48 protein-coding genes are annotated in these 57,671 nt (G+C 35.4%); 40 read left to right on the top strand and 8 right to left on the bottom strand.

The annotated features are described in order from the left end of the window. Window positions 1-26: 26 nt before the first annotated feature. Window positions 27-1,277, top strand: a complete 1,251-nt coding sequence (locus tag BM212_RS02685; RefSeq protein ID WP_177206280.1) for an NCS2 family permease — start codon at window positions 27-29, stop codon at window positions 1,275-1,277. 55 nt (window positions 1,278-1,332) lie between these two features. Here BM212_RS02685 and BM212_RS02680 read toward each other — a convergent pair whose 3' ends face one another. After that, on the bottom strand, window positions 1,333-1,674 hold the full coding sequence (locus BM212_RS02680) for a DUF4828 domain-containing protein (RefSeq protein ID WP_072694285.1): 342 nt from the start codon (window positions 1,672-1,674) through the stop codon (window positions 1,333-1,335). A 459-nt stretch (window positions 1,675-2,133) separates the two neighbouring features. Beyond that, a complete protein-coding gene (locus tag BM212_RS02675) occupies window positions 2,134-2,958 on the bottom strand; it encodes an undecaprenyl-diphosphate phosphatase (RefSeq protein WP_091896059.1) in 825 nt (274 codons plus the stop codon). A 375-nt stretch (window positions 2,959-3,333) separates the two neighbouring features. On the opposite strand from BM212_RS02675, the gene BM212_RS02670 reads away from it, so the two are divergent. Continuing rightward, window positions 3,334-3,831: a PTS sugar transporter subunit IIA gene (locus tag BM212_RS02670; RefSeq protein WP_072696025.1), complete on the top strand. Its 498-nt coding sequence runs from the start codon at window positions 3,334-3,336 to the stop codon at window positions 3,829-3,831. Between the two features lie 74 nt (window positions 3,832-3,905). Here the strand turns inward: BM212_RS02670 and BM212_RS02665 are convergent, their stop codons facing one another. From BM212_RS02665 to BM212_RS02650, 4 genes are all read right to left on the bottom strand, one after another. Then, the gene (locus BM212_RS02665) at window positions 3,906-4,529 is read right to left on the bottom strand and encodes a flavin reductase family protein (RefSeq protein ID WP_091896053.1); all 624 of its coding nucleotides are present in this window, start codon (window positions 4,527-4,529) and stop codon (window positions 3,906-3,908) included. Next, window positions 4,529-5,539 (bottom strand): ring-cleaving dioxygenase, encoded by a 1,011-nt coding sequence (locus BM212_RS02660; RefSeq protein ID WP_091896049.1) that lies wholly within the window; start codon window positions 5,537-5,539, stop codon window positions 4,529-4,531. Before BM212_RS02660 ends, BM212_RS02665 begins: the two co-directional genes overlap by 1 nt. Before the next feature lie 25 nt (window positions 5,540-5,564). Continuing rightward, the gene (locus tag BM212_RS02655) at window positions 5,565-6,416 is read right to left on the bottom strand and encodes a VOC family protein (RefSeq protein ID WP_091896045.1); all 852 of its coding nucleotides are present in this window, start codon (window positions 6,414-6,416) and stop codon (window positions 5,565-5,567) included. A gap of 169 nt (window positions 6,417-6,585) precedes the next feature. Further along, entirely contained in the window at window positions 6,586-7,617 is a 1,032-nt protein-coding gene (locus tag BM212_RS02650; protein ID WP_091896042.1) for a lactonase family protein, read from the bottom strand. A 212-nt stretch (window positions 7,618-7,829) separates the two neighbouring features. Here BM212_RS02650 and BM212_RS02645 point away from each other — a divergent pair, with 212 nt between their 5' ends. The 5 genes from BM212_RS02645 to BM212_RS02625 all read left to right on the top strand — a co-directional run bounded on the left by BM212_RS02645 (window position 7,830) and on the right by BM212_RS02625 (window position 14,976). Further along, complete coding sequence (locus BM212_RS02645; protein WP_091896039.1) at window positions 7,830-9,026, top strand: AI-2E family transporter; 1,197 nt, start codon at window positions 7,830-7,832, stop codon at window positions 9,024-9,026. A gap of 191 nt (window positions 9,027-9,217) precedes the next feature. Next, entirely contained in the window at window positions 9,218-9,847 is a 630-nt protein-coding gene (locus BM212_RS02640; RefSeq protein ID WP_091896036.1) for a TetR/AcrR family transcriptional regulator, read from the top strand. 28 nt (window positions 9,848-9,875) lie between these two features. Next, a complete protein-coding gene (locus BM212_RS02635) occupies window positions 9,876-11,597 on the top strand; it encodes an ABC transporter ATP-binding protein (protein WP_091896033.1) in 1,722 nt (573 codons plus the stop codon). Continuing rightward, a complete protein-coding gene (locus BM212_RS02630; RefSeq protein WP_091896030.1) occupies window positions 11,597-13,471 on the top strand; it encodes an ABC transporter ATP-binding protein in 1,875 nt (624 codons plus the stop codon). The genes BM212_RS02635 and BM212_RS02630 overlap by 1 nt, the downstream gene beginning before the upstream one ends. Before the next feature lie 260 nt (window positions 13,472-13,731). Then, window positions 13,732-14,976 (top strand): ammonium transporter, encoded by a 1,245-nt coding sequence (locus BM212_RS02625; RefSeq protein WP_091896027.1) that lies wholly within the window; start codon window positions 13,732-13,734, stop codon window positions 14,974-14,976. A gap of 103 nt (window positions 14,977-15,079) precedes the next feature. Here the strand turns inward: BM212_RS02625 and manA are convergent, their stop codons facing one another. Then, window positions 15,080-16,036, bottom strand: a complete 957-nt coding sequence (manA, locus tag BM212_RS02620; protein ID WP_072694295.1) for a mannose-6-phosphate isomerase, class I — start codon at window positions 16,034-16,036, stop codon at window positions 15,080-15,082. 280 nt (window positions 16,037-16,316) lie between these two features. On the opposite strand from manA, the gene BM212_RS02615 reads away from it, so the two are divergent. The 16 genes from BM212_RS02615 to BM212_RS02540 all read left to right on the top strand — a co-directional run bounded on the left by BM212_RS02615 (window position 16,317) and on the right by BM212_RS02540 (window position 34,926). Then, a complete protein-coding gene (locus tag BM212_RS02615) occupies window positions 16,317-16,916 on the top strand; it encodes a thymidine kinase (protein WP_091896023.1) in 600 nt (199 codons plus the stop codon). A gap of 2 nt (window positions 16,917-16,918) precedes the next feature. Next, the gene (gene prfA / locus BM212_RS02610) at window positions 16,919-17,995 is read left to right on the top strand and encodes a peptide chain release factor 1 (RefSeq protein ID WP_072696027.1); all 1,077 of its coding nucleotides are present in this window, start codon (window positions 16,919-16,921) and stop codon (window positions 17,993-17,995) included. Beyond that, window positions 17,985-18,854, top strand: a complete 870-nt coding sequence (gene prmC, locus BM212_RS02605; protein WP_245750919.1) for a peptide chain release factor N(5)-glutamine methyltransferase — start codon at window positions 17,985-17,987, stop codon at window positions 18,852-18,854. The genes prfA and prmC overlap by 11 nt, the downstream gene beginning before the upstream one ends. Before the next feature lie 33 nt (window positions 18,855-18,887). Then, the gene (locus BM212_RS02600) at window positions 18,888-19,901 is read left to right on the top strand and encodes an L-threonylcarbamoyladenylate synthase (protein ID WP_091896020.1); all 1,014 of its coding nucleotides are present in this window, start codon (window positions 18,888-18,890) and stop codon (window positions 19,899-19,901) included. A gap of 126 nt (window positions 19,902-20,027) precedes the next feature. Beyond that, on the top strand, window positions 20,028-20,657 hold the full coding sequence (gene upp, locus BM212_RS02595) for a uracil phosphoribosyltransferase (RefSeq protein ID WP_072694299.1): 630 nt from the start codon (window positions 20,028-20,030) through the stop codon (window positions 20,655-20,657). 138 nt (window positions 20,658-20,795) lie between these two features. Continuing rightward, a complete protein-coding gene (locus BM212_RS02590) occupies window positions 20,796-21,029 on the top strand; it encodes a DUF1146 family protein (protein ID WP_072694300.1) in 234 nt (77 codons plus the stop codon). Window positions 21,030-21,334: 305 nt separating this feature from the next. Further along, complete coding sequence (murA, locus tag BM212_RS02585; RefSeq protein ID WP_072694301.1) at window positions 21,335-22,636, top strand: UDP-N-acetylglucosamine 1-carboxyvinyltransferase; 1,302 nt, start codon at window positions 21,335-21,337, stop codon at window positions 22,634-22,636. A gap of 253 nt (window positions 22,637-22,889) precedes the next feature. Continuing rightward, a complete protein-coding gene (gene mreB, locus BM212_RS02580) occupies window positions 22,890-23,873 on the top strand; it encodes a rod shape-determining protein MreB (RefSeq protein ID WP_083540495.1) in 984 nt (327 codons plus the stop codon). 78 nt (window positions 23,874-23,951) lie between these two features. Then, entirely contained in the window at window positions 23,952-24,140 is a 189-nt protein-coding gene (locus tag BM212_RS02575; RefSeq protein WP_232226936.1) for a DNA-directed RNA polymerase subunit beta, read from the top strand. Between the two features lie 147 nt (window positions 24,141-24,287). Beyond that, complete coding sequence (locus BM212_RS02570) at window positions 24,288-24,605, top strand: single-stranded DNA-binding protein (protein WP_072694304.1); 318 nt, start codon at window positions 24,288-24,290, stop codon at window positions 24,603-24,605. A 214-nt stretch (window positions 24,606-24,819) separates the two neighbouring features. Then, window positions 24,820-25,533: a response regulator transcription factor gene (locus tag BM212_RS02565; protein ID WP_072694305.1), complete on the top strand. Its 714-nt coding sequence runs from the start codon at window positions 24,820-24,822 to the stop codon at window positions 25,531-25,533. Between the two features lie 2 nt (window positions 25,534-25,535). Beyond that, window positions 25,536-26,948 carry a sensor histidine kinase gene (locus BM212_RS02560; RefSeq protein WP_072694306.1) on the top strand — a complete coding sequence of 471 codons (1,413 nt, stop codon included), beginning with the start codon at window positions 25,536-25,538 and terminating at the stop codon, window positions 26,946-26,948. Window positions 26,949-27,189: 241 nt separating this feature from the next. Beyond that, window positions 27,190-29,370, top strand: coding sequence for an LTA synthase family protein (locus BM212_RS02555; RefSeq protein ID WP_177206279.1), 2,181 nt, complete (start codon window positions 27,190-27,192; stop codon window positions 29,368-29,370). Between the two features lie 130 nt (window positions 29,371-29,500). Continuing rightward, complete coding sequence (locus BM212_RS02550) at window positions 29,501-30,679, top strand: class I SAM-dependent rRNA methyltransferase (RefSeq protein WP_091896017.1); 1,179 nt, start codon at window positions 29,501-29,503, stop codon at window positions 30,677-30,679. A 168-nt stretch (window positions 30,680-30,847) separates the two neighbouring features. Beyond that, entirely contained in the window at window positions 30,848-31,552 is a 705-nt protein-coding gene (locus BM212_RS02545) for an ABC transporter ATP-binding protein (RefSeq protein ID WP_072694309.1), read from the top strand. A 65-nt stretch (window positions 31,553-31,617) separates the two neighbouring features. Beyond that, window positions 31,618-34,926: an FtsX-like permease family protein gene (locus BM212_RS02540; RefSeq protein WP_218149680.1), complete on the top strand. Its 3,309-nt coding sequence runs from the start codon at window positions 31,618-31,620 to the stop codon at window positions 34,924-34,926. Window positions 34,927-34,978: 52 nt separating this feature from the next. Here BM212_RS02540 and BM212_RS02535 read toward each other — a convergent pair whose 3' ends face one another. Further along, window positions 34,979-35,944, bottom strand: a complete 966-nt coding sequence (locus BM212_RS02535) for a Gfo/Idh/MocA family protein (RefSeq protein WP_091896010.1) — start codon at window positions 35,942-35,944, stop codon at window positions 34,979-34,981. Between the two features lie 183 nt (window positions 35,945-36,127). On the opposite strand from BM212_RS02535, the gene BM212_RS02530 reads away from it, so the two are divergent. From BM212_RS02530 to BM212_RS02450, 17 genes are all read left to right on the top strand, one after another. Beyond that, on the top strand, window positions 36,128-36,961 hold the full coding sequence (locus BM212_RS02530) for a M15 family metallopeptidase (protein ID WP_245750918.1): 834 nt from the start codon (window positions 36,128-36,130) through the stop codon (window positions 36,959-36,961). A 45-nt stretch (window positions 36,962-37,006) separates the two neighbouring features. Further along, a complete protein-coding gene (locus BM212_RS02525) occupies window positions 37,007-37,651 on the top strand; it encodes a glycoside hydrolase family 73 protein (protein WP_091896007.1) in 645 nt (214 codons plus the stop codon). Beyond that, entirely contained in the window at window positions 37,648-38,337 is a 690-nt protein-coding gene (locus BM212_RS02520; protein ID WP_072694312.1) for a hydrolase, read from the top strand. Before BM212_RS02525 ends, BM212_RS02520 begins: the two co-directional genes overlap by 4 nt. A gap of 77 nt (window positions 38,338-38,414) precedes the next feature. Then, the gene (gene pbp4 / locus BM212_RS02515; protein ID WP_091896003.1) at window positions 38,415-40,478 is read left to right on the top strand and encodes a penicillin-binding protein PBP4(5); all 2,064 of its coding nucleotides are present in this window, start codon (window positions 38,415-38,417) and stop codon (window positions 40,476-40,478) included. A 118-nt stretch (window positions 40,479-40,596) separates the two neighbouring features. Next, window positions 40,597-41,946 carry a hemolysin family protein gene (locus BM212_RS02510; RefSeq protein ID WP_091896000.1) on the top strand — a complete coding sequence of 450 codons (1,350 nt, stop codon included), beginning with the start codon at window positions 40,597-40,599 and terminating at the stop codon, window positions 41,944-41,946. Window positions 41,947-42,051: 105 nt separating this feature from the next. Then, entirely contained in the window at window positions 42,052-42,585 is a 534-nt protein-coding gene (locus tag BM212_RS02505; protein ID WP_091896093.1) for a DUF2179 domain-containing protein, read from the top strand. Between the two features lie 60 nt (window positions 42,586-42,645). Next, window positions 42,646-43,764 carry a 5-(carboxyamino)imidazole ribonucleotide synthase gene (locus BM212_RS02500; protein ID WP_091895997.1) on the top strand — a complete coding sequence of 373 codons (1,119 nt, stop codon included), beginning with the start codon at window positions 42,646-42,648 and terminating at the stop codon, window positions 43,762-43,764. 82 nt (window positions 43,765-43,846) lie between these two features. Further along, window positions 43,847-44,494, top strand: a complete 648-nt coding sequence (locus BM212_RS02495) for a GntR family transcriptional regulator (protein ID WP_091895994.1) — start codon at window positions 43,847-43,849, stop codon at window positions 44,492-44,494. Window positions 44,495-44,751: 257 nt separating this feature from the next. Beyond that, window positions 44,752-46,986 (top strand): DNA helicase PcrA, encoded by a 2,235-nt coding sequence (gene pcrA, locus BM212_RS02490; RefSeq protein ID WP_091895992.1) that lies wholly within the window; start codon window positions 44,752-44,754, stop codon window positions 46,984-46,986. Between the two features lie 32 nt (window positions 46,987-47,018). Further along, window positions 47,019-49,040: an NAD-dependent DNA ligase LigA gene (gene ligA, locus BM212_RS02485; protein WP_091895989.1), complete on the top strand. Its 2,022-nt coding sequence runs from the start codon at window positions 47,019-47,021 to the stop codon at window positions 49,038-49,040. Window positions 49,041-49,062: 22 nt separating this feature from the next. Then, window positions 49,063-50,238 (top strand): CamS family sex pheromone protein, encoded by a 1,176-nt coding sequence (locus tag BM212_RS02480; protein ID WP_072694319.1) that lies wholly within the window; start codon window positions 49,063-49,065, stop codon window positions 50,236-50,238. 46 nt (window positions 50,239-50,284) lie between these two features. Continuing rightward, window positions 50,285-50,590 (top strand): Asp-tRNA(Asn)/Glu-tRNA(Gln) amidotransferase subunit GatC, encoded by a 306-nt coding sequence (gene gatC / locus BM212_RS02475; protein WP_072694320.1) that lies wholly within the window; start codon window positions 50,285-50,287, stop codon window positions 50,588-50,590. Continuing rightward, the gene (gene gatA, locus BM212_RS02470) at window positions 50,590-52,056 is read left to right on the top strand and encodes an Asp-tRNA(Asn)/Glu-tRNA(Gln) amidotransferase subunit GatA (RefSeq protein WP_072694321.1); all 1,467 of its coding nucleotides are present in this window, start codon (window positions 50,590-50,592) and stop codon (window positions 52,054-52,056) included. Before gatC ends, gatA begins: the two co-directional genes overlap by 1 nt. Before the next feature lie 2 nt (window positions 52,057-52,058). Beyond that, a complete protein-coding gene (gene gatB, locus BM212_RS02465; RefSeq protein WP_072694322.1) occupies window positions 52,059-53,492 on the top strand; it encodes an Asp-tRNA(Asn)/Glu-tRNA(Gln) amidotransferase subunit GatB in 1,434 nt (477 codons plus the stop codon). A 43-nt stretch (window positions 53,493-53,535) separates the two neighbouring features. Then, on the top strand, window positions 53,536-54,552 hold the full coding sequence (locus tag BM212_RS02460) for a diacylglycerol kinase family lipid kinase (RefSeq protein WP_072694323.1): 1,017 nt from the start codon (window positions 53,536-53,538) through the stop codon (window positions 54,550-54,552). A 97-nt stretch (window positions 54,553-54,649) separates the two neighbouring features. Continuing rightward, window positions 54,650-56,038 (top strand): 23S rRNA (uracil(1939)-C(5))-methyltransferase RlmD, encoded by a 1,389-nt coding sequence (rlmD, locus tag BM212_RS02455; protein ID WP_091895986.1) that lies wholly within the window; start codon window positions 54,650-54,652, stop codon window positions 56,036-56,038. Window positions 56,039-56,228: 190 nt separating this feature from the next. Next, window positions 56,229-57,533: an ISL3 family transposase gene (locus BM212_RS02450; protein ID WP_091895982.1), complete on the top strand. Its 1,305-nt coding sequence runs from the start codon at window positions 56,229-56,231 to the stop codon at window positions 57,531-57,533. The last annotated feature ends 138 nt before the right edge of the window (window positions 57,534-57,671 follow it).

The raw sequence follows: 57,671 nt of genomic DNA, 5'->3' as shown, positions 1-57,671 counted from the left end.
TAATAAAAGCAAAAGGACGAGATAATGTGTTAAATAGATTTGAATTAGACAATTTTAATACCTCTGTTAAACAAGAGGTACTTGCCGGTATCGTAGCTTTCTTTTCGATATCTTATATATTATTTGTTAATCCGAGCATTCTTTCTCAAGCAGGTGTTCCGGAAGAATACAGTGTTTTCTCAACAATTTTTATAGCAGTGATTGGTACCTTTTTAATGGGCACTATTGCAAACGCTCCTGTCGTAATGGCTCCGGGAATGGGAGAAAATGCTTTTTTCACTTTCACCTTAGTAGCTGGTTTAGGCTTAACATGGCAGCAAGGACTAGCTTCAGTAATTATAACAGGCATACTGTTTGTAATCGTTGCTTTTTTAGGTATTATGAAGCTCTTCAGCGAATCTATCCCTAAAGAATTAAAGCAAGCCATTACGATTGGTATAGGCTTATTTCTTATACTGATTGGACTAGAGAATACTGGACTATTGATTGATGGGACGTTTAATTTAAACGGGATTGGATTAGCGGGTCTTTTCTTAGTTATCATTTTAAAACGTATAAATGTAAAAGGTGGCTTTTTAATTGCTATTTTATTGACGACTGTATTATATTGGCTTGTCAATTTTGAATCAATAGAAGCAGTTAGTTTTAATCTAAAGCCAATAACGGAATATAGTAAAATGCTGACAGCAGCAGATTATAGTAATATGTTTAGTTTTGAGTTCTGGTTGGGTGTGTTTTCACTACTAATGCTTTTGATCTTTGAAACAATTGGTATGCTAGAAGCGCTTATCCCAGATCAGAAAAGAATAAACAAAGGATATAAAGTAGGTGCTGTATCAGGATTATTATCGGGGCTGTTAGGAACTAGTCCGGCAATACCAGTTGCTGAAAGTGGTGCTGGAATTGCTGAAGGCGGAAAAACAGGATTGACTGCCGTCACTGCTAGTATGCTGTTTTTATTTTCAATTATTCTTACGCCTTTTTTATCATATATTCCCTCAGAAGCTGTTGGACCTGTCATTATTGTGACGGGTGCAACGATGGCTCTTGCTAACTTGAAAATAAGGCTCGAACATTTATTGGATTGGATACCTTTGATATTAATTATCCTGATGATTCCTCTTACAGGCAGCATTGTAGAAGGAATGGCTTATGGATTCATTGCTTTCCCCATTGTTAAATCAGTAACAGGTAGAAGAAAAGAGACGAATTCCGTATTATGGGTGATTAGTATTTTGTTCTTATTCACACTAGTTTCAACATTTTTAATTGCATAATCAAAAATCGTTCAGACACAGGAAAATATCCTATTCTCTGAACGATTTTTTTATTTTATTTTTTTTCGATTGGATAAGTGGTACCATCTAGTTCATCGAATAAAAAATATTTTTCATTATCTTTTCTTTCAAGGATCAAACTATAACCAAAATGATCTTTCATAATTAATTGATGGGGTGATTTTTGAGGCAATATACTCTTCAGGGGTTTAGTGTTATATTTTCCTGTACCCTCAGAAAATATTTCTAATGAAATTTCTTGCAGAGATTGCGGGACATAGACAGACCATTTCCCAACTAATTCATTTTCAGAAATTGAATGTTTAATCGTACTTGATAAACTATTTTTAGATCGAAATGATCTTGTGAATTTTCTAAATAGAGATGAAAATTGCATTCTTAAGATACTCCTTTTAGTTTCCAAACTGGCAACTTATTGTTAAGAGTACTATACCGTATATTTGCTTTAAATGAGTATCAATTATATTACATTTTACCGTGATTTTGCTAAAAATAGGTTAGTTATATTACAGTTCAGGCAATTTAAACTTATAAAATAAAAATTATTACATTTCAAGAAGATGATACTGAAAAAACGAACCTTAATGATTTACTAAAAATTAAAAACATTAGCAAGAATGTTATCTAATATAAATGATGCCGGGACAAAACTAGATAGAATGTAAAATCCCGTCAAATCTAGGAAATTCAATCCTTGATTTGACGGGATTTCTGGTTGTTATACACTTCAAATTATTGCTCAATGGAGACTTCTGTCCCAGCCTTATTAGGTTATAGGCTTATTTTTTTAATTAGGGATCTATTTGGAACAGCTATGTGTAAATCAAACATTTAATCAGCCGATAATCCAGAAATAACCAATGACGATAATTCCTATAATGATTCTATACCATCCAAATGAACTGAAATCATGACGGCGGATATAAGTCATCAGGAATTTAATTGCCAATATTGATACGACAAATGATACAAGGCAGCCAGCAAATAAGATAATCAATTCAGCAGATGTAAAGTCAAATCCAAATCCTATTATTTTCAACAAACTAGCACCCATCATAATCGGAATAGACATAAAGAAAGAATATTCAGCGGCGATAGGTCTTGCAGTACCAATCAGAATCGCACCGATAATAGTTGCCCCTGATCTAGATGTCCCAGGAATCAACGCCAGCACTTGGAAGAAACCAATAATCAGTGCTATCTTATAAGTCAAGTCTTTCCAAGTCACAATCTGAGGTTCTAATTTTTTATTTCTTTTTTCAATTACGATAAACGCAATTCCGTAAATAATCAAAGTGATGGAAACAGTGATCCAATTAAAAAAGTATTGATTGATCATATCGTCAAAGAGTAGACCGATTATTCCAGCGGGAACAACACCGACCATGACTTTTAACCAAATATTCCAAGTTTCTTTTTTTTGGTCTTTGTCTTTAGATGGAGAAAAAGGATTCAATTTATGAAAGTAAATCAAAATAACTGCCAATATAGAAGCCAGCTGAATAACTACAAAAAACATTTCTTTAAATTCTGGAGTAGCATCGAGAACCATAAATTCATCAAATAAAATCATATGGCCTGTGCTGCTTACGGGCAGCCATTCTGTAATACCTTGTACAATACCTAAGACAATTGCTTTTAAAATTTCGATTAATAACATAATAAACTCCTATTCCTTTATGTATGATTATTCTTGAACTTGTCTATCATACCGAATTTTTTTAAAGATTCCAACTATTCTAGTTAATATTATAAATCCTTAATTAAAATATAAATATTGAATCCTCTCATTATGATTATATCTAATACAAAGTTTCTTATTGAATCAGCAATTTATTCTTTCATATTTAAAATAAAATTTATGAAATCGAAAAATTTTTCTTCAAATTTAAAGATTAATAATTGATGGCTCATATTGATTCAAATATTCTTAATAATTATGGTAATATAAAGTATAATCAAAATGAATGTAAGATTAAACCTTATCATTCAGAAGTTTACTACCAAAAAAATGAAAGCAGGGATAATAATGGGAATGTTCGATTTTCTAAAAGGTAAAAGCGGAGACAGCGATAAGACGCAAACGCTAACAAGTCCAGCCAATGGTAAAGTTATTGCGATTGAAGAGGTAGATGATCCTGTATTTTCTCAGAAAATGATGGGAGACGGATTTGGAGTTGTTCCTAATGACGGTGATGTTTATGCTCCTGGATCTGGGAAAGTTGTCAGTGTTTTTCCAACTCAACATGCTGTCGGTTTAGAGCTGGATAACGGTGTGGAAGTATTAGTTCATATTGGTATCGACACAGTCGAATTAGAAGGAGCTCCTTTTAATACATTAGTTAAAGAAGGAGATACAGTAACACCAGACACTAAAATTTCTACTGTAGATTTGGAAGCGTTAGCTGCTTCTGGTAAAGAAAATACAGTTATTATTATATTCAGTAATATGGAACAAGTAGAAAAATTTGACTTAACAACTACAGGAGAAACAACAAAAGGTTCTGAGATTGGAACAATTTCTGCAAAATAGAATTTTATAAAAAGGCACAGATCAAATTAAATTTGATCTGTGCCTTTTTCTTTTCGTGGGTTTGCAATAAGAATTTATTTTGTTGGTCTTTTATAGGAAAACAGTTGTCCCATTTCTGCATATTGGCTTCCGGATAGTCGAGCAGTAGGGTTCAGAGCTTCTGGTATAATATACTCTTTTTCAGCATCAAAAACCGTTTCATCAAAATAGTAATCTGTCACTTTTAACAACAATAAGTCTGATACGATATTTCCTTCTTCATCTTTTACAGGGACATGTTGATGTAGGATTGTTTCAAACCGTATCTTTGCTTCTTTGATCCCTGGGACAGTAATTGTAGAACTTTCTATCAGGTTTAAATCTGTTCTGTCCAATTCGCTTTTATCTGAAGGAAGTGGGGCCGAGGTTGCATTCATTGCTTCGGTTAGACCTATATCAACAATATGCACGACAGCTTGCTTTTGCTCAAGAATATTTCGGGCAGTATCTTTCATTTTAAAATCATTACGGAGTACAGCTACAGTTAGTATAGGAATTTGGTTGGAGGCCGCACTGAAAAAGCTAAATGGTGCAGCATTCACTATATCTTCTTGTATATTCAAAGATGTAACCCAAGCAATTGGACGAGGGATTACACTGCCAGAAATGAATTTGTACTCTTGCTTTTTATTAAGATCCTTTGCTTTAAAATGATACATTATTGAACCTCATCAAAGCCGAAGTACTCTTTTTCGAAATTCTTTGTACTTCTAACTGTATCTATCGGGCGAACCATTTGTTCAATTTGTTCACGATGTTCTTCATAAGCCGGTGGCAATGCCAACTTTTCTCCTAGATTATCGTAACTTTCTTGATAATCAATAAATCCGGGACCATCTGTGGCAAATTCAAATAATACTCCTGGATACATGCGAGAATAAAGAGATTCAAAATAGAAACGATCCACATATCCAGAATTTGGAATACCTAAATTGCTGATGCGTTCTGTCCAGTAGTCAAGAACTTCTCTGTCTTCTACACGGAATGCTACATGGTGAACACTGCCGTAGCCTTGTCGAGCAGGTGGGAGTACTGTGCTTTCTTCAATAATCACTCTACCACCGTTTCCACCTTTGCCCATTTCAAATAGTGTATATTGATTTTCTTTTGCAATTTTTTTAAAGTTCAACGTGTTTTCTAGAACTGATGACATTCGTTCAAGATTAGACACTCTGATTATGACAGGTCCCAAACCGTAGATTCCAAACGCTTCAGGTACTGGACCATTTTTCCAAGGTTTTCCAGGTGCTACGCCTTCAAGATTTTCATCAGAGACTAATTGATACTGCTGCTCATCGAAGTCTTCAAATTGGATCACTTTTACACCAAATTGTTCTTTGATTTCAGAATGTTTAACGTCATAATGGTCAAAGCGTTTTAGCCAATAATCTAATGCACGGTCATTTGGAATTCTAAAAGAAGATCTGGAAATATCGTTGGTACCTTTTGAACCTTTTGGAGTATTCGGAAAATCGAAGAACGTCATATCTGTTCCTGCATTTCCTTCATCGTCAGCAAAAAACAGGTGATAAGTTTGAATGTCATCTTGATTAACCGTCTTTTTCACTAACCTTAATCCTAATATATTTGTAAACCATTCATAATTTTTTTCTGCGCTGCTTGTTATTGCAGTAATATGATGAATACCTTTTAATTCTTGGTTTGTCATTTTATTGCCTCCTATAGAATAATATTTAATGCTTAAAAGTGATTTTACAATTACCTAATTCTTTTAAAGATTCATCTATTGTAAATCCTGGTCTTTCAGTAGCCAGCTCAATACGCAAGCCTGAAGGGCTTTTGACATATAAACTAGTAAAATAGTGTCTATCAATTAACTTTTCGACTTGATATCCGTATTTTTCAGCTCTTTCTTTGAAGTATTCGAGATCTTCAAATGTTTCAACTGTTAAAGCAATATGGTCAATTGAACCTCTTCCCAATCGTGAACGATCATCTGTATGACTTTCAATCAATTGTATTTGTTCTTTTGAAGTAGGATTGAGCATAAATGAATCGGTCAAAGACAACCACTCTTTTAAAAAGTGTCTTTCTTTATCAACAAGACGTGTGTGTAAGTTGATTTTAGAAATCCGAATCAACTGGTATTCTTCTTGTATATGAGAATAGGCTATAGGTGTTGTTGAAAGATCCGGTGTAACAGATTCATGCAATTCAAGATTGAGACCATCAGGATCGACTAAATTTATAGATGACTTTTCAATGTTTATATTAAACCTAATAGTATATTTTTCTAGTCTGTTTTTCCAATATATCAAGCTTCCTTTAGGAATAGACAGGCTGACTGTTCCATAGTAATGATCATTTTTGTAACTTTTTCCTATTTTAGGGTAAACAAAGAAAGTCAGTAAAGTACCTGGGGTCCCCCAGTAATCTCCATAAAATAAATGAGGAGTCTGCAAATTCTCTTGATGGACGGTTTGTTTCACTAAACGTAATCCCAGAATATGAGTATAAAAATAAAGATTGTCTTCCATCGATTTAGTAAATGCTGAAATATGATGAAATCCTTTCACCTCTGGCATGTAATTTCACTCTTTTCTAAAGATTAAATAGTTTACATTTAACGAAAACTAGAAAGAGTATATAATAAATTCATTTATCTCGAATTCGTTATATTTATTTTACACTATTTACTTACAAAAGAAAAGAGATGCTTTTAAAAAAGCATCTCTTTAGACGTGGTTAATGATTTTATACAAAAGCTACACAAACTACTTCAGGTGCATAAATATCTTTTTGCAGCAAAGATAATTTTCCAGTTTCAGTATTTCTTTCGAATAGTGTTAGATTATCCGAATCCTGATGCCCGACCACAATGAATTGTCCACTAGGGTCAATATTGAAATCTCTTGGGATTTCTCCTTCAGTTGGTACATAATCCACTAATTTCAGCGTGCCGTCATCTTGTACAGCAAAGATAACAATTGAATTATGTCCACGATTTGAGGCATATACAAATTTACCATCTTTAGAAATACGGATTGCTGCCCCGCCATTGAAACCAGTATGCTCTTCTGGGATAGATGAAATAGTTTGCAGGTGAGAAAGTGTTCCACTTTCACTATTATAGGATAATGCGATTACATCACTGCTTAATTCTCCAAATAGATAAGCTAATTTACCATTTGGGTGGAAAACGATATGTCGAGGGCCGGTTCCTGGTGCAGTAGAGATTACATCTACTTCAGAAAGCTTTCCGTCATCGTTTACTGTATAAGTGATTACTTCATCAGTTCCCAAGTCGCAGGCAACTAAATATTTTTCATCAGGAGTTAGATCGAAATAATGAGCATGTGCAGATTTCTGGTTTTCATGAACAGATTTTCCAGAATGCTGCATGGTATCGGTTAATTCAAGGGAACCGTTCTCGTCTGTTTTGAATACTGAAATTTCGCCACTATGATAATTTGCAGTGTATAAAAAGTTTCGGTTAGAATCATACGAAATGTAACAAGGAGAAGAACCTTCAGCAGTATAAACATCAGTTGTTGCATAAGTTCCGTCATTCGTTTTCTTGAATGCAATAACGCCACCCTTATTCCCGTCTTTTAATACAGTATATAAGAGCGTACCATCTTTGGACACATCAAGATATGTTGGGCTTCCAACTTCAGCTTCTAAATGGATTTCACCTAATTTTTTCTTTTCAAGATCTAATTCAATACTATATACACCTTTGCTTTCTCTTTTAGTGTATGTTCCTAATAAAACTTTTTGAGTCATGAAAAATCCTCCTTAATTTGTTTGAACTGATTGAAATCAGTATACCAAAACTTAAGAAATTTATGAAACGGAATTCATTACACTTTCTCAATACGGACTCATTTTAAATATTATTAATAAAATTCTAAGAAGTTATAGATTTCTTAAGATTGTATATGGTTATGGTATGATAAACTATAATCGTTAAGCAACATCTTAAGGGAGGATCAATAATGAAAGAGAATTATAATGATAATCGCTCAACTAATTTTAAAAAATCCTGGTTTTGGAAACAAATTATTGATAATAAAGTGGTTTCTGTTTTGTTAGTTAGCTTACTGATATTCTTTAATATTTTTATGTTAGGACAGATTTCAATTATTTTTCGACCTGTAGAGATCATCCTGAGTATAGTTGGTCCTCCAATAGTCTTCTCGGCAATCTTTTATTATTTGTTGAGTCCTGTCGTAGATTGGTTAGAAAAAAAGAGATTTACTCGTAATACTGCAATTGCTTTTGTTTTTGCCCTTATTATTTTATTTTTTATCGTAGGTATAAATTTTATTGTGCCGATTATTCAAAAGCAATTAGAGTCACTAATTGAAAAATGGCCGACCTATTGGAATAGTTTAATGGTCCAGTTAGATGAATTACTCGGGACTGAAGCCTTTACAGGATTTATGGATCAATTAAGTGAAACTTCTCTAATTGGCAGCTTAAGTGGACAAGCTTCAGGTTTTTTGGATGTTACAGTAGGGGGGATAGGCAGTTTTATTGGAACATTGACACAAGTAGGAATTACTTTGTTTACAACTCCTTTTATCCTTTATTATCTATTAAAAGACGGAGGAAAAGTTCCTGATAATTTCTTGAAAATTGTACCGACAAAAATTCGTGGAAATGTGAGGGAAATTCTTGAAGATATCAATAAACAAATTAGTTTTTATGTTAGAGGACAACTGATTGTAGCTGCTGCAGTGGGCGTTATGTTCTGGATTGGATTCTCGATAGTAGGGCTGGATTTTGCACTTACATTAGGAATTTTTGCAGGCTTCATGAATCTGATACCGTATCTAGGTTCATTTCTGGCTATGATCCCAGCAGTTATTGTGGCAATTGTTGACTCTCCATTTATGCTTGTGACAGTATTAGTCGTATTTGGAATAGAGCAAGTACTAGAAGGAAGAGTAATTTCACCGCAAATTTTAGGAAATACATTGAAGATTCACCCGATTAACATTATTTTTTTACTTTTAGTTGCGGGTAGATTGTTTGGTGTAATGGGTGTCATCTTAGCAATTCCTGGGTATGCGGTCCTTAAAATCATAGTGTCTAGAACCTTTGCTTGGTATCAGAAACATTCGGGTCTTTACGAAGAAAAAGTTTCAACAAGTGATGCGGTTCTTGTTAAAAAAGAAGAAAACGATTAATTTATTGCTGTATAAGGTCTTATTAAATAAGGCCTTTTTTTATTTTCGGTTGTTCAATGAAAAAAAGTTGAAAATGAATCTTTTTAACTTGATTTATGACACAGTGTCACATATAATATTAAAAGTATGTTCCATGACACAGTGTCATATTCGTAATATTGAAAATGAATCTGACTTAAGGAGAGAAAATTTTGCCAACACAAACATTTTTCAATTTACCCGAACAAAAAAAGCAGCGATTGATCGCTGGTGCAATGAAAGAGTTCACTGAGAGATCTTTAAATGAAGCATCTATTTCTAATATTGTAAAAAATGCAGAAATTTCTAGAGGAAGCTTTTATCAATATTTTGAAGATAAAAAAGATTTATATTTTTTTTTAATAGGGAAATTCAAATATAATTATCATCGTCTGATGGTCAATAGTTTCAAAGAAGCAGAAGGGGATTTTTATAGGGGGTATCAGATTTTTGCAGAAAAATATATTCAAAATATTATGAATTCTGAAAAATTTGGTTTTTTTGAAAATATGTACCTGCATATGAACTATCAGATTAATCAAGAATCTGGAGTCAATACATTTATGCCTTCATCTTCTATGAAGAAAAAAGCGATTCTAAATAAAGAAGATATTTTAAATGTTGTTAAAAGAGAGCAAGTTAAAGCATGCTCAGATCAAGAGTTTTTTAACATTTTACGATATATTTTAAATATATTAGACGATACTATAATGGAAGGTTTTTGGAAGGAATTATCTATTGAAGAAACACAAAAATTATTTTCAACTCGTTTAGAATGGATGACAAAAGGTGTTTTGAAATAAAAAAGAATAAGAGAGAAGAGGATAAGGTATGACAAGATTAGCTAAATTTATGAATCCCTGGCGCGTGTTTCTAACCGTCTTATTCATGGCAGTCCAAGTAGCAGGCATGCTTGCCATGCCAACACTCACTGCTAACATCATAGATTTTGGGGTTGCAGAGGGGAATGTGGATTATATTATAAGAACTGGATTCTACATGCTAGGTTTTACTCTGCTGACTATATTATCAGCATTATTGAATGTTTACTTTGCTGCTAAAGAATCCCAGGGATTAGGGAACACATTAAGAAAGAAAATATATCGAATGGTTATTTTCTTTACAAATGATGAATTAGATAAATTTGGTACTTCTACATTAATTACCAGATCGACTAATGACATTATGCAGATTCAATTTGTTATGATGATGGTTTTAAGAATAATGACTCTATCACCGCTTTTAATTATTGGTGCTGGGACAATGGCTTATACTAGAGAACCACAATTAGCATTTGTCTTTATTATTACTATACCCGTTTTAGCTGCTTTGATTTGGTTTATTTTACATTTTTCAGGTCCATTATTTAAATCAATGCAGAAAAAAACAGATAGACTTAACAGAGTTTTCCGTGAAGGATTAACTGGTATACGAGTCATTCGTGCTTTTAATAAAGACGAATATGAAAGAGAACGATTTGACGAAGCTAACTGGGATTTTGCACAAACTTCTATTAAAGCTAATACTGTCATGGCGTTTATGATGCCTTCTATGGTGCTGGCGGTCAGTGTAACAAATATTCTTATTATCTGGTTTGGTTCGCAACTTGTCAGCACTGGTGATATGCAAGTAGGAAATATGGTTGCGTTCATGACTTATGCTATGCAAATCCTAATTGGCGTTATGAATGTGTCAATGGTTCTATTCTTTTTACCACGGGGACAAGTTTCAGCAGAACGTGTATTAGAGGTTTTGGATACGCAAAATACCATTGAAGACCCTGAACAAGCAAAACATTTAAAAGACACGTCAAATGTATCATTACGATTTGATAATGTCAGTTTTAGATACCATGGTGCCGAGAAATCAGCCCTTGAAAACATTGACTTTACACTAAATAAAGGTGAAAGATTAGCAATTATTGGTGGAACTGGATCAGGTAAAACAACTTTAGCTAATTTGATTCCTCGTCTCTATGACGTAGAAAGAGGCCAAATAAAAGTTAATGGTGTTGACGTTAGAGATGTAGAACAGGGAGAACTGAGACGTCTGATTGGTTTTGCTCCTCAGAAAGCATTACTGTTCAGTGGAACGATTCGTGAAAATATGAAATATGGTAAACCGGAAGCTACTGATGAAGAAATCTGGCACGCTTTAGAAGTTGCGCAAGGTAAAGATTTTGTTTCTGGATTGCCTAAAGGGTTAGATTCTAGAGTAGAACAAGGAGGAGGAAACTTCTCAGGTGGACAAAGACAAAGATTGAGTATTGCTAGAGCTTTGGTGACAAAAGCGGATATCTTAGTGTTTGATGACTCATTCTCAGCTTTAGATTTTAAAACAGACGCAAGATTACGTGAAGCATTAAAACCAGATACTCAAGACGCTGCAGTTGTAATCATTGCTCAACGAATCAGTACAGTTATTGATGCAGATCAGATTATTGTCTTAGATCAAGGAACCATAGTTGGTCAAGGAACTCATGAAGAATTAAAAACGAATAATCCAATATATCAAGAAATTATGGAATCTCAATTGAAAGGAGAGGATATTTAATGGCTAAAGAAAGTGGAAGTAATGTAGCACATATCCGATCTAAAAAAGCGAATAATTTCTGGGGTACAGTATTTAGATTAATTCGTTATATGTCTACAAGATTTTGGGCATTGGTAGCAACACTAATCTTAGCTATTGCTGCGACAATAATGGCTACACAAGCACCGAGAATTCTTGGAGGTGCAACTACTGAGATATACAGAGGTCTTCAAGAAGGACGAGCAATGCAAGAAGCCGGTGAGACTATTGAACAATTCCCGATTGATTTTGATGTGATTAAAAATATTATTCTAGTGGTATCTATTGTATATGTTACACAAGCTGTTTTTCAGTTTTTTCAACAGTTTATTACTGCAAGAATTGCCCAAAAAACAGTATATGATATGAGAAAAGAATTAAAAGAAAAAATGGCTACACTACCCATTAAATATTATGATACGCATTCTACTGGTGATATCCTTTCTCGAGCAGTTAATGATATGGACCAGATTGCTAATACATTGCAGCAGTCCTTGACTCAATTTATTATCAGTGTAGTTCAATTTGTAACAGTATTGATCGTAATGCTATCAATCGATATTCGCTTAACTTTAGTAACTATCGTAACCGTTCCAATCAGTTTTTTACTAATAGGGTTTGTAGCACCTAAATCACAAAAACAATTTTCAAGACAGCAAAAAGAATTAGGAAACGTGAATGATCATGTTGAAGAAACTTATTCGGGACATACAGTTGTAAAAACGTATAACCGTGAAGAAGATGAAATCATTAAATTTGATAAGAGAAGTTCTAAACTAAATGAAGCATCAATGAAAGCTCAATTTCTTGCTGGGATTATGATGCCTCTAGTTAGCTTTTCTCGAGATTTAGGTTACTTTGGAGTAGCATTGGTCGGTGGTATTGGAGTAGCGAATGGAACGGTTTCTTTAGGTAATGTCCAAGCATTTATCCAATATGTAAATCAATTTTCACAACCAGTTCGTCAAATAGCCAATTTAGCAAATACCATTCAGGTAACCATCGCAGCCTGTGAACGAGTGTTTGAAGTATTAGATGAAGAAGAAATGCATGAAACAGTATCCGGCTTAAAACCAAAAGAAAATTCTCCTTATAAAGTAGAATTCGAACATGTCCAGTTTGGTTATGGAGACGAAGCAGATGATCCATTATTAATGACTGACTTTAATCTTACTGTTAAACCGGGCAATATGATAGCAGTAGTAGGTCCTACTGGCGCTGGTAAATCAACCTTAATCAATCTACTGGAAAGATTTTATGACGTCAAGGGTGGAAGTATTCGATTTGAAGGAGTGGATACTAGAGATATTCCACAGCCTGAATTGAGAACAAAATTTTCTATGGTACTACAAGATACTTGGTTGTTCAATGGAACGATTTGGGATAACATTGCCTATGGTAGTGAACAATATGGTAAAAATCGAGACCACATCTTAGCTGCGGCAAAAGCGGCGCATGTAGATGACTTTGTTCAGAGGCTACCGGAAGGATATAATACGATCTTGAATGAAGAAGGAACAAACATCTCTCAAGGACAACGTCAACTTATTACGATTGCTCGGGCTTTCCTGGCAGATCCGGAAGTGTTGATTCTTGATGAAGCAACGTCATCTGTAGATACAAGAACAGAAATACTCATACAAAAAGCAATGAATAATTTACTTGAAGATCGAACAAGTTTTGTCGTAGCACATAGACTGTCAACTATCCGTGATGCAGATAAAATTATTGTAATGAATGAAGGGGATGTAATCGAAACTGGTAACCATGATGAACTAATGGATCAAAATGGTTTCTATGCTGATTTATATAATAGTCAGTTTGCATCTTATGAAGAAAATACAGCCTTTGCTTAAATAACTTATAATACAAATATTTTGATTTTATAAGAAACTGAAACCTTCATAGTCTGAGGGTTTCAGTTTTTTTGTATGAATGTATAGACCAATAACAGAAGTGAACATTAAATAATATAACGATTAATCATCAAATACTATATATAATTAATGTTATAAGAGGATTTTCTTAATATATGATGGAATTGTATCCCTTCTATTGATAAGTATACCACTTTAAAAGTATAGTAGATCTATCTTAAATAAGGGGAGATAAGAACATGTCAGCTACTGATACACTTTGGGTTTTATTAGGAATTGTACTCGTATTTTTTATGCAGGCTGGTTTTGCAATACTTGAATCAGGACTAACTAGAGCTAAAAATGCTGGAAATATTATTATGAAAAATATTATGGATTTTGTTTTAGGATCACTACTTTACTGGGTAATTGGATTTGGGATTATGTTTGGTCCTTCTATTCTAGGAATTGTAGGGACTCCGGATTTCTTTGTTACGGGTAACTATGACTCTTCTATTCCTGGATATGTGTTTTTAATGTTCCAGACAGTATTTTGTGCAACAGCAGCGACTATTGTATCTGGAGCAATGGCTGAACGTACTAAGTTCAGTTCGTACTTACTGTATACGATTATTCTATCAGGCGTAATCTATCCGATATCTGGACACTGGATCTGGGGCGGTGGCTGGTTATCAGAATTGGGCTTCCAGGATTTTGCTGGGTCAACAGCAGTGCATATGGTGGGCGGTGTTACAGCTATTATAGGTGCTAAATTTGTAGGTCCAAGAACTGGAAAGTATGATAAGAATGGAAATGCGAAAATTATTCCGGGTCACAATGTCGTTCTAGCGGCATTAGGAGTATTTATTCTATGGTTCTCTTGGTTCGGGTTCAATGGTGCTTCTACTTTAGAAGCTTCTGACGGGGATTCATTGAGCTTGATTGGCCTGATTTTACTTAATACAAACTTATCAGCAGCAGCAGCAACGCTGGTTGCTATGGGAATATCATGGATTAAATTAGGCAAACCAGATGTGGGAATAACAATGAATGGAGCGCTCGCTGGTCTAGTAGGTATTACAGCCGGATGTGCAGTTGTAGAACCAATAGGAGCAGTTGGTATTGGGGTACTTTCTTCAGCTAGTATGATAGCTGCACTTGATTTTGTTGAAACAAAATTAAAGATAGACGATCCAGTAGGAGCTTTTGCTGTTCATGGTGTTGCTGGAGGATTAGGGACCATATTAGTAGGTGTTTTTGCTCAAGAAGGAGGAGTGCTTTACGGCGGTGGTTTAGGGTTGCTTGGTATACAAGTTCTTGGGGTACTGGCAGTTATTCTTTGGGTAACCGTCTCAATGGTACTAGTTTTCAAATTGATTCAATCAACTATTGGATTACGTGTAAGCACTGAAGAAGAAGAAGCAGGTATGGATGTTAGTGAGCACGGGTTAGCAAATAGTTACGCAGATTTTGCATCAACAGAAAGTGTACCTAACAAAGGATAATACTATTTAATTGTTAGTGTTAAACAAAACGACAAAAATCCAAAGACAGTGATTTAGATTCTAAGCTGTCTTTGGATTTTTAATATCTATTTTGATTATTGGATTAAATAGCCTTACCAGGAATTGACGAGATAATATGAAAGTCACCGTTGAAAGTCCAACTGTCTATTCCGTTAGGCAAGATAAAATGTGTCCCTTTTTTAAGTGTATAAGTTTCAGAATCTACAGTTAGCGTACCCATACCATCCAAAACACTAACTAATGTGTATAAGCCAGATGATTTAAAAGTAGATTCTCCAGAAATTTTCCAGTCTTGAACAGTAAAAAACTCATTTTCAACTAGTGTAGTAATCAGGGCACCTTTTTGCTCTGCCGTGGTTTGAGAAAGATCCGGATCTACATGTGGAATAGTTGTCACATCAACTGATTGTTTGATATGCAATGGTCTTGTATTTCCTTCATCATCTTTTCTATCATAGTCGTAGACTCTATATGTTGTATCGCTGGATTGTTGTGTTTCTAAAATAGTGATTCCTCCACCAATTGCATGGATCGTACCGCTAGGAACGTAGAAAAAGTCGCCAGGTTTAACAGTTACATATCGTAGTAAATCTTCCCATTTTTCTTGCTCGACCATATCTATGAATTCTTCACGAGTTTTAGCTTGATGTCCAAATACGATCTGAGCATCTTTGTCGGCATCAATTACGTACCAGCATTCAGTCTTGCCCAGTTCTCCTTCGTGTTTAAGTCCATAAGCATCATCTGGATGAACCTGAACCGATAATTCGGTTTTAGCATCTAATATTTTCGTTAATAAAGGGAAAACGTCACCTTTTTGATTTCCAAATAGCTCTCTGTGCTGATCCCATAATTCAGTTAATGTTTTTCCGGCATACTTTCCAGATTCTACAACTGCTGGACCATTTTTATGAGCACTTATTGCCCAAAGCTCCCCAGTATGTTCGCTTGGAATGTCGTAACCAAAAAAATCACGCAAATTGGTTCCACCCCAGATTTTTTCCTGCATTACACCTTTTAAAAATAATGGTTGCGTCATAATCAGTCTCCTTACACTTTTGTACTTATAGTTTAACATATTTCAAAGTAAATAATTTCGTTTTAAGAAGACAATTATTATAAAATACATTCTAACTATATATTTGCAAGAAACTTTTATGGAACTAATTATGGAGATGATAACCTGGTAATTTATTTGTCTTACTAATACATTCCCTTGTACTTTCTCTAGTCTTATCATATAATTTATAAGGATAACCATGTTTATTATAAGCAAGTGTTTACGGTAATCAACAATACAATGAAAGTAGGATAATAAAGTGGCTCAACTGTATTTTAGATATGGAGCAATGAATAGTGGAAAATCTATTGAAATTTTAAAAGTAGCACACAATTATGAGGAACAGAATAAGTCAGTCCTTCTATTTACAAGTGCAATCGATGATCGAGATACAGTTGGACAAATTTCTAGTCGGATTGGACTCAAACGTGAAGCTATACCGATTGATGATGAAATGAATATATATGAAATTGTAAAAAAAATGGATCAGCATCCCGACTGTGTATTGATAGATGAATCACAGTTCTTAAGAAAAGATCATGTATTACAATTGGCAGAAATTGTAGACCAACTAGGTATACCGGTAATGGCTTTTGGGTTGAAGAATGATTTCATGAATGAATTATTCGAGGGATCAAAATATTTATTGTTACTAGCTGATAAGATTGAAGAAATGAAAACGATCTGCTGGTTCTGTCATAAAAAGGCAACTATGAACATGAGAATGCATAATGGCAAACCTGTCTACACAGGAGATCAGATCATGGTGGGTGGTAACGAAGACTATTATCCAGTCTGTCGGAAACACTACTATGACTCAATGAGAAAAAGTGCTTTAGAAAGAGGCGAAAATAAATGAGTATGTTTGACCGATTAGAACAAGTGGATAATCGATATGATGAGTTAAACGAGTTACTAAGTGACCCTGCTGTTATTAATGATACTGACCGATTTATGAAATTAAGTAAAGAAGAAGGTGAACTTAGAGAAACCGTTGGAATCTATCGTAAGTACAAAGAAGTGAACGAAGGGATTAAAGAAACAGAGGAGCTGCTTCAAGAGACTTTAGAAGCGGATATGGAAGAAATGGCTAGGGAAGAGCGAGAAGAACTGCTTACTGAAAAAGCTAAACTAGAAGATGAATTAAAAATTCTACTCTTACCCAAAGATGAAAATGATAAACGAAATATTATCATGGAGATTCGTGGTGCAGCAGGTGGGGATGAGGCACAGTTATTTGCTGCGGATCTACTTGAAATGTATCAGCGCTACGCTGATTCGCAGGGATGGAAAACGGAGATACTAGATGCAAATTCCAATGGATTAGGCGGATATAAAGAAGTAACATTAATGATTACTGGACAGAACGTTTATTCTAAACTCAAATTTGAGAATGGAGCTCATCGAGTACAGCGTGTACCACAGACTGAATCTCAGGGACGTATTCATACATCCACTGCTACAGTGGTAGTAATGCCGGAAGCTGAAGATGTAGAAATTGATATTGCTGAAAATGATATTCGTATCGATATTTATCACGCAAGTGGAGCGGGCGGGCAGCATGTAAACAAAACTGCATCAGCTGTGAGATTGACCCATGAGCCAACTGGGATAGTTGTGGCTATGCAAGATGAACGTTCACAGTTAAAAAACCGCGAGAAAGCAATGAAAGTTTTGAAATCTCGTATATATGATAAGATTACTCAGGAAGCTCAGGCTGAAGTTGATGCTGAACGTAAGTCCGCAGTTGGTACTGGAGATCGTTCTGAAAGAATTCGCACTTATAATTTCCCGCAAAGCCGTGTGACGGATCATCGTATCAATTTGACAATTCAGAAACTTGATCAGATATTAGCGGGAAAAATGGATGAAATTATTGATGCGCTGGTATTCTGGGAACAAGCTCAGAAAATGGAACAACTTCAAGATGAGTACTAAAATGAAGTTTGAAGAATTGTATGAGAAAGAGACATTTAGAGAAGTCCTGGCGGGGGCTTCTTCTTTTTTAAAGAGTCGAGGTAAAGAAGGCTTTGCAGCTGAATGGCTACTTAGAGAACGAAATGATTTAAGTAAAACTCAATTGATTAGACGTTACTCAGAGCCTATGTCCAAAGCAGTTAAAGAGATGTTTTTATCAGATGTGCAATCATTTATAGAAGGATTGCCCCTGCAGTATATTGTTGGACATGAGTGGTTTTATGACAGAAAATTCAATGTGAGCTCAAATACACTTATTCCTAGACCTGAAACAGAGGAATGGTTTGATCGATATATCAAAAAATTACCCAATCAACCATTTAAAGTATTGGATATTGGCACAGGAAGTGGAGTGCTTGCAATCTCACATAAGCTGGAAAGGCAAGATGATCAGGTAGTGGCAGTCGACATCAGTAGTGATGCTTTAGAAATTGCTGAAGATAATGCTGCAACACTTGGAGCTGATGTTGAATTTTATAAAAGTGATTTAACTCAGGCAGTAAAAGATCAATCGTTTGACCTAATCATTTCTAACCCACCTTATATTTCTATTAATGAGAAATCTGTGATGGATCAGTCGGTATTAGATCATGAACCATCAGTAGCGTTGTTTGCTAGAGAAGATGGATTAGAGATTTATCGAAGACTCGCTGAAGAATTACCGTTATTACTGAAACCAAAAGGAAAAATCATTCTGGAGATTGGGTATCTTCAAGGTGAAAGTGTCTATAACCTATTTGAAAAAGCTTTTCCCGAAGCTGAAATTGATATATGGCAGGATATGGCAGGACAAGACCGTGTCGTATTTGTGATGACTTGAAAGTATGAGCAGGAATTAGATTGGAGTGAAACAATGGATACTGTATGGATGAAAGAAGAGGAAATTTATAAAGCAGCTGAATTACTAATAAGAGGAGAGGTAGTTTCATTCCCTACTGAGACTGTGTACGGTCTTGGAGCAGACGCGACTAATGATGCAGCAGTTAAGAAAATATATGCAGCAAAAGGAAGACCAAGCGACAATCCTCTGATTATTCACATTGCAAATCTCGCACAAGTCAGTGAATATGCACAAGATATCTCAGAAAAGGCCAGAATAGTTATGGAAAAATTCTGGCCTGGTCCATGCACGATTGTTTTAAGAAAAAAAGGCCCTTTAGCAGAAACGGTTACTGCCGGGTTGGATACGGTCGGAATAAGAATGCCAGATCATCCAATTGCGTTAAAGTTAATTGAAATAAGTGGCATACCTCTGGCAGCTCCTAGTGCAAATTCTTCGGGTAGACCTAGTCCGACCTCAGCAGAGCATGTTTACCATGATTTAAATGGAAAAATAGCAGGTATTATTGATGGCGGTGAAACTGGTATTGGTTTAGAATCAACAGTTTTAGATTTATCTGATTCAAGTAAACCAGTGATTCTTAGACCGGGAGGAATATCTAAAGAGGAACTAGAAGCTGTAATTGGTCCCGTTATGTTTAAGCCAGAACTTTCAAATCAGACTGATGTACCAATGGCCCCGGGGATGAAATATACTCATTATTCTCCTTCAGAACCAGTTGTCATTGTTGCGGAAAATGGAATCGGCTGGGAAAAAGCTATCCGCTATTATGAAAACAAAGGCGAAGTGATAGGGTTACTAGCTTCTGAAGAGATTATTAAAGAATTCAAGCCAGCACATAATTGTTCATTCTCGTTAGGTAAGAAGCGGGACACAGCATCAGCTTCAAAACGGTTATTCAAAGGATTGAGATATTTTGAAGAAACGAAAGCAACGGTTATTTTAGCAGAGTCGTATAGCAGAATAGGAATCGGAGAAGCTTATATGAATCGTTTAGAAAAGGCAGCTGGTAACAAAGTCATTTGAAATTCATTAAATTTGATAAATAAGATGGAAAACGATCAAATCTTTCTGTACAATAATGAGAGGAAATCAGGCAAGTCAATCAATTTATTGAGATCACTATAAATCCAAAAAGAGGGAGTCGTTTAAATGGGTAAATTTCAAGTTATCAATCATCCACTTATTCAACATAAGCTTACAATCATCAGAGATAAAAGAACTGGGACAAAGTATTTCAGAGAAGTTGTAAATGAAATTGCTAGGTTATTAGCTTATGAAGTTTCTCGTGAAATGCCTGTAGAAGACGTAGAAATTGAAACACCACTAATTAAATCTACACAAAAACAATTGTCTGGGAAAAAAGTTGTAATTGTTCCGATTTTGCGTGCAGGACTGGGCATGGTAGATGGAATGCTGGATTTAATACCAGCAGCAAAAGTTGGACATGTTGGAATGTATCGTGATCATGAGACGATGGAACCAGTAGAATATTTTATCAAGCTTCCTTCGGATTTGCCTGACCGCCAATTGCTGGTTGTAGACCCGATGCTTGCGACAGGTGGATCTGCAGTAGCAGCTATTGATGCACTCAAAAAAAGAGGCGCAACTAACATCAAATTTGTGTGTCTAGTTGCTGCTCCAGAAGGCGTCAAAGTTTTACAAGATGCTCATCCAGATGTAGATATCTATTCTGCTTCTTTAGATGATAAATTAAATGAAAATGGATATATTTTACCTGGTCTTGGTGACGCAGGTGACAGACTGTTCGGAACATTATAAAACCATACTGAAATCCTCGATCCAATAAACTGGATTGAGGTTTTCTAATATGCTCTTCTATTTTGATTACTTTTAATAAGCGTTAAAAATGAATTCATAAGTCCGATATGCTAAAATTATTATGGAAGGATTGGGAATATGACTTTTATAGGGTTACAATCTTTGATTACTATTATATCCCACATAACTTTTATCTTGATTACCTTTTGGGCACTACAGGGACTGAAAACAGATAGTTGGATAAAAAAATATCATATACAACAAGCTAGAGTATTGTATATGTTACTTTCTATTGCAATTGGCTACACTGTTAGCAGTTTTTTTATAGATTTTATATTATCGTCACAAAATTTAGTTCAATTATTTAACTGATAGTATAGGCTTTATAGAAAATAGAGTTGAAGTTCACAAAAATGTCATAGGGCCTTGAGAGGTAATAGTTTATAAAAGGGTTGCTTTCTGATATAATATGACAGGTTATTATGAACTTTTTTGTTCATCTAATCTTAAAACTTAAATTAAATAGATAAAATATATCTGTTTATTTTTAAGCAAGCACTATATATTTTATAACTTGTAAAGTATTTAAATAATGATTTTTTATATGATAAAAAAATTGTACGATTAAACTGAAAAAGATTAAATAATAGGATGAGTATTACCTTGGAGGGCATAGTATGGACAAGATCATTGTGAACGGCGGACAAACTTTAAATGGAACTGTTGAAGTAGAAGGCGCAAAAAATGCAGCATTACCAATTTTAGCTGCGACGATTCTAGCGAGCAAAGGAAAAAACCATTTATCAAATGTACCGTTATTATCAGATATTTATACAATGAAAGAAGTATTGAATTACTTAAATGTAGACATATCTTTTGATGAAAAAAATAAAGAAATGACATTAGATGCAACAAGTGAATTGAATGAAGAAACACCTTTTGAATATATGAGCAAAATGCGGGCATCAATTGTTGTAATGGGGCCGCTATTAGCACGTAATTCATATGCAAAAGTAGCTTTGCCAGGTGGTTGTGCAATTGGAACTCGTCCAATCGATCTTCATTTAAAAGGATTCGAAGCGATGGGCGTAGAGGTACATATCAGAAATGGATATATAGAAGCCTCTGCTGAAAAATTAAAAGGGGCCCATATCTATCTTGATTTCCCAAGTGTCGGCGCTACTCAGAATATTATGATGGCTGCCACACTCGCTGAAGGAACAACAACAATCGAAAACGTTGCAAGAGAACCAGAAATTGTTGACTTAGCAAATTTCTTGAACCGTATGGGTGCAAAAGTAGTCGGTGCAGGGACTGAATCTATCCGTATCGAAGGAGTCAAAGAACTAACTGGGACAGATCACATGATTATTCCTGATCGTATCGAGAGTGGAACCTTTATGGTTGCTGCTGCAGTAACTAAAGGGAATGTGCTGATTAAAAATGCTGTTTCAGAACATAATAAACCACTGATTTCCAAGTTGAAAGAAATGGGTGTAATGTTTGAAGAAGAACAAGAAGGCTTACGTGTGCTTGGACCGGCTCAATTACTTCCTACAGATGTAAAAACTATGCCACATCCAGGATTCCCAACAGATATGCAAGCTCAGATGACGATTGCTCAACTTAATGCAAAAGGAACAAGCGTTATGCGTGAGACTGTATTTGAAAATCGATTCATGCATATGGAAGAATTACGTAAAATGAATGCAGAATTTAAAGTTGATGGACAAAGTCTTATGATATCTGGTGGTACACAATTACAAGGAGCTGAAGTTGCATCAAGCGATTTAAGAGCTTCTGCTGCATTGATCATAGCAGGACTTGTATCTAAAGGTTATACTCGCGTAACTAACTTAAATCACTTAGATCGCGGATATTATAAATTCCACGAAAAACTAAAACAATTAGGTGCTGATATTGAAAGAGTATCGGAAGAGGTTACTTCTAAAACAACAGATGCTATAGTAGCAGAATAAATTTTATTTGAAAGCAAATAAGGAGCTGAACCAGAAAGATCATCATATAAGTTGATCTTATGGTTTTCTCCTTTTTTGCATTTGTAAGGATTTTATTTAATTTGGACTGTTTTTAATCTTGCTCTTTAGTAGAATCTTGAGTATGATAGGAAGAGTGAGAACTTTAGAAAGCACATATCAGAAATTATAAATCAGCTAGTAGTCTTTTAAGTAATCTTGCAGAATCGCTGAAAGACTTGAGAGGAGAACAATTATGGCAAGAGATATTGGAATCGATTTAGGAACTGCAAACGTATTAGTACACGTTAAAGGCAAAGGTATAGTGCTAAATGAACCTTCAGTTGTGGCATTAGATACTAAAACTAAGGAAGTCCTAGCAGTAGGTGAAGAAGCGTATTTAATGGTAGGAAGAACACCGGGGAATATACAAGCAATTCGTCCGCTTCAAGGCGGGGTTATAGCTGATTTTGACATAACAGAAGCAATGCTTACTTATTTTATCAATAAACTGAACGTTAAAGGGTTTTTATCGAAACCCAATATCTTAATTTGTTGTCCTACAAATATTACGGCTATTGAGCAAAAAGCTATAATTGAAGTTGCTGAAAAGAGTGGCGGAAAAAATATCTATCTGGAAGAAGAGCCGAAAGTTGCTGCTATTGGAGCAGGAATGGATATTTTTCAACCAAGCGGAAATATGGTGATTGATATTGGAGGCGGAACAAGCGATATAGCAGTTCTATCTATGGGCGGTATTGTGACAAGCCGATCTGTAAAAATTGCCGGGGATACATTAGATAACGATATCATTGTCTACTTGAAGAAAAAGCATAATTTATTGATCGGAGAGCGCACAGCAGAAGCTGTAAAGAAAGAAATAGGTGTGATTTTTGATCATGGTCGCAATGACTCAATGGATGTCAGAGGAAGAGATGTAGTTTCCGGTTTGCCTCGCACTGTATCTATTTCTTCTCTCGAAGTAATGGAAGCAACTCGTGAATCAATGGTGGTTGTAGTGGAGAAAGCAAAAGAAGTATTAGAAAAAACACCACCAGAACTATCAGCCGATATTATTGATCGTGGTATAATTCTAACAGGCGGAGGGGCTTTGCTCGACGGAATCGATCTGCTGTTTGCAGAAGAACTAAAAGTACCTGTCTTTAAAGCTGAGAGCCCATTAGATTCTGTTGCATTAGGTACAGGAATTTTACTTGAAAGCTTAAAAAAACGTAAATAATATAGTGATCTGGATAAAATATAAGATCAAAAGAAATAATCTGAAAATAAAATTGAAATGTTTAGAGGTGTGTATTTCGTGAATTGGAAATATATTTTGAAGAAGACTGGAATTTATCTATTGAAAATATTTTTAGTAATCTTAGTGATTGCCGTAGCCTTTATCGGAGGAGTTATGCTGGGGTATGGAGTTATTGGTGATGGCGGTAGTCCAATGGATGTATTTGAACCTGAATTGTGGCAACATATTTTAGACTTCTTTATGTAATATCCACTTCTAAAACATTAAAAGATGAGTAGAGTAATCTCTACTCATCTTTTTTTCGTGGTTTTTCCTATAAATGCACAGTTTATGTAATAGAGCTGTTTAAAGAACAGATCTGTCAAAAAGACGAGTACATTAGGAGGAAAACGGATGAATCAAGTTGCATTGGTAGGAAGAATTGTTCGAGAAATTGAGTTGCGGGATGTAGGAGACGGAAAAATTGTTTTGAATAATGTCTTGGCAGTCCAGAGAAATTATCGTACTGATCACGGAACAGAAGCAGATTTTATACCATTTGTAGTGTGGGGCAAAAGAGCTGAACTAATCGAGGAATACTGTAATAAAGGGGATTTGATAGGATTGACTGGGAAAATCCAATCAAGAACTTATCAGAGTAATGAGTCAGAAACAGTCTATGTAGTTGAAGTTTTTGTTAATGAAGTTCGCTTTCTGCAGCCAAAAAAATAAAAATCGTCCAAAATAACTAAGTGTTAGAAAAGTTCGCTAGATACTTTAGCGAGCTTTTTTTATTTTAAATGTATAAGCGTTTATCTTCTTTATATTTTCATTATTTTATCTTATTTCTTTCTTTGCAGACAAAAAACCACACAAAATTTTCAAATATTCGTTGTATAATGTAGAATGAAGCTTATAAAGAGATATTAATGAAAGAAGGATACGCATGGATATTTTGATGATTGAAGATAATGAGTCCGTATGTGAAATGATTGAAATGTTTTTTTTGAAAGAAGAATGGGAAGCGACCTTTGTTCATAATGGTAAAAAAGGATTAGAAACTTACTTGGATAATCAGAATAAATATGATTTGGTGGTATTAGATATCATGCTTCCGGAAATGGATGGGATGACTATTTGTAAAGAAATCAGAAAACATTCTACTCAAATCCCGATTATTATGCTGACTGCTAAAGATACAGAAAGCGACGAAGTGATAGGGTTAGAAATCGGTGCAGATGATTACGTAACAAAACCGTTTAGTCCATTGACTTTAGTTGCGCGTATCAAATCTCTTAAAAGAAGAGCAAATGCGCAAATCAATTCTGAAGAATCAGAAAATAGTTTGTATGAAGTGGAAACAGAACATTTGAAGTTAGATAGAAATACAAGAGAAGTTTTATTGTATGAGACTCCTTTAGAAGGATTAACACCTAAAGAATTTGATTTACTTTATACTTTGGCTAATAGTCCTAGAAGAGTTTTTTCCAGGGAACAGCTTTTGCAAATGGTCTGGGATTATGAATATTTCGGTGATGAAAGAACGGTAGATGCACATATTAAAAAACTGAGACAAAAACTTGTACAAAACGGTCCACAAGTAATCCATACTGTGTGGGGAGTCGGTTATAAATTTGATGACACAGGAGCTATAGAATAAAAATGAAGTTTCCTTATTTTTATCAACAAATGCTGGGGTTTCTATCAGTTATCATTATGCTGCTGACGATATCAGTCATTTCAATCGTCTTGTTTGCCCGGAACACTGCTATAAAAGGAACTGAAAATAGATTGTTTGCATATGCAGAATCAATAGTAGATGTAAATTTGAAAGCTAGTCAATTATCTAATTTTCAATCTCTGCTGGGAAATCAAGGAGTTACATTTTTTGTATTTGATGACAGTGGTGATTTAGTTTTCCCAAATTTACCAGAAAACGTAGAAACTAGGGTTGTTCCAGAAGAAGAAGACCGATTAAGAGATGGAGAACGTGTTTCTTTAACGACTGAACAAGCAGATCTTTATGGGAATCCTAGAGAAACAGCATATGTTTATTTACCATATTTCACATCGAATGCGGGAGACTATGCTGGATTTGTAGCTGTAAGTGCACCGGTAAGTCAGATAGAAAGACAAATGAGTGATTTGAAAAGAAATCTGTTTAATGCATTTTTAATTTCCACGATTATTGCGATTATAATGAGTTTTGTATTTGCCCGTTATCAAGTAAAACGTGTAAATGGATTAAGACAAGCGGCCCATATGGTAGCTGAAGGAGATTATGATATTCGTCTTGAACATAAAGATAGAGATGAAATTGATAATCTTTCTCAAGATTTCAATAAAATGATCTATGCTTTGGATATGTCAAGGCAGGAAGTCGAGCGCCAAGAAGAAAGACGAAAAACTTTCATGCAAGATGCTGCTCATGAAATGCGCACACCACTAACTACAATTAACGGATTGCTGGAAGGTCTAGAATATGATGTTATTCCTGAATCTCAACGATTGAGAAGTATCCAGTTAATGAGAAAAGAAACAAAAAGAATGATCAGATTAGTCAATGAGAATCTTGATTATGAAAATATTCGGTCAAATCGAATTATTTTAACTAAACATAATCTTCCTGTTTCTGAAATTCTAGATGAAATAAAGGAACAGATGACGAATATTGCAGAAAGTTCTAATAATACACTCAAGATAGATTCATTAGAGAATCTAACGGTATATGCTGACTATGATCGTTTCAAACAAATTCTAGTGAATTTAATAAAAAATGCAATACAGTTTACAGATAACGGTTTGATAGAGGTAAGTGGTATGAAAACAGAGACAGGGACTCAGATTACTATTAAAGATAATGGAATAGGCATGACTGAAGACCAAATGAAAAATATCTGGGACAGATATTATAAAGCAGACATTTCAAGAACCAATACGAAGTATGGTGAATCAGGATTAGGATTATCAATTGTTCAGCAGCTAGCGGAAATGCATAAAGCTAAGCTGGAAGTAGAAAGTGAACCAGGAAATGGAACAAAATTTACAATTGAATTTCCAGATTCAGAAGATTAATTAAAAGTTTAATAATATCTTAAGTCTTCAAACCCTTATAGTAATAATATAAGGGTTTGTGGACTTTTTTCCCTTATCAATGCTTGATTTCTTTATTATTTTAATACTTGAATTTACATGGTTTCAACATTTGCCTTCTATGTAAATTTAATGTAAAATGTCCTAGAGATTAATAATGTTACTAAACAACAAAAAGTATACTGATGTTTTAGGTATTGCAGAAATAATAGGAGGCATATTCATGTCTAAAGTTAAAAATTTATTAAATACAAGAATTGGATTTTTCGGATTAGCCAGTATTTTGTTTTGGTTAAAGACCTACCTAGTCTATTTGGTAGAATTTAACCTAGGTGTATCTGGTGCAATCCAGCATTTTATCTTACTGATCAATCCAATAGCATTTACAGTTATTCTGTTCTCTATTGCACTCTACTTTAAAAAGACTAAACGAGCATATATTGCCCTATTTATTGTAATGGCGATTGCTTCGATGATATTGTATTTTAACGTTATGTTTTATAGAGAATTTAGTGATTTTCTTACAATGAATATATTATTAGGATCAAATAATGTTTCTGGAGCGGTTGTTTCTTCAACAGCTGCTATGATGAGACCTTGGGATATTTTCTATTGGATGGATTTCATCATTTTACTCGTTGCAATTCTATATAAGAAAAAATCACCTATCAAAATGGATAATCGTCCATTAAAAAAACGCTATGCAGTTGCAACGACCGTTTTAGGAGTCGCATTATTTGCAGGTAACTTAGCTCTTGCCGAAAGTAACAGACCGCAGTTATTAGTTAGAACTTTCGATCGTAACTATATTGTGAAATACCTTGGTTTGAACTTCTTTACAGCTTACGATGCTTTCCAGACTGCTCAGAACAATCATGTCCGGGCTAGTGCAGATGAATCTAATTTAGTTGATATTGTTGATTTTGCTGAAGAGAATCATGCGGCACCGAACCCTGAATATTTCGGGGAAGCTGAAGGACGCAACGTAATTGTCATAGCAATGGAGAGTGTTCAGCAGTTTCTGATTGATTATGAATTAGAAGATGAAAACGGTGAAATGCATGAAGTCATGCCCTTTGTAAACAGCTTATTTCATGATGAATCATCCTATAGCTTCGATAATTTCTATCATCAAGTAGGTCAAGGAAAAACTTCTGATGCAGAAATATTGGGAGAAAATTCTTTATATGGATTGCCTCAAGGAAGTGCATTCCAAACACTTGGTTCCACAAATACATTCCATGCAGCACCAAATATTCTTAAACAGGAAGCTGGATATACTTCTGCAGCTTTCCATGGCAATGTTGGATCTTTCTGGAACAGAAATGACACTTACCAACAGTTCGGTTACGATTATTTCTTCGATTCAGCTTTTTATGATGTATCTGGCGATAACTCTATGGAATACGGATTAAAAGATAAATTATTCTTTGATGAGTCTGTTCAATATCTAGAGCAGTTACCACAACCGTTTTATTCTAAATTTATTACTGTAACGAACCACTTCCCTTATCCACTGGATGAGCAGAATGCTGGGTTCCCTACTGCTCAAACAGATGATGAAACAATTAATCAGTATTTTGCTACAGCGAATTATGCTGATCAGGCTATTGAAGAATTCTTTAACTATTTAAAAGAATCAGGACTATATGATAACTCAATCATTGTGCTTTATGGAGATCATTATGGTATTTCTAATATGAGAAATCCTCATCTTGCTTCATTACTGGGTGAAGATCCAGAAGAGTGGGGAGACTTCGAGAATACTCAAATGCAGAAAGTACCTATGATCATTCATGTACCAGGTGCAGAAAATGGAGAAGTATCTCATAAGGTTAGTGGACAAGTCGATATGTTACCAACTTTAATGCATTTATTAGGACTTGAAACAGATGATTATCTATTTATGGGGCAAGACATTCTTTCAGATGAGCATGATGATGCAATTCCTTTCCGAAACGGAAACGTCGTTACAGATGACTATTCGTTTATTGGCCAAAGTATTTATGATAATGATACAGGCGAAGAAATCCAGGATAGTTTATCTGAAGAAGAATTAGCTGATTTAAATGAAATAAAAGTGGAAGCTACACGAGAGTTATCATTATCAGACGATTTAATGATGATGGACTTGCTGCGCTTCTATACCCCGGAATCATTTAGTGATGTTGAACGCAATGACTATATTTATAGTGATCAGCTAGAAGTATTAGAGAATGATCCGCTTAGAAGTACAAGCTTGATTGAAATGAATGGCGGACAGTCTACAGCAGATTTATATGAAACAGACGCTCCAGAATTGTCGGAAGATACTCCAGATGATCAAGATGATTCAGAAGGAACTTCAAATACTGACAATTCAAGTAATTCAGAAGAAATGGATGCATCTGAAACAACTGAATGATAATAAAAGGTGGATGTCAAATAGTAGTCTGACATTCACCTTTTTACATGGGGTAATAAAATTAGCAAAAGTTATGTTATAATGAGAATCACCATAAACTATCCGATAAAGATAGTAAAGGAGTAGAAGAGTGAGAAAATTAAAAGTAAAAACACTAGCAGCTAATCGCCTAAAAAAAGGATATCAAGCTTTAGAAGAATATGATTTTAAAACAATGGGCGATGTAATAGAAGGTGAGTTTGTTGAAATCACTGATCAAAATAATAACTTTATTGGTAAAGGATATCTTGGTGAAGAAGATCGTACAGTAGGATGGGTTCTTACAACTGATAAAGATGAACCAATTGATTCTAACTTCTATGACCGACACTTCCGAATGGCACGTGATGCTAGAACAGCTTACTATGCAGACGATTCTACAAATGCGTTTCGTCTATTTAATGCATCTGGTGATGGAATCGGTGGTATAACAATTGATTACTACGATGGTTTTTACATTTTCTCATGGTTTAATCAAGGAATTTATAGCCATCGTGAACAAATTTATCAAGCATTTAAGATTGCTATACCTGACTTTAAAGGAATAATTGAAAAAGTACGCTTTAAAAATGCAGATATCCAATCACGACATGTTTCTGGTGAAATGCCTCCTGAACCTTTATTAATTAAAGAAAACGGTATTCAGTATGCAACTTATATCAATGAAGGTTGGATGACTGGGATTTTTTTAGATCAGAGAAACGTTCGTCGCAAACTCATGGAAGAATGGGGAACTGGTAAAAAGATTCTAAATACTTTCAGTTATACCGGAGCATTTTCTGTAGCCGCAGCTATGGGCGGGGCTATCAAGACAGTTAACGTTGATGCTGCAAAGCGAAGTAAATCTAAAACGATCGAACAATTTAAAGTTAATGGACTAAATCCTGATGATCATGAGATTCGAATAATTGATGTCTTTGATTATCTAGATTACGCAAAAAAGCATGATTTGAAATTTGATATTATTATTTTAGATCCGCCCACTTTTGCACGTACAAAAAAACGTACCTTCAGCGTAGAAAAAGATTATGTAGGCTTAGTACAAGAGGCATTAGAAATCTTAGCGGATAACGGTATATTAATTGCTTCAACAAATACTTGGAAATTAAGTAGAGATGATTTCTATCAAATGATTAATGAAGCATTTGACAAAGAACAAGTAGATGCCTATTTACTTGAAGAGTATGGATTGCCAGAAGATTTTAAAACAAATGAACAGTATCCAGAAAGTGATTATCTTAAAGTCATGGTCTTAGAGAAAACCAGCTAAGTTAAACCTTAACTTCAAAGAGCCAGTAGAGTATGGATAACTTTACTGGCTTTTTATTTTGGAACTCTGACGTTTTTGTGAAGAAAATATGATGAAAAATATACTGGGTACAAGTTCTTCAGAGGCTGTGCTAATATATAGTAAGAGAATAATAGAGAGGAAAAATGTATGAGTGCTTATATTACCGTGAAAGAAGAATACAAAAGATATATATCAGGCGAAACAACAGTTGTTGCTAATAATGGCATAACTTTCCATGTAGAGCAACATGAATTTGCTGTGATAGTAGGTCCGAGTGGGGCGGGGAAAACGACTGTATTGAATATCTTAGGTGGCATGGATTCAGCTGACGAGGGTGAAGTTATTATTGATGGTACGAATATTGTTGGATTTAATGAAAAAAAATTAACTAAATATAGACGAGATGATGTTGGTTTTGTATTCCAGAATTATAATTTGATTCCTAATCTTACAGCGAAAGAAAATGTAGAGCTGGCTGCAGAGATTTCACCAGATGCACTTGATGCTGCTGAAGTATTGAAGAGCGTTGGACTTGAAGATAGAATGGATAATTTCCCAGCACAGCTATCTGGTGGTGAACAACAACGAGTTGCAATTGCTCGAGCACTTGCTAAGCAGCCTAAATTGCTTTTATGTGATGAGCCAACGGGAGCATTAGATTATGAAACAGGAAAAAAAGTATTGGAAATTTTAAACAAATCTAAAGAAGAATACGGTGCAACAGTTGTTGTAATTACACATAATCGAGCAATTGCTCCAATGGCTGATAGGGTAATTGATATCAATAATGCTAAAGTAAGAAGTATGACAGTGAATGAGCAGCCTACTCCAGTACACGATATTGAGTGGTGAAATAAAAGCAAAACGAATATGTTGACCTGATCCGTGAATGAATACAACTTAAATGAGGAATGGAATTGAAAAAAACAGCTTTATGGAAAGATACTTTTAGAGAAATTTGGAAAACAAAAACACGATTTCTATCGATTTTAGCAATCATTTTACTAGGGGTAGCGTTCTTTGCCGGAATTAGTGCGACTGGGCCTGTTATGATCAAAACTGCAGATGAATATTATGAAAATCATGATTTGATGGATTTTCAAGTACTTTCTACTATGGGATTAAATGATGAAGATATTGAGTTGTTGAATACGGTAGAGGATGCTACTGTAGAATCTTACTATTCAACTGATGTGGTTTTAAACAGCAGTGGTATTACTTCTAAAATATACGGAATGGATTCTGACAAGAATCAACAGTTAAATGAATATACGATTTTAGAGGGTCGCTTACCAGAAAAGTCTGGAGAAATTGCATTAGATTCAACAGCAACTTATAGAAAAGACTTTCAAATTGGCGACACTATTCAGCTTGAAGAAGGAACAGATGAAGCCTACGAAGATAAATTCAACCAACTTAACTATGAAATTGTTGGATTTGTGAAAAGCCCTCTTTATGTAGAGAGTAATAATCGGGGAAGTACTCAAGTAGGATCAGGAACGTTAGATGGATTTTCAGTCATTCTAGAAGATGATTTCAATCTGGATTACCGGACAGAGACATTTGTTAAATATGATGAAGCCAGTCAGTATCAAGCTTATAGTGATGAATATGATGCTTTTATCGAAGAAAAAGCAAATGAGTTAGAAGCGTTAGTAGAAGATAGACCGCAAGAACGATTGGCTTCGATCAAAGAAGATGGTCAAGAAGAAATCGACAATGGCTATGAAGAAATTGAATCAGCTCAAGCAGAGTTAGATGAAGCTGAAACAGAATTAGAAGATGCTAGAACAGAATTGGACGAAGGACAGGCGGCTTATAATGAAGGGCTTGCTGAACTAGAAGAAAAAGAAGCGGAAGCACGTGCTGAAATTGATTCTAGAAGAAATGAAATTGAGCAAGGAAAAGAACAGATCGCCGAAGGTAAAGCAGAACTTGAAAATGCACAATCCCAGATCGATGCCGGAAGAGAAGAACTAGAAGCTCGTCGCGAAGCAGCAGCAGCTGAAATAACTAGCTCAGAACAGGAAATTGCAGCAGGCAGAGAGCAGATTGAAAGTGCTCGACAAGAACTAGAAGCTGCTGAGCAGGAATTAGAAGCAAATACGCCGCAATTACCGGAAGCACAAGTAGAAGCTGCCCGCCAGGAAATAGCAAATAATAGAGCGCAATTAGCTGCACAAGCTCAGGAGTTAGCAGCAGCAGAACAAGAAATTGCTCAAGGACGTCAAGAACTAGCAGATGCAGAAGCTGAACTTGACCAGTCTCAACAAGAGGTAAACGCCGGGTTAGCAGAAATTGAAAGCCAAGAAGCTGAGCTGAACTCTGGTGAACAACAACTTGAAGAAGCGGAAGCTACACTTGAGTCAGAACTGGAAAATGGTAGAGCAGAACTTGCCGAAGCTCAAGCTGAGCTTGAAAATGGAGAAGCAGAGTATCAAGAAGGGCTTGAAACTTTTGATAGCGAACGAGAAGAAGCAGAGACTGAGATCAATGATGCTAGAACAGAATTAGAAGAGGCTCAAGATGAATTAAATAATCTGCAAGCACCTAAATATTTAGTTAATGATCGTACTTACTTTGCCGGTTATGAAGAATATGGAGAAAATTCAGAGAGAATCAGTGCCATTGCTCAAATATTCCCAGTATTTTTCTTTCTGCTCGCTGCATTGATTTCGTTGACTACCATGACCAGAATGGTAGATGAAGGACGAAATCAAATTGGCACAATGAAGGCTCTCGGCTACACTAATAAAGATATCTCAACAAAATATTTTGTTTATGCTTTTCTGGCTACAATAGTTGGAGCTGGAATTGGGTTAGGGTTAGGTTATTGGGTCTTTCCATCTGTTATCATGGATGCTTATGGATCGTTATATAATCTTCCAGATATAGGCATACAATTTTATTGGGGCTTTTCAATAATCTCATTAATTGCTTCACTATGTGCTACAGGATTAGCAACTTTAGTATCAGTACGCATTTCTCTACAAAGTAATGCATCAGATTTACTAAGACCAAAATCCCCTAAAAAAGGGAAAAGGATTATACTTGAAAGGATTCCTTTCTTGTGGAATCGATTTAGCTTTACTCAAAAAGTTGCATCAAGAAATTTATTCCGATATAAAGGTCGCATGTTAATGACGATTATTGGAGTAGCAGGATGTACGGCACTTTTATTAACAGGATTTGGCTTGTCTGACTCTATTTCAAATATCGGCAGTATCCAGTATGGAGAAATCAATCAGTATCAAGCAATCGTTTCAGAAAACACGAATGCTGATGATAGTGATAGAACAGACTATATAGATACTCTAGAAAATATTGAAGAAATCGACAGCAGCATAGAAGTGGAGCAGAACACCTTTACAGCAGAAGTAGGTGAAAATCGTCAGGATGTCAACGTATTCGTTCCAGAAGATGCTAGCGAAATGAATGAATATGTTGTTCTTAAAGATAAGGATGAATCAGATAAAATCTATGACCTTCCTGAAGAGGGAGGGATTATAACTCAGAAGTTAGCTGATCTATTGAACGTTTCTGAAGGGGATACGATTCAAATTGATGGAGATGACCAAGAAGTATATGAAGTAGAAGTTAAAGGAATCGTAGAACATTATTTCCAGCATTATGTCTATATGTCTCCAGAAGCTTATGAGAAGGCTACAGAAAAATCTCCTGTTTATAATACTAGGTTATTGAAGTATAATACCGAAACGATTAATGACGATGAAATCGGGGAAGTTTTAAATGCAGAAGAAGCGGTTCAAGGGGTAGTTTTTGTTTCTGCAATCTATGATACCATGCAAGGTTCTTTAGATAGTTTAGATGTGGTAACACTAGTCATTATCATATCAGCTGCCACTTTAGCGTTTATTGTTTTGTATAACTTAACTAATATTAATGTTTCGGAAAGAGAAAGAGAACTATCTACGATTAAAGTACTTGGTTTCTATGATAAAGAAGTAACGATGTATGTTTATAGAGAAAACCTTGTATTGACTTTGATGGGAATCATATTCGGACTTGGTCTAGGTGTCATTATGCAGCGGTTTGTCTTACAGACTGCAGAAATTGATGTAATGAGATTTAGTCGTCAGATCAACTTTACTAGTTTCTTATTCTCAGGATTACTTACTTTCCTATTCTCGGGATTAGTGATGATCTTGATGCATTTCAAACTGAAATTTATTGACATGATAGAAGCTTTAAAAGCACAAGAGTAAATTAAAAAAGATAGATGTCGTATATTACGACATCTATCTTTTTTATTAATCTTTATTTAGTCAAATCCATTCCCCAGGCTTTTGCAGATTTGTCCATGAGGTCAGTTACATCTTTAGTTAACTCAATATAAGTTTTGTTTTCTTTATTTAGTAGAGTGTCAGAAAGATCCTGTACTTCATAAGACAAAGCAGATGCTGAAGATCCAGCTTCGATAGTTTCTGTTGTACCATCTGGGTAAGTGATGATTGCTTTATCTGCTCTAGGATAATTTATTACAGTAATAAAGGCATTTTCGCAGATGATGACGCCTTGTTTAGGCATTTTACCTCTAAAGGATAAGGAAACAGTCGACAATTCATTTTTATCATTACTTAGTTGAATGGTACTCATTTCATCAACACCGGTTTCGTATAGTTTGACCATTGTTTGTAAATCAGTCGGTTGGCTACTTAAAAAGTAGCGAACGAATGACAAGGCATAGACACCAATATCAAGTAATGCTCCGCCGCCTAGCTCTTTATTGAAGAATCGCATAGAAGGGTCAGTATCTTTAAGACTTCCGAACATTGCGTTGACCATTTTTAATTTGCCAAATTCTCCAGCTTCAATTCTGGATTTTAACTGTTTGAATAAAGGCATATGATAAATCGTCATTGCTTCAGCAACAATCAGATTTTTTTCGTCAGCCAAGCTTAATATTTCTTCAAGTTGGGTATTGTTCATGACCATGGCTTTTTCACATAAGACGTGTTTACCGGCGTTTAGTGCCATCTTGATATTTTCTGCATGATGACTATTAGGTGTTGCCAAGTATATAATATCTATATCTGGATCGAAGCAAAGGGCTTCATAGTGTCCATAAGCTTTTGGAACGTTATATTCTGATGCGAAATCCTGGGCCTTTTGAAGCGTTCTCGAAGCAACGGCAGCGAGTTCTGCGTTATCTGATTTAAATGAAGCTGCAAAATCATGAGCGATCCCGCCAAGTCCAATTATTCCCCATTTGATTCTAGTCATAATCATTCCTACTTTCAGTATATTTTAGAAGTTACTTGTTATAAGACAAGTTTTCCTAGTTAATTGTATCAAAAATATGAAGTAAACGGTTAATAAAGTTCAGATATTTGCCAAGACTTTGTTATGTTCGTTTACGTTGTGGTAAAATAGGAGAAGTGAATTAAACAAATCAGGAGATTTTTTATGATGATTAAAAGACGGCTTATTCTTCTATTAAGTTCATTAATTTTGACAGGATGTTCTGCTATAGATAACGAGAAGAGAATAAACGAACAAGTATCTGAAACAACTGCAACAGATCAAGAAGATAGTGAATCTACTAATAGTAATCAATCTAAAGAAGAAACCGACTCGGTGACAGAAGAAGAAAAAGACCACCTTGCATTGATAGAATCACTTCCAGAAAATGTCAGCACAAAAGACTGGAATTTAATTTTGGTTAATAACTGGAATCCATTGCCAGATGATTTTGAACCTGATTTAGTAGAAGTGGAGCCTGATAAACAAATTGACCGCAAAATAGTAAATGCATATGAAAATTGGACAGCTGCAGCAGAATCAGCAGGGCATAATTTATATCTCGCATCTGGTTATAGGTCAGTTGAAAGACAGCAAAATAATTACGACCGTAGTATCAATCAATATGTCCAAGAAGGATATACGAAAGAAGAAGCAGTCGAGAAAACAGAAGAATATATTGCTATTCCTAAAAGAAGTGAGCATCACACTGGATTAGCCATTGATATTGTCGATCAAGAATGGATTGCAGAAGGAAATGGATTAACACCTGATTACGATACTCAAGAGTCGCAGAAATGTTTGATCAACACAATGGGTGATTATGGATTTATTCTACGCTATCCAGAAGATAAGAAAGAAGTAACAGATATCAATTATGAATCATGGCATTTTAGATATGTTGGAGAAGAAAATGCCAGATTTATTATAGATCATAATCTCGCTCTTGAAGAATATATAGAACTGTTAACGGAACGCGAAACAAGACTAGATGAATAATTATTAAGAAAAAATTGTCTATTGGTTTCAAAGGAGAAGATTGTCGTGCCTAAAAAGGCGATCAGAAAATACAAAAGTCCACGTAAAAAGAAACAGAGTCCAGTGATTTTAGGAATGAAAGTTATTTTAGTAATTATTTTACTATTTATATTTTCGATTGCATTGATCAGTAAAAAATTATTTGAAGAACCGAGTGGTGTTTCTACAAGTTATGAGCAAGAGTTTATTAATGAATTAGCAGAGAATGCTAAGCTTATTGAAGTAAAATATAGTGTAAGGCCGAGTGTGATGATTGCACAAGCCATACTTGAGTCTAATTGGGGTAAAAGTGAATTAGCCCAAAAAGAAAATAATTATTATGGCATCAAAGGAGAAAATCCTAGTTCTTATGCTACTAAAGAATTTGAAGAGGATGAGTGGATTGAAATAGACGCTCAATTTAGAAGTTATGATTCATTGTTTGAATCAATGGAAGATTATGCAAAACTCCTACAGAATGGTACTGAATGGGATGAAGATCTTTATCAAGAAGTGATTGAAGCGCCCACTTATGAAGAATCAGCGCAGGCACTGCAAACGGCGGGATACGCAACTGATCCGGATTATCCAGAAAAAGTAATCTCTGTGATAGAAACATACGAATTATATAAATATGATTATGATACTATTGAACAGGAGAGTAAGGAATGACCAAAAAAAAAGAAATGCCTGTCGTTGAGACTAATTTGCGAAAAGATTATATTGCGGTTCCAGATGTTATAAGAGAAGCTAGTGGAATTAATATAAATGGGAAACGATTTAAAGCGATGCTTTTTACTACAGACATCGCAATCATTATGAATAATAATGCTGATGCGATTATGGCTGTTTATCCATTTACACCGCATCCGGCAATTATTGAAGCTATTACATCTGTATCTACGATTCCAGTACTTGCAGGCGTGGGAGGTGGGACAACTCAAGGACCGCGTTCGGCTAATATGGCTCTCTTCGCAGAAGCTCATGGGTGCCTGGCGGTTGTTGTAAATGCCCCGACTCCAATCGAAACAATTGAAGCTATCAATGAAGTCGTTGATATTCCGATTATTATGACAATCGTATCTGAATATACAGATATTGATGAGAGATTGGCAGCGGGAGTTGATATTTTGAATATTTCTAATGCTGGCAACACAACAGAGTTAGTTAGAGAAATTAGAGAAAACTATCCTAAATTACCGATCATTGCAACAGGAGGACCTACGGAAGAAAGTATAAAAGCTACCATAGAAGCAGGAGCTAATGCAATTACGTATACTCCACCGTCAAACGGTAAATTATTCAGTAAAAAAATGGATAAATATAGAAAACAGGAAAAAGACGATTTTGAAAGTTAATGTAAAATTGCTTATTAAATTAGATAAATGAAACCACTAATAGAATCATTTTAAATAATTGGAAAGCAGGGTTATGTATGAAGAGATCTTCAAATAGTTTTAATAACAAGAAAAAGAGTAAAAAGGTCTGGCTCGTCCCGTTAATCGTAATATTAGTTATTATGGTTGGCGTAGGTGGATACTTTTTATACAGTAACTGGCAAGCAAATCAAGAAGCGCAAAGGCGTCAGTCGCTAGCCGAAGAACTTTCGCAAAGCTACTTAGATGCATTGGCTGATAATGATATGACAGAATTTGTTACTTTACTATCTGAAGAATCAATCAGTGAAGCACCCTATACTAGAGAAGAAATCGGTGAAAGATATGAAACGATATTCTCTGGAATAGGAGCTGGTAATATAGATAATATGGAATATGAACTTGTATTAGATGAAGAAACTGATCAATATAAATTTTCATATACACTTGCCATGGATACTTCACTTGGCCGATTAGAAGATTTAAAATATCAGACAACTTTTTCAGAAGTAGAGGATGAAATGTTTGTGGACTGGGATACTTCCTTGATCTTTCCAGATATGGAAGAAGGAGATACAGTCAAACTTTCTTATGATGAAGGAGAACGGGGCAGTATTAATGACCGGAATGGAAATATGCTTGCCGGAAACGGAAGTGCATGGGAAGCTGGATTATTACCAGGTGCATTAGGTGAAGGAGATGTGCGTAACGAACAATTATCTAATATATCAGAAAATTTTGGCCTTGAGGTTTCTTCATTAGAAGAATTACTTGAGCAGAGTTGGGTAACTGATGAAAGTTTTGTACCTATTAAAGTAGTGGATGAAGAAAACAGACCAGAATTGTCAGGAGTCGTATATAGACAAACTGAATCTAGAATGTATCCATTAGGTGAAGCAGCTGCGCATTTGACAGGCTATGTCGGAGAGGTTACAGCGGAAGATATCGAAAGTAATCCAACGTTACAATCTGGTGATACTGTCGGGAAAGCAGGATTAGAAGCAGCTTTTGATGAACGATTAAGAGGAACAAAGGGTGGACAAATCTATATTGAAACTGAAGCAGGAGAGACGAAAAAAGTCTTGGTTGAATCTGAAAAACAAGACGGTGAAAATATTCGTTTGACAATTGATATGGGTCTGCAGCAAGAAATGTATGATCAGCTACAAGGGGATCCAGGCTCAGCTGTTGTAATGGCGCCAGATTCAGGAGAACTGCTAGTTGCAACTAGTTCTCCGTCATATGATCCACAATTATTTATTGAAGGAATTTCAAATGAACAATATCAGAGTTATACAGAAAATGAAGATAGTCCTTTCTTAGCGCGTTTTGCTCAAAGATATGCACCTGGTTCTACATTCAAGATTCTTACTTCTATGATTGGGCTTGATTTAGGTGTAACTACACCTGACAAAACACATACAATAGAAGGACTAGAATGGCAGCCGGAAGATAATTCTTTTGGGGATCATAAAATCACTAGAGTAAGCGATGCCGTTACAGAAGTGGATCTGCAAGCAGCTATTACGTATTCAGATAACATCTATTTTGCAATGGAAGCTTTGGAAATGGGTGAAAATAATTTTGTAGAAAAATTAAGTCAGTTTCCTTTTGGAGCGAATATGAATTTACCATTTAGTATGCAACCCGCTCAAATATCTAATGATGGAACGCTCAGTCGTCCAACATTGTTAGCAGATACTGCTTACGGGCAAGGTGAGCTATTAATGAGTCCAATTCATCAAATCTCGTTCTATTCAGCTGTTGTCAACGAGGGAGCAATGACTTTCCCTAAACTTGAATTAGAAGAAGAGGGAGAAGCAAATCAATTAAGTCCAGTAACCGCAGAGTCTGCAAAATTGATTAAGGAAGATCTTATTACAGCAGTTCAAGACACGAATGGTACAGCTCATGCCTTCTCTAAATTACCTTTTACAGTCGGTGCAAAGACGGGAACAGCTGAAATTTCAGAAGACGGCGAAAATGTCACAAATGGATTTGTTTACGCCTTTGATGCTGAAGATAATGATTTTACGTTTTTGGGATTTTTAGAAGGACAAAGCAGTGGCGATGTCGTCGACAGATTCCTGCCGGTATTATCTGATTTGAAAGCAACTGAGTAACTATGATGCATAGAAATCTAGTGCATTATTCTGTTGTGAGACCATAGGATATGTGATATAGTGACTTTGATTTTAAAAAAAATAAAAAGTTTGTTTATAAAAAAGGAGAAAAAACATAATGAATTCAGATCCTGGGAGTATACAGCCCTTAATTGGGCATGTTTCACTCATCATCTTATTGACTTTGATCTACGGGATTTTTGCGGCGATTGAAATAGCGCTGGTGTCACTGAACCAAACTAGAATTATCGAGTTATCAATTGAAGGTAACAGGAAAGCTAAGAAAGTGTTGGATCTGCTTGAAAAATCGGATGATTATCTGATAGCTGTCAGAATCATACTGACGCTTTCAGCACTATTCAGCAGTGCATTAGCCTCATTTTATTATACGGATTACTTAGCTGGGCTTTTAGGAGGTTTTATTTACGCCAGAATTGTCAGTATGATTGTAATCACGTTGGTTGTTTCTTCTATTGTACTTATTTTTGGAGAACAGTTACCTAAAGCAATTGCAGCTCAAAATCCTGATCAAACGGCTATGGCTCTTGTAGGTGTTGTGCTTTTCGTTCGTAAGTTATTTATTCCGATAGTCTGGACGTTGAAAGTCATCACAAACGGCATGAAAAAGATATTACCGATCGATTTCAATGCCCAAGAAGAAACCATGACCCGGGATGAATTCCGTACATTTTTAGAGCAAAGTCATCACCATGAGATTATCGATCTGGAAGAATTTTCAATGCTCAAGGGAGTACTTTCACTTGACAACAAGATTGCTAGAGAAGTAATGGTTCCTAGGACAGATTCATTTATGTTGGATTACGATGATTCAAACAAAGAAAATATTGATGCGATGCTCAATACTCCTCATTCAAGAGTACCCTTATATTTTAAAGATAAAGATAATATACTAGGTATCGTTCATGTGAAGAATCTACTGAAAGCATCAAAAGAAAAAGCATTATATGATATTGACTTGAAGGAAATTAGTAACGAAGCACTTTTTGTTCCAGAAACAATTTATATTGATGACCTGATATTTCAGATGAAACGTACACAAAATCAAATGGCTGTACTGAATGATGAATATGGTGGAGTAGTTGGAATCGTGACGTTAGAAGATCTCTTAGAAGAAATAGTTGGAGAGATTGACGATGAATACGACGAAACAAATAATTTGATTGAGCAAGTTTCAGATCAGGAGTTTATCGTCGAGGGATCAGCGCCAATAGATAAGTTTAATGATTTCTTTAATACGAAAATTGAATCAGAAAATGTGGATACGATAGCCGGTTATTTTATTACTGAATTTGGAAGCGTACCTGGTAAAGATGATGATGCTTTTTTGAAATTGGAAGATTTATTAATGAGAGTAGAGTCGCTTGAAGGATCAAGAATATTGACTTTAAGAGTTGAAAAAATTGTATTTGAAGATGACCATAAACAGTCAATAGAAGAAGCAGACTGAATTAAAACTAGGCTGAGACGGCTACACTTGTCTCAGCCGTTCTAGTATGTAAAACTATAGATAGGACAAAAACAGGGAGAGTTTTTAGTGGATTTAGATTGGATAATGTTATTGACAATATTTTGCATAAACGTGGTATACGTTACGCTTAATACATTGAGAATGATGTTGACGATGAAAGGTTATCAATCGATAGCCCCTTTTATAGCAATGGTAGAGATTGCAATCTATGTAGTGGGACTTGGATTAGTATTAGATAACTTAGATAATATATTTAATGTAGTGGCTTATGCACTTGGATTTGGAGTAGGCATTTTTACTGGAATGAAAATAGAGAATTATCTGGCCTTAGGATATATTTTAGTAACGACTATCGTACCTGAAAAAGGTTATGAGATCGCAAACAGATTAAGGGATTCTGGTTACGGAGTAACAACTACTCAAGCATATGGAAAAGAAGGGGATCGTTTCGTACTGGAAATTTTAACACCTCGAACGAATGAGCGTGACTTATATGTAAAGATTCATGAAATTGAAGCGAAAGCCTTCATTATCTCATATGAACCAAGATATATTAATGGCGGATTCTGGACTAAGAAAATCAAGAAAAATAAATTATCCAAGAAACCTTTTAATTAATAGATTTTAATAGTATTTAATTGATCGTTGAAGAGAAATTGAAAAAGAGGAGCGTTAACCATGAGTGAATGGATTCAACCCGGTAAAACAATAGGAATAATCGGTGGTGGAAGCGTTGCTCGATTGCTGGCACTTTCTGCAAAAAAAATGGGTTACAAAGTTGGAATTTTAGACCCAAATGCTAAATCTTCAGCTAGCAGTATCGCAGATTGGCATTTAAGAGCAGAGTTGACAAATGAAAAAGCCTTCCAGGATCTTGCAATGAAAAGTGATGTAGTTTTATATGAGACTGAAGCTTTTCATTCAGATTATCTGCGTATGATGAAACGCACTCTACCTGTTCCACAAGGAGAAGACTTACTCTCCATTTCTCAGGATAGGGTTTTACAAAAAGCTTTTTTAGAATCAAACAGTCTTAATATTGCTCCATTTGCTACTATTGTTTCTATAGAAGACGTAGAAGAAGCTGTTCAAAGTATTGGCTATCCTTGCGTACTGAAAGCAAATAGAACAGATGAGAGATATAAAGAGCATGTAGTTTTATATGACGAAAGTGATATTCCCCGCACTAAAAATCTGGTTGATTCAGGTGCTAGTGTACTTGAAGCGTGGATACCATTTGAAAGAGAATTATGTGTAGCCATCGCTAAAGATAAATCTAATCAGGTATTGATTTATCCAGTAATTGAAATGATGTACCGTAATGATGAATTTTATCAATCAGTCACACCAGCGCGTATCAGTGAAGATGTTGCAGTAGAAGTAAATCGAATTGCTCAAATTGTGGCTGATAATATTGACTTTCAAGGAGTTATAGCATTAGAATTATTTACTACTTCGACTGGTTCACTCTATATAAACGAATTAGTTGGTCATCCCCATCAGGCATTTCATTACACAATAGATCAAGGAGAATTGTCGCAATTTGATGCTCATATTCGTGCTATTTGCGGCTGGCCACTGCCTCGAAAGGTTAATCATACCAGACCTGCTGTAATGAGACTGTTCAATTATACTCAGCTTGAACAGGCATACACGCAAGCTAGCATCCAGCAGGATTGGAAATTTACTTTTTATCAAAGTGATCCTACTGATCCTAATACTGAAAAGGGACATGTTTTAATCCCTACAGAAAATATTAATGAATTACTTGTTCTTCTTTCAGATATAGGAATGTAGCTGGTTATATTTAATCATTATAGATTTATTTTGACCTAATGATGTATCATAATAATTAGTTCAAAAATCAAGGACTGAAAAAATGACAAAAGTAAAAAAAAGAGAGATAGAAGCTTATCATTTTATAAAGCAGAAAATTGAAAGTAAAGAATGGCTACCACAAAAGCACATTCGGGAACAAGATCTTGCTAAAATGTTGGAGATGAGTCGAACTCCAATTCGTAATGCATTTACACGTTTAGAAAAAGAAAATTATATTGTGATCGAGCCCTATAAAGGTGTTAAGATTCTTCCATTAGTAATTGACTCAAAAGCTTTTCGGGAACGCATTGAATTTATTGAATTAATGGTTATCCATTATTTGCTGAAGTTAGAAAAGTCAGAAAAACAAATGGAACTAGACAAAGCAAAAAAAATATTGAAAAGTATGCAACAAGCCAATTTAAATAATGGAAATGACTTTGAAGAAAAAGAATGGAATTTATGGGAAGAACTGCTTGTTTTGGAGAAAAATCGTTACAGTAAATCTTTGATTCTTAATTCAATGAAAGATTTACTACCTGATAGTGGGAAAATTTTAAGCATTCTTTACAAAAGCCGTCAGACTAAGATCAACCATTATGAGCAGCTGATTCAATATTTACAAGAGCATAATTATCCTTATGCTAGAAGAGAAATCAGGATTTTATTGAACCAGCTTCTTTTAAACATCGTTCAAGCTGCTGATTAAAGAAGATAATCTCCAGTAAGCATATTGAAGATATTAACTCAATATGCTTTTTTTGTATTTATGAATAGTTGTCAATATTTAAAAGTATTCAGATCAGAACAAATGATTACCTTAATATTAGTTTCAAAGCGTCCTATGACAATTTTAAAAAAGTAAATATTCTAAGATTTATATGATGGAATGCCTTGTTCTATGGAAAGAAAGAGATGTTTTCTGTATAATAAAATAATGTATGATTACCTGAAAGGATGACGATATTGGTACTGCGTAAAGATATTTTAAGTGGAATGAATCCAAAACAAAAAGAAGCAGCGGCGTACACTGAAGGCCCGCTTTTAATCATGGCAGGAGCAGGTTCAGGGAAAACGAGAGTACTGACTCATCGTATTTCTTACTTGATAGAAGAACAAAGTGTTAATCCTTGGAATATATTAGCGATAACATTTACAAATAAAGCAGCTTCAGAGATGAAAGCTCGAGTATCAAATTTAGTCAAAAAAGGTGGGGCTGATGTATGGGTCTCAACTTTTCACTCAATGTGTGTAAGAATTTTACGCAGAGAAGCTGACCAGATTGGATATAGCCGTTCTTTCACAATTAGTGATCCTGGTGAACAGCAGACATTGATGAAACGAATTTTAAAGAGACAAAACATCGATCCAAAAAAATATAATCCACGTGCAATACTTTCTGAAATTAGTAATGCAAAGAATAAATTACAGAATGAAGCAGCTTTTCGTGCAGAAGCAAGTGATTACTTCAGCAAAATTGTTGCTGACTGTTATGATGCGTATCAGCGAGAACTGCGAAATGCACAAGCTGTAGATTTTGACGATTTAATTATGTTGACGGTACGGCTTTTTGAAGAACATCCAGATGTGTTGAAAGTCTATCAAACTAAATTTCAGTATATCCACGTTGACGAGTATCAAGATACAAACCATGCTCAGTATAAATTAGTTCAGTTATTGGCTAGTCGCCTTCGGAATATTTGTGTCGTTGGAGATGCAGATCAAAGTATTTATGGATGGCGTGGAGCAGATATGGAAAATATTATGAATTTTGAGAAAGATTATCCAGAAGCTAAAGTGATTTATTTAGAGCAGAATTATCGCTCAACTAAAAATATTTTACAAGCAGCGAACCATGTTATATCCCATAATATTAATAGAAGAGAAAAAAATCTCTGGACGGATAATCATGATGGAAATAAAATCGTCTACTATCGAGCTGGCAATGAACATGAAGAATCTCGCTATATCGTACAACAGATTAAAGAAGAAATGGCCCAAGATTCTAAAAAAGAATACAATGATTTCGCCGTACTATATAGAACTAATGCACAGTCAAGAATCATGGAGGAGACTCTGATCAAAACGAATATTCCTTACCGTATGGTGGGAGGGCATAAATTTTATGATAGAAAAGAAATTAAAGATATTTTAGCTTATTTAACACTTATTGCTAATCCGTCAGATAATTTAAGTTTTAATAGAGTTGTAAATGTGCCTAAAAGAGGGATTGGGGCTAGTTCTGTTGAAAAGTTAATGTTAGCAGCAGAAGAGATGGGGTGGTCACTATATGAGGCAGCTTTGAATGCTCAAGTAACCAACTTATCTGGCCGAGCTGCTAATAACCTGGAAGTTTTTGCTACCATGATCAATGATTTTAGAAAAATGTCAGAATTTCTTACCGTAACCGAGTTGACAGAACAAATTCTTGAAAAATCTGATTATCTTCCTACATTAAAAAAAGAGCGTACATTAGAATCAGAAGCACGTGTTGAAAATATTAATGAGTTTCTTTCCGTGACACAGCAATTTGATGAAGATCCTCAAGAAGATAAGAGTCTGATTTCTTTCCTTACAGACTTAGCCTTATTATCTGACTTAGATACTGAAATAGAAGAACCTACAAGTGAGATTACATTGATGACTCTCCATGCAGCGAAGGGACTAGAATTTCCAGTAGTCTTTCTAATCGGTATGGAAGAAGGGCTATTCCCATTATCTAGAGCTGAATTAGATGAGAATGAAATGGAAGAAGAAAGACGTCTCGCATACGTAGGAATCACTCGGGCTGAACAGAAGCTTTATCTTTCTAACGCAATGAACAGAACGTTATACGGGAAAACTCAATTAAACAGACCATCCAGATTCTTAGATGAAATTGAAGACGAATTACTGGAGCGGATTGAATCTAATAGCTTAAAACCATTCTCGAATGGAATCAATAGCGGGTTTGGTAATCGTTCTAATGACTATATGCCTGCTAATAAAAAAGTAAGAACAGTCACTTCTCACCCTACAGGCAATAGTGGAGCAGAAAGCCTCGACTGGACGGTTGGAGATAAGGCTAACCATAAGACGTGGGGAATAGGAACAGTTGTTAAGATTAGTGGAACTGGTCAGGATTTGCAGCTGGATATTGCATTCCCCGGTATCGGAATTAAGCCGCTGCTAGCTACATTTGCACCAATAGAAAAAGTTTAAAATACTTGGAAAGACTGAGAGGAGCAAGCTTAATGGTATTAGATAATGATTTTAGGCAAGCCCAAGCAAGAGTAGATGAATTGATTACTTTATTGGACCGTTACAGCCATGAGTATTATGTTCTTGATCGTCCGACTATTCCAGATAGTGAATATGATAAACTCTATCAAGAGTTGCTTAAACTTGAAGAAATGTATCCTGCTTTAATACAGCAAGACTCGCCTTCCCAAAGAGTAGGTGGGACGCTTCTGCCGGGATTTGAAAAAGTTGAACACGATTTACCAATGCTTAGCTTGGATAATGCTTTTGATTTAGAGGATCTAAGGGCTTTTGATAAGCGAGTCAGGCAATTGGTTGATGATGGAGAAGTTGAATATGAATGCGAGCTCAAAATAGATGGCTTAGCTGTTTCGTTAAAGTATGCCAATGGAAAGCTAGTTCAAGCAGTGACTAGAGGAGACGGAAGAGTCGGAGAAAATGTAACTGGAAATGTAAGAACAATTAAGGCAATTCCACTTAAGTTGAAAAGAGCTGTCACAATTGAAGCACGTGGTGAAATATATATGCCTAAGTCCTCTTTTATACAATTGAATGAAGAAAGAGAAGAACAAGGGGATGCGGTATTTGCGAATCCCAGAAATGCAGCTGCAGGAACTTTACGAAATTTAAATCCACAAGTAACAGCTTCTAGAAATTTGAATGTATTTTTATATTCGATGGTACAGTACGGAGATTTGAATGTGGAAACACAAAGCGAAGCTTTAAATTCTCTGGACAAATTAGGTCTAAGAACAAATCCCGAAAGAACTGTTTTTCATTCAATTGAGGATGTCTGGACTTATATTGAAGAATATCAGGAAAAACGAACTAGTTTGCCTTATGAAATTGATGGTATTGTTATAAAAGTAAATAGATTCGATGAGCAAGAACAAGCTGGCTATACTGTGAAAGCTCCAAGATGGGCAATTGCTTATAAATTCCCAGCTGAAGAAGCAAAAACAACTGTAAATGAAATTGAATGGTCTGTTGGTCGTACAGGAGTAGTGACGCCGACTGCGATAATGGATCCAGTTCATTTAGCAGGAACTACTGTGCAGAGAGCCAGTTTGCACAATGTAGACCTGATAAAGGAAAAAGACATCCGTATAAAAGATACTGTATTTGTTAGAAAAGCTGGAGATATTATTCCAGAAGTTGTGAGAGTAGATTTTGATTCAAGATCTAAAGAGACCGAACCATGCCCGATACCTACACATTGTCCTGCTTGTCAGAGTGAGCTAGTACATCTGGAAGAGGAAGTAGCTTTAAGATGTGTAAATCCCAAATGCCCAGCCCAGGCAAAAGAACGGTTGATTCACTTTGTCTCCAGAAATGCAATGAATATTGATGGGCTAGGCGAAAAAATTGTCATTCAACTTTTTGAAAAACAATTAGTACAAGATGTATCAGATTTATATCAACTAAATAAAGAAGAACTTTTAACATTAGATAAAATTGCAGATAAGTCTGCGGAGAATTTATTAAACGCTATTGAAAGCTCAAAAAGCAACTCACTGGAACGATTGCTGTTTGGTCTTGGGATTAAACACGTAGGTGCAAAAGCTGCAAGGCTTTTGGCGGAAGAGTATGAAACAATTGAAAATATAAGGCAAGCATCTATTGAAGACATTCAGTCTATTGATGGAATCGGAGAAATCATAGCTGAAAGTATCGTTGCGTTCTTTGAATTGGAAGATGCAGTTGATCTTATTGATAAGTTAAAATCATTTGGTGTAAATATGAATTATACTGGAGTGAAAAAACAAGAAGCTGTCAATGCTGATTCATATTTCAATGGGAAAACAGTTGTTATAACTGGAAAGTTAGAACATTTTAAACGCGATGATTTAAAAGAAGAGTTAACTTCATTAGGGGCAAATGTAACGGGAAGTATTTCTAAAAAAACAGATTTGCTCATAGCTGGAACAGATGCCGGTAGTAAATTGGACAAAGCTCAAGAACTGGAAGTCTCCGTCTGGAATGAAAAAAAATTATTAAAAGAACTTTCTAAGTAATCTTGAAAGTGAGGTAAAGAATATGCGTAAAAAAATGATACTATCTGGTTTAGCTAGTGTGACTTTGCTGCTGGCTTCTTGCGATGTATTGCCGGATCCGGTTGGTCCTGATGAAGAGACGACTGAAGAAAACGATGAAAATACTGCACAGACAACTGAAGATGGGGATACTGTTATTATTGAATCAAGAATTGATTCTGACTATTATCGTCCAGTCATCACTGAAGAAGGAACATATGCACCGAGTTTGAATCGTGGGATTACAAGAGAATTGAATTCAAACGTTAATATCAAGACATTCGAAGAAGATCTTATGAGACTATCACAGCGATATTTCTCTACGGAAGATCATTTTTTTCAAGAAGGACAATTCCTTCCTGCTGGAACAGTTGACAGCTGGCTGCAAAGGTCTAGAGAATTGACTGAAGAAGAAATTGATGACGGAGAAGAAAATTTAGGATTGAATCCTGAAGACAATGGAAGTACAGATCCAGAAACAAGAAATCCCAATTATTTAAGTTCGGTACTGGAGCAGGATTACTATACTCAATCGGAAGATGGTATGGAATTAGCGGGTTTAAGTGTTGGACTAGCCCTTAATTCTGTTGATTATTATGGGGACCAAGGACAAGATATTCAGGAAATTCCAAGAGAAGAATTGTTAGAGGAAGGCAAAAGAATTGCGGACGAAGTTATTTCTCGTATGCGTGAGATAGAAGGATTAGAAACGGTACCAATTACGGTAGGTCTTTATGAACAGTCTACTCGTGACGATTTTGCTGGTGGAGTCTATATTTCACAAGGTATTAGTGAAGAAGGAGCAACGTCCGTATCTGAATGGGAAGCGATCAATGAAGATAGATTGGTCTTTCCGATCGAGGGAATGCAAAGTGCAGAAGGGAATCAGTTTGCTAACTTTAAGTCAGAAGTAGAAAAGTTTTTCCCTAATCTAAGTGGGGTAACTGGTATTGCGCACTATATGGATGACAACTTGGCTACGCTGCAGATAGAAATCGTGACGCAGTTTTATGGAAAGGGAGAAATTATTGCCTTTACTCAATATTTGAATCAGGCAGCTAATTCATACTTAGCGGAAAGCCTCCCGATTGAAATAAAAGTTGAATCCTTAAATGGCGTTGAAGCCTTTTTAAATCGTGAATCAGGTGAAACAGAATTCGATATTCACGTATTTGATTAAGCATAAATAACTAGTTAAATAATCAGAAGACGAAAGGAAGCAGACAATGGCGATTAATGAAAAGACAGTAAAACATGTAGCAAAGTTAGCGAAGTTAGAATTTAAAGAAGAAGATATTCATGATTTCACAGAAGAAATTGATAAAATTATCCAAATGGTTGAACAACTTGAAGACTTGGATACACAAGGAGTGGAAGGAACTTACCACGGTATTACACACCATAGTGTTGTTAGAAAAGATGAAGCTAAGCTAGATATAGATAGAGAAGATCTATTTAAAAATGTTAAGACAAAACAGGATGGATTTATCAAGGTACCTGCGATTATGGATAATGGGGAGAGTGGAGCATAATGACCATTTTAGATTATACATTGGAAGAACTGCATGAACGACTGGTCAATAGTGAACTCACCTCTGTTCAAGTAATCGAAGCAGTTTACGAAAAAATAAATGAAACTGAACCAAATGTCGGTGCATTTTTAGCTTTAAATAAAGAAGAAGCTTTAAAACAAGCTCGTGAAGTCGACAAAAATGGAATAGATCCGAATAATATTTTAAGTGGACTTCCAATTGGAATCAAAGATAACATTGTAACAAAAGACTTGACAACAACAGCAGCATCAAAAATGTTGGAAGATTTTGTCCCAGTATACAACGCAACTGTAGTAGAAAAACTTGCTGAAGCAGGTATGATTTCTATAGGTAAACTGAATATGGATGAGTTTGCAATGGGCGGATCAACAGAAAATTCTGCATTTAAAGTAACTCGTAATCCTTGGAACTTGTCAAAAGTACCTGGTGGGTCTTCTGGCGGATCAGCAGCAGCCGTTGCAGCAGGGCAATTGCCTGCTTCCTTAGGTTCTGATACGGGTGGATCAATTAGACAACCTGCATCTTTTACTGGAATTGTAGGGATGAAACCAACATATGGTCGTGTCTCTCGTTACGGATTGATCGCATTTGGGTCTAGTTTAGATCAAATCGGACCATTTACACGTACCGTTAAAGATAATGCACTAGTATTGAATGCAATTAGTGGATATGATGACCGTGACTCGACTTCATACAATGGGGAAACGCCTGACTTTACAGAAAACATTGAAGCAGGTGTGAAAGGCATGCGTATTGGCGTACCTAAAGAATACTTCCATGAAGATGCAAAAGAAAAAGGTGTCGTTGAATCAGTAAGAGCTGCATTGAAAAAATATGAAGAACTAGGTGCAGAAATTGTAGAAGTTAGCTTACCGCATTCTAAATATGGTATTCCAGCGTATTACATTATTGCATCTTCTGAAGCTTCAAGTAATTTGCAAAGATTTGATGGTATTCGTTATGGATATCGCGCTGAAGGCGTTAAAAACTTAGAAGAATTATATGTTAAATCACGTTCAGAAGGATTTGGATTAGAAGTGAAAAGACGTATTATGCTTGGGACATTCTCATTAAGTGCCGGATTTTATGATGCGCATTTCAAGAAAGCTGCTCAGGCAAGAACATTGATTCGTCAAGACTTTGAAAAAGTATTTGAGGACGTAGATTTCTTAGTTGCACCGACAACAACTTCGACAGCTTTTGAAATCGGCGGCAGAATTGATGACCCGCTTGCAATGTATATGGCAGATATTTTGACTGTTCCTGTAAACTTGGCAGGAGTTCCCTCTGTCTCTATTCCATGCGGATTTTCTGATGATATGCCAGTTGGAATGCAATTGATTGGTAAGCACTTTGATGAACAAACACTTTATCGTGCTGCATATGCTTTTGAGCAGGCTACAGACTTTCATAAACAAAAACCAACCTTCAAAGGAGGGAAATAAAGATGAATTTTGAAACAATTATAGGTTTAGAGATTCACGTAGAATTAAAAACTAACTCTAAAATGTTTTCACCCTCGCCTGCTCATTTTGGCGCTGAACCAAATACCAATACAAATGTGATTGATTGGGGTTATCCAGGTGTTTTACCAGTAGTTAATGAACGTGCTGTTGAGTTCGGAATGAAAGCTGCATTGGCATTAAACTGTACGATAACTCAGGATACAAAATTTGATAGAAAAAATTATTTCTATCCGGATAATCCAAAAGCTTATCAAATCTCTCAGTTTGATCGTCCAATAGGGCATGATGGCTGGATTGAGATAGAAGTAAATGGCGAAAAGAAAAAAATCAGAATTGAACGAGTTCACCTTGAAGAAGATGCCGGGAAAAACACTCACGGAAGTGACGGTTATTCTTATGTAGATTTAAATCGTCAAGGAACACCTTTGATTGAGATCGTTTCTGAAGCAGATATGAGGTCACCAGAAGAAGCCTACGCATATTTAGAAGCTGTTAAACAGATTATCCAGTTTACTGGAGTTTCGGATGTGAAGATGGAAGAAGGATCTATGCGGTGTGATGCCAATATTTCTTTACGTCCATTTGGACAAGAAGAATTTGGAACAAAATCAGAATTAAAAAACTTAAACTCTTTCAATTTTGTTCGAAAAGGTTTAGCACATGAAATTGAACGTCAAGAGCGTGAATTAATAGCCGGTCGAGAGTTGATGCAGGAAACTAGACGTTATGATGAAACCACAGGTAAAACTATTTTAATGCGTGTTAAAGAAGGTTCAAGTGATTACCGTTATTTCCCCGAACCAGATATTCCAAATCTTTTGATTGAAGATGAATGGATAGAAAAAGTACGGCAATCATTACCGGAAATGCCAAAGGAAAGAAGAACTCGTTATGTTAATAAATTGAATATTCCGGAATATGATGCGGAAGTATTGACTTCTTCTAGAGAAATGTCTGATTTCTTTGAAGAAACAGTTGCAAACAATGCAGATCCCAAGCAAGTTTCTAACTGGTTGATGGGAGAAGTTTCCGCATATTTGAATAGTGAAAAACTATCGTTCAGCGAAACAGCATTGACTCCCAAATCACTTGCTGAAATGATTAATTTGATTGCGGATGGAACGATTTCATCTAAAATTGCTAAGAAAGTCTTCCGAGAATTAATATCTAATGGAAGTGATGATGTTAAAGCATTGGTTGAAGCAAAAGGTTGGGCGCAATTAAGTGATCCAAGTAAACTACTTCCTGTAATCAATGAAACGCTTGACCAGAATGAACAATCTATTGAAGATTATAAAAATGGTAGAGACCGTGCTATTGGATTTTTAGTAGGGCAGATCATGAAAAAAACACGTGGCCAAGCAAATCCTGGTATTGTTAATAAATTGTTGAAAGAAGAAATTGAAAAGCGATAAGCATTGAGTAAGGATTAAATGTTTATAGGAGGAACACTAAGATATGAGAAAGAGAGCAAGAATCATCTATAATCCAACATCTGGTAGAGAGCGAATCAAGAGAGCTTTACCTGATATTTTAAAAGTTTATGAAGACTTTGGATATGATACCAGCGCTTTTTGTACAACAACTGATCCTTTAAGTGCTCGAAAAGAAGCACTGAGATGTGCTGAAGAACAGTTTGACTTAGTAATTGCCGCTGGTGGCGATGGTACAATTAATGAAGTCATAAATGGAATCGCTGGATCGCAGACGCGACCTAAAATTGCTATAATTCCAGCAGGCACCACCAATGATTATGCTAGAGCATTACATATACCTAGAGGAAATATGGTAGATGCTGCAAAAGTCATCGAAAAAGATCAGACTGTTTTTATGGACATTGGAAAAGTGAGTACAGATAAAGAAGAAAGATATTTTATGAATATCGGAGCAGCTGGATTTCTTTCAGAAGTATCGTATGAAGTTCCTGCTAATATGAAATCTTTGTTTGGTTCGCTAGCTTATTTTGTCAAAGGAGCAGAATTACTTCCTCGTATCGGAAAAGTGCCGATTCGAGTGGAGTATGATGATGGTGTTTACGAAGGCCAAGCTTCCATGGTTTTTGTTGCCTTGACTAATTCTGTTGGAGGCTTTGAAGATATTGCACCAGATAAAACGCTGGGAGATGGAAAATTCACTTTAATTATAGTAAAAGCTACAAATCTTGTAGAAATTATGCGCTTAATTACATTATTGATGAATGAGGGCAAACATGTTAACAGCTCAAAAATTGTTTATACTAAGACTAGTAAAGTTGTCACAGAAACATTAGGTGAAAAAAAATTGATGATCAATATTGACGGTGAGTATGGTGGAGATGCACCCGCAACCTTTATTAATTACCGTCAGCATATTGAAATGGTTGGTGATCTTGATGCCATGAAATTAGATATTGATACTAGAGATCCATCGATGGAAGAAAAGGAAACAGATTTTATCAAGAAAGTATCAGAACTAGAAGAAGAACAAAGTGAATAAAATGTATTCGTTTAAAACATACCAAATTACTGACTAAATTGATGCACGTGTAGACATTGATAACCTAACTAAAGGAAAACTTAAAGGGAGCATTATATTGGGAAAAAATAAGCAAAAATTTACAGCACCAGTATTAAAAAATAAAGATTATACAGGTACGATCGAAGATTTAACTCATGAAGGACTTGGTGTCGTTAAAATCGATAACTTTCCAATTTTTGTAGAAGGTGCATTGCCCCAAGAAGAAGTTACATTTAAAGTTGTTAAAATTGGCAAAAAATTTGCATTTGGTAAACTGCTTGAAGTGATTACAAAAAGTCCGGATCGAGTTGAAATAATAGATAAAGTATATGCACAAACTGGAACAATGCCATTACAGCATTTGTCTTACGATGCTCAATTGCGATTTAAAAAAGATCATGTTGTAAGAGTTTTTGAACGAATTGCTAAGTTGCCAGAAGTACCCATTGCAGATGTTATAGGTATGGAAGATCCTTATGGCTATAGAAATAAAGCTCAGATACCAGTGCGTAAAATAAATGGAAAAATGGAAACTGGATTTTTTAGAAAAAACAGTCATGACTTGATTCCTCTGGAAGATTTTGCGATTCAGGATCCTAAAATAGATGAAGCAGTTGTGATTGTAAGAGATATTCTGAAACGTTATCATATCAAACCATATGATGAAGTTAGTCATAAAGGAGATATCCGTCATATTCTTATTAGACGAGGATATTATACTGGAGAATTGATGGTCGTTTTAGTTACAAGAACAAGTGATCTACCAAGAGAAAACGAGATCATTTCGAGCATCAAAGATAAATTACCAGAACTAGTCAGTCTGATTCAAAATATTAATCCGGAAAAAACCAATGTAATACTAGGATCAGACCACAAAGTACTTTTCGGAGAAGATGGGTATCATGATACACTATTAGGAGATACGTACTTTATCTCACATGAATCATTTTATCAAATCAATCCTGTACAAACACAGCAACTTTATCAAACAGCAATTGATTATGCTGAATTGACTGGTAAAGAAACAGTCATTGATGCATACTGTGGTATTGGAACGTTGACACTTGGACTAGCTAAAAAAGCGAAACATGTTTATGGACTTGAAATTGTAAATACTGCAATCAAGAATGCCAATAGAAATGTTCAAGTAAATGATGTATCCAATGTATCTTTTAAGGTTGGAGCAGCAGAAGATTTGATGGTGGAATGGACAGATCGTAATGAGAAAGTAGACGTATTAGTAGTTGATCCACCAAGAAAAGGGTTAGCAAAAGCATTCGTTGATGCAGTATTAACAATGAAACCAGAGAAAATGGTATATGTAAGCTGTAATCCAGCAACACTAGCTCGCGACTTGAAATTGCTTCATGAAGGTGGATATGACGTGGTTAAAGCACAACCAGTCGACATGTTCCCTCAGACTCACCATGTTGAGACGGTAGTGCTGTTATCTTTAGTTAAATAAAAAATGTAAGAAAGCATTATGCTTCCGAGCTTTTCCAGGTATAGGCAATACTTAGAAAAGCTCGTTTTTTTGGTTCTATAATATTTGGTGTTGGTGAGAATTCGCCAGCACTATTTTTATGCAAAATGAAACAAGCGAGATTCTCTGATAGACTATAGTTACCACACCAAATCTATAGGAGGAATCTCGCTTGCTTCAACCAAATGATATCAAACATTTACTAAATATCCAAGACCCATCTATCTCGTTAACTCAATTGGATAAAAAGACCATTAATGGGAAACTGACGAACGTCGTAAAAGGCATATTAACCTATATACCAGTTGCTTGTCCATGCTGTGGTGTTAGAAACAGTCATTATACCATTATCAAGCATGGAACCAAGCTGTCTAAAATTCTCTGGAATAAAGTAGCCGGATATCCTACCTATCTTTATTTGAAGAAACAACGTTTCTTTTGTAAAGCATGTACTCGTACGTTTTCTGCTCATTCTTCTGAAGTAGAAAAAAACTGTTTTATTTCAAACAAAGTCAAGCAGCACATCGGGGCTCAATCAGTAGAAGATCTGAGTATGAAATATATCGCAGAAGAACATACCGTCTCTCCTGTCACGGTAAAACGAATCGTCTCTCAATTCGCAAAAGGATATTATCCAGACTTTCAATCGTTACCGACCTGTCTCCTGTTTGATGAATTCAAGTCAGTGAAAAGCGTGAATGGAGCGATGAGTTTTATTTATGCCGATGGCGATACACATGAAGTGATTGACATCCTTCCGGACAGAAGAAAACACTATCTTAAATTACACTTTCAAAAGTATCCTCTGAAAGTCAGAGAACAAGTGAAGCTGATCGTGATCGACATGAATGCGGCATACGAATTTGCGATTAAAGAGCTATTTCCCAATACCCGAGTCCTTATTGATCGGTTCCACATCGTTCAACTCGTGAATCGTACGCTGAATAGAACACGAGTTAAAGTAATGAACCAGTACAATCGATCGAGCTACCCTTCAAAGGGAATTTATAATAAATTGAAAAACCATTGGCGCCTTTTACTAAAAGAGGAAAGCGAACTTTCTCGAACGGACTATAAGTTCTATTCTTGTTTTGGTCAAACAACTCAGAAACACATCGTGGACACCTTGCTTAATTTAAGTGAGGAACTAAGAAAAGCTTACCAATTTTACCAGAATATTTTATACGCTTTAAAAGAAAAGCAGTTTTCTTATTTTCAAGAGACTCTTGAAAATACTCCCTCTGACTGTTCTGACATCATGAAAGTTACTCGGCGCACGTTACAGTATCATACAAAGAAAGGCCATATCGAAACCGCATTTCACTATAGCTATTCGAATGGACCGCTAGAAGGAACGAATAACAAGGTAAAGAATATTAAAAGGACCGCCTATGGTTTTGTCAGTTTTAATTCCTTTAGAAACCGTCTACTTTTGTCTCTTAAAATGAAACCTAAAAAAAGAAGTTCTATCAAGTGAACTCGATAGAACTTCTTAAGGGTAATTATCGTCACCCACACTATTTCCTAGGTGCAGTCAAGTCATAACTCTTATTAATTTATATCTGTATCAAGTTGACACCTATTAAGTTACCTTTTTACATACTAAATAAACCTA

The organism is Marinilactibacillus piezotolerans (genome assembly GCF_900114235.1).
GTDB classification, from domain to species: Bacteria; Bacillota; Bacilli; order Lactobacillales; family Carnobacteriaceae_A; genus Marinilactibacillus; species Marinilactibacillus piezotolerans.
Note: the sequence above shows the minus strand (reverse complement) of the source record. Positions and strands in the feature narration are given on the sequence as shown.

Bases quoted from the DNA above. Each gene is read 5' to 3' on its own strand.
- BM212_RS02680 (WP_072694285.1), bottom strand. From the start codon at position 1,674: ATGCAATTTTCATCTCTATTTAGAAAATTCACAAGATCATTTCGATCT.
- BM212_RS02675 (WP_091896059.1), bottom strand. From the start codon at position 2,958: ATGTTATTAATCGAAATTTTAAAAGCAATTGTCTTAGGTATTGTACAA.
- BM212_RS02670 (WP_072696025.1), top strand. From the start codon at position 3,334: ATGTTCGATTTTCTAAAAGGTAAAAGCGGAGACAGCGATAAGACGCAA.
- BM212_RS02665 (WP_091896053.1), bottom strand. From the start codon at position 4,529: ATGTATCATTTTAAAGCAAAGGATCTTAATAAAAAGCAAGAGTACAAA.
- BM212_RS02660 (WP_091896049.1), bottom strand. From the start codon at position 5,539: ATGACAAACCAAGAATTAAAAGGTATTCATCATATTACTGCAATAACA.
- BM212_RS02655 (WP_091896045.1), bottom strand. From the start codon at position 6,416: ATGCCAGAGGTGAAAGGATTTCATCATATTTCAGCATTTACTAAATCG.
- BM212_RS02650 (WP_091896042.1), bottom strand. From the start codon at position 7,617: ATGACTCAAAAAGTTTTATTAGGAACATACACTAAAAGAGAAAGCAAA.
- BM212_RS02645 (WP_091896039.1), top strand. From the start codon at position 7,830: ATGAAAGAGAATTATAATGATAATCGCTCAACTAATTTTAAAAAATCC.
- BM212_RS02635 (WP_091896033.1), top strand. From the start codon at position 9,876: ATGACAAGATTAGCTAAATTTATGAATCCCTGGCGCGTGTTTCTAACC.
- BM212_RS02630 (WP_091896030.1), top strand. From the start codon at position 11,597: ATGGCTAAAGAAAGTGGAAGTAATGTAGCACATATCCGATCTAAAAAA.
- BM212_RS02625 (WP_091896027.1), top strand. From the start codon at position 13,732: ATGTCAGCTACTGATACACTTTGGGTTTTATTAGGAATTGTACTCGTA.
- manA (WP_072694295.1), bottom strand. From the start codon at position 16,036: ATGACGCAACCATTATTTTTAAAAGGTGTAATGCAGGAAAAAATCTGG.
- prfA (WP_072696027.1), top strand. From the start codon at position 16,919: ATGTTTGACCGATTAGAACAAGTGGATAATCGATATGATGAGTTAAAC.
- prmC (WP_245750919.1), top strand. From the start codon at position 17,985: ATGAGTACTAAAATGAAGTTTGAAGAATTGTATGAGAAAGAGACATTT.
- BM212_RS02600 (WP_091896020.1), top strand. From the start codon at position 18,888: ATGGATACTGTATGGATGAAAGAAGAGGAAATTTATAAAGCAGCTGAA.
- upp (WP_072694299.1), top strand. From the start codon at position 20,028: ATGGGTAAATTTCAAGTTATCAATCATCCACTTATTCAACATAAGCTT.
- BM212_RS02590 (WP_072694300.1), top strand. From the start codon at position 20,796: ATGACTTTTATAGGGTTACAATCTTTGATTACTATTATATCCCACATA.
- murA (WP_072694301.1), top strand. From the start codon at position 21,335: ATGGACAAGATCATTGTGAACGGCGGACAAACTTTAAATGGAACTGTT.
- mreB (WP_083540495.1), top strand. From the start codon at position 22,890: ATGGCAAGAGATATTGGAATCGATTTAGGAACTGCAAACGTATTAGTA.
- BM212_RS02570 (WP_072694304.1), top strand. From the start codon at position 24,288: ATGAATCAAGTTGCATTGGTAGGAAGAATTGTTCGAGAAATTGAGTTG.
- BM212_RS02565 (WP_072694305.1), top strand. From the start codon at position 24,820: ATGGATATTTTGATGATTGAAGATAATGAGTCCGTATGTGAAATGATT.
- BM212_RS02560 (WP_072694306.1), top strand. From the start codon at position 25,536: ATGAAGTTTCCTTATTTTTATCAACAAATGCTGGGGTTTCTATCAGTT.
- BM212_RS02555 (WP_177206279.1), top strand. From the start codon at position 27,190: ATGTCTAAAGTTAAAAATTTATTAAATACAAGAATTGGATTTTTCGGA.
- BM212_RS02545 (WP_072694309.1), top strand. From the start codon at position 30,848: ATGAGTGCTTATATTACCGTGAAAGAAGAATACAAAAGATATATATCA.
- BM212_RS02535 (WP_091896010.1), bottom strand. From the start codon at position 35,944: ATGACTAGAATCAAATGGGGAATAATTGGACTTGGCGGGATCGCTCAT.
- BM212_RS02530 (WP_245750918.1), top strand. From the start codon at position 36,128: ATGATGATTAAAAGACGGCTTATTCTTCTATTAAGTTCATTAATTTTG.
- BM212_RS02520 (WP_072694312.1), top strand. From the start codon at position 37,648: ATGACCAAAAAAAAAGAAATGCCTGTCGTTGAGACTAATTTGCGAAAA.
- pbp4 (WP_091896003.1), top strand. From the start codon at position 38,415: ATGAAGAGATCTTCAAATAGTTTTAATAACAAGAAAAAGAGTAAAAAG.
- BM212_RS02510 (WP_091896000.1), top strand. From the start codon at position 40,597: ATGAATTCAGATCCTGGGAGTATACAGCCCTTAATTGGGCATGTTTCA.
- BM212_RS02505 (WP_091896093.1), top strand. From the start codon at position 42,052: ATGTTATTGACAATATTTTGCATAAACGTGGTATACGTTACGCTTAAT.
- BM212_RS02500 (WP_091895997.1), top strand. From the start codon at position 42,646: ATGAGTGAATGGATTCAACCCGGTAAAACAATAGGAATAATCGGTGGT.
- BM212_RS02495 (WP_091895994.1), top strand. From the start codon at position 43,847: ATGACAAAAGTAAAAAAAAGAGAGATAGAAGCTTATCATTTTATAAAG.
- ligA (WP_091895989.1), top strand. From the start codon at position 47,019: ATGGTATTAGATAATGATTTTAGGCAAGCCCAAGCAAGAGTAGATGAA.
- BM212_RS02480 (WP_072694319.1), top strand. From the start codon at position 49,063: ATGCGTAAAAAAATGATACTATCTGGTTTAGCTAGTGTGACTTTGCTG.
- gatC (WP_072694320.1), top strand. From the start codon at position 50,285: ATGGCGATTAATGAAAAGACAGTAAAACATGTAGCAAAGTTAGCGAAG.
- gatA (WP_072694321.1), top strand. From the start codon at position 50,590: ATGACCATTTTAGATTATACATTGGAAGAACTGCATGAACGACTGGTC.
- gatB (WP_072694322.1), top strand. From the start codon at position 52,059: ATGAATTTTGAAACAATTATAGGTTTAGAGATTCACGTAGAATTAAAA.
- BM212_RS02460 (WP_072694323.1), top strand. From the start codon at position 53,536: ATGAGAAAGAGAGCAAGAATCATCTATAATCCAACATCTGGTAGAGAG.